At 43.9% G+C, this 57,671-nt stretch carries 55 protein-coding genes, 3 tRNA genes and 1 pseudogene (1 of these 59 running past the window's edge); 38 read left to right on the forward strand and 21 right to left on the reverse strand.

Annotation, left to right across the window (positions count from 1 at the left end; translation table 11 throughout):
* Positions 1-488: hypothetical protein (locus tag LKO26_RS05450; RefSeq protein WP_227586838.1), on the forward strand; the 488-nt coding region annotated here is incomplete at its 5' end.
* Positions 485-982 (forward strand): hypothetical protein, encoded by a 498-nt coding sequence (locus tag LKO26_RS05455; protein ID WP_227586839.1) that lies wholly within the window; start codon positions 485-487, stop codon positions 980-982. The genes LKO26_RS05450 and LKO26_RS05455, both read left to right, overlap by 4 nt.
* Before the next feature lie 270 nt (positions 983-1,252).
* Here LKO26_RS05455 and LKO26_RS05460 read toward each other — a convergent pair whose 3' ends face one another.
* The 8 genes from LKO26_RS05460 to LKO26_RS05495 form a co-directional block, all read right to left on the reverse strand.
* Complete coding sequence (locus LKO26_RS05460) at positions 1,253-1,954, reverse strand: DUF421 domain-containing protein (protein ID WP_227586840.1); 702 nt, start codon at positions 1,952-1,954, stop codon at positions 1,253-1,255.
* Positions 1,955-2,234: 280 nt separating this feature from the next.
* Positions 2,235-2,807, reverse strand: a complete 573-nt coding sequence (locus LKO26_RS05465) for a nucleosidase (RefSeq protein WP_227586841.1) — start codon at positions 2,805-2,807, stop codon at positions 2,235-2,237.
* Between the two features lie 69 nt (positions 2,808-2,876).
* Complete coding sequence (fabG, locus tag LKO26_RS05470; RefSeq protein ID WP_227586842.1) at positions 2,877-3,620, reverse strand: 3-oxoacyl-[acyl-carrier-protein] reductase; 744 nt, start codon at positions 3,618-3,620, stop codon at positions 2,877-2,879.
* Between the two features lie 10 nt (positions 3,621-3,630).
* On the reverse strand, positions 3,631-4,617 hold the full coding sequence (locus LKO26_RS05475; RefSeq protein ID WP_227586843.1) for a glycosyltransferase: 987 nt from the start codon (positions 4,615-4,617) through the stop codon (positions 3,631-3,633).
* Positions 4,614-5,288 (reverse strand): 16S rRNA (cytidine(1402)-2'-O)-methyltransferase, encoded by a 675-nt coding sequence (rsmI, locus tag LKO26_RS05480; protein WP_227586844.1) that lies wholly within the window; start codon positions 5,286-5,288, stop codon positions 4,614-4,616. The genes LKO26_RS05475 and rsmI overlap by 4 nt, the downstream gene beginning before the upstream one ends.
* Positions 5,285-5,491, reverse strand: coding sequence for a hypothetical protein (locus LKO26_RS05485; protein ID WP_227586845.1), 207 nt, complete (start codon positions 5,489-5,491; stop codon positions 5,285-5,287). The genes rsmI and LKO26_RS05485 overlap by 4 nt, the downstream gene beginning before the upstream one ends.
* Positions 5,492-5,502: 11 nt before the next feature.
* Positions 5,503-6,879: a UDP-N-acetylmuramate--L-alanine ligase gene (locus LKO26_RS05490; protein WP_227586846.1), complete on the reverse strand. Its 1,377-nt coding sequence runs from the start codon at positions 6,877-6,879 to the stop codon at positions 5,503-5,505.
* Positions 6,880-6,931: 52 nt separating this feature from the next.
* Positions 6,932-8,146: a hypothetical protein gene (locus LKO26_RS05495; RefSeq protein WP_227586847.1), complete on the reverse strand. Its 1,215-nt coding sequence runs from the start codon at positions 8,144-8,146 to the stop codon at positions 6,932-6,934.
* A gap of 59 nt (positions 8,147-8,205) precedes the next feature.
* Here LKO26_RS05495 and LKO26_RS05500 point away from each other — a divergent pair, with 59 nt between their 5' ends.
* From LKO26_RS05500 to LKO26_RS05525, 6 genes are all read left to right on the forward strand, one after another.
* Positions 8,206-8,799, forward strand: a complete 594-nt coding sequence (locus LKO26_RS05500) for a thymidine kinase (RefSeq protein WP_227586848.1) — start codon at positions 8,206-8,208, stop codon at positions 8,797-8,799.
* A complete protein-coding gene (locus LKO26_RS05505; protein ID WP_227586849.1) occupies positions 8,796-11,246 on the forward strand; it encodes a bifunctional UDP-N-acetylmuramoyl-tripeptide:D-alanyl-D-alanine ligase/alanine racemase in 2,451 nt (816 codons plus the stop codon). Before LKO26_RS05500 ends, LKO26_RS05505 begins: the two co-directional genes overlap by 4 nt.
* Positions 11,246-13,417, forward strand: coding sequence for a patatin-like phospholipase family protein (locus tag LKO26_RS05510; protein WP_227586850.1), 2,172 nt, complete (start codon positions 11,246-11,248; stop codon positions 13,415-13,417). The genes LKO26_RS05505 and LKO26_RS05510 overlap by 1 nt, the downstream gene beginning before the upstream one ends.
* 4 nt (positions 13,418-13,421) lie before the next feature.
* Positions 13,422-13,841, forward strand: a complete 420-nt coding sequence (ybeY, locus tag LKO26_RS05515; RefSeq protein WP_227586851.1) for an rRNA maturation RNase YbeY — start codon at positions 13,422-13,424, stop codon at positions 13,839-13,841.
* A 141-nt stretch (positions 13,842-13,982) separates the two neighbouring features.
* Complete coding sequence (gene mnmG / locus LKO26_RS05520) at positions 13,983-15,845, forward strand: tRNA uridine-5-carboxymethylaminomethyl(34) synthesis enzyme MnmG (RefSeq protein ID WP_227586852.1); 1,863 nt, start codon at positions 13,983-13,985, stop codon at positions 15,843-15,845.
* A gap of 97 nt (positions 15,846-15,942) precedes the next feature.
* Positions 15,943-16,761: a class I SAM-dependent methyltransferase gene (locus LKO26_RS05525; protein WP_227586853.1), complete on the forward strand. Its 819-nt coding sequence runs from the start codon at positions 15,943-15,945 to the stop codon at positions 16,759-16,761.
* A gap of 200 nt (positions 16,762-16,961) precedes the next feature.
* Here the strand turns inward: LKO26_RS05525 and LKO26_RS05530 are convergent, their stop codons facing one another.
* On the reverse strand, positions 16,962-18,152 hold the full coding sequence (locus tag LKO26_RS05530) for a phosphoglycerate kinase (RefSeq protein WP_227586854.1): 1,191 nt from the start codon (positions 18,150-18,152) through the stop codon (positions 16,962-16,964).
* A 664-nt stretch (positions 18,153-18,816) separates the two neighbouring features.
* Here LKO26_RS05530 and rpiB point away from each other — a divergent pair.
* From rpiB to tsaB, 7 genes are all read left to right on the forward strand, one after another.
* The gene (gene rpiB, locus LKO26_RS05535; protein WP_227586855.1) at positions 18,817-19,248 is read left to right on the forward strand and encodes a ribose 5-phosphate isomerase B; all 432 of its coding nucleotides are present in this window, start codon (positions 18,817-18,819) and stop codon (positions 19,246-19,248) included.
* Between the two features lie 29 nt (positions 19,249-19,277).
* Positions 19,278-21,431, forward strand: coding sequence for a ribonuclease R (gene rnr / locus LKO26_RS05540; RefSeq protein ID WP_227586856.1), 2,154 nt, complete (start codon positions 19,278-19,280; stop codon positions 21,429-21,431).
* A 28-nt stretch (positions 21,432-21,459) separates the two neighbouring features.
* Positions 21,460-22,140: a LysE family translocator gene (locus LKO26_RS05545; RefSeq protein WP_227586857.1), complete on the forward strand. Its 681-nt coding sequence runs from the start codon at positions 21,460-21,462 to the stop codon at positions 22,138-22,140.
* Entirely contained in the window at positions 22,140-23,069 is a 930-nt protein-coding gene (locus LKO26_RS05550; protein WP_227586858.1) for an LD-carboxypeptidase, read from the forward strand. The genes LKO26_RS05545 and LKO26_RS05550 overlap by 1 nt, the downstream gene beginning before the upstream one ends.
* Before the next feature lie 15 nt (positions 23,070-23,084).
* The gene (locus tag LKO26_RS05555) at positions 23,085-23,456 is read left to right on the forward strand and encodes a YraN family protein (RefSeq protein WP_227586859.1); all 372 of its coding nucleotides are present in this window, start codon (positions 23,085-23,087) and stop codon (positions 23,454-23,456) included.
* A gap of 63 nt (positions 23,457-23,519) precedes the next feature.
* Complete coding sequence (locus LKO26_RS05560; RefSeq protein ID WP_227586860.1) at positions 23,520-24,272, forward strand: SDR family NAD(P)-dependent oxidoreductase; 753 nt, start codon at positions 23,520-23,522, stop codon at positions 24,270-24,272.
* 53 nt (positions 24,273-24,325) lie between these two features.
* Positions 24,326-25,006 carry a tRNA (adenosine(37)-N6)-threonylcarbamoyltransferase complex dimerization subunit type 1 TsaB gene (gene tsaB / locus LKO26_RS05565; protein ID WP_227586861.1) on the forward strand — a complete coding sequence of 227 codons (681 nt, stop codon included), beginning with the start codon at positions 24,326-24,328 and terminating at the stop codon, positions 25,004-25,006.
* Positions 25,007-25,017: 11 nt separating this feature from the next.
* On the opposite strand, the gene LKO26_RS05570 is transcribed toward tsaB, so the two are convergent.
* The 4 genes from LKO26_RS05570 to LKO26_RS05585 form a co-directional block, all read right to left on the reverse strand.
* Positions 25,018-27,546: a tetratricopeptide repeat protein gene (locus LKO26_RS05570; protein WP_227586862.1), complete on the reverse strand. Its 2,529-nt coding sequence runs from the start codon at positions 27,544-27,546 to the stop codon at positions 25,018-25,020.
* Positions 27,547-27,642: 96 nt separating this feature from the next.
* Complete coding sequence (locus LKO26_RS05575) at positions 27,643-28,200, reverse strand: Maf family protein (RefSeq protein ID WP_227586863.1); 558 nt, start codon at positions 28,198-28,200, stop codon at positions 27,643-27,645.
* A gap of 13 nt (positions 28,201-28,213) precedes the next feature.
* Positions 28,214-28,732: a KdsC family phosphatase gene (locus LKO26_RS05580; RefSeq protein WP_227586864.1), complete on the reverse strand. Its 519-nt coding sequence runs from the start codon at positions 28,730-28,732 to the stop codon at positions 28,214-28,216.
* The gene (locus LKO26_RS05585) at positions 28,722-29,471 is read right to left on the reverse strand and encodes a Rossmann-like and DUF2520 domain-containing protein (protein ID WP_227586865.1); all 750 of its coding nucleotides are present in this window, start codon (positions 29,469-29,471) and stop codon (positions 28,722-28,724) included. The genes LKO26_RS05580 and LKO26_RS05585 overlap by 11 nt, the downstream gene beginning before the upstream one ends.
* Before the next feature lie 94 nt (positions 29,472-29,565).
* Between LKO26_RS05585 and LKO26_RS05590 the strand changes: the two genes are divergently transcribed.
* The 6 genes from LKO26_RS05590 to LKO26_RS05615 all read left to right on the forward strand — a co-directional run bounded on the left by LKO26_RS05590 (position 29,566) and on the right by LKO26_RS05615 (position 35,419).
* Positions 29,566-30,117: an RNA polymerase sigma factor gene (locus tag LKO26_RS05590; protein WP_227586866.1), complete on the forward strand. Its 552-nt coding sequence runs from the start codon at positions 29,566-29,568 to the stop codon at positions 30,115-30,117.
* Positions 30,118-30,126: 9 nt separating this feature from the next.
* Entirely contained in the window at positions 30,127-30,684 is a 558-nt protein-coding gene (locus tag LKO26_RS05595; RefSeq protein WP_227586867.1) for a hypothetical protein, read from the forward strand.
* A 22-nt stretch (positions 30,685-30,706) separates the two neighbouring features.
* Complete coding sequence (locus LKO26_RS05600; protein ID WP_227586868.1) at positions 30,707-31,312, forward strand: hypothetical protein; 606 nt, start codon at positions 30,707-30,709, stop codon at positions 31,310-31,312.
* A gap of 197 nt (positions 31,313-31,509) precedes the next feature.
* Positions 31,510-33,306: a translation elongation factor 4 gene (lepA, locus tag LKO26_RS05605; RefSeq protein WP_227586869.1), complete on the forward strand. Its 1,797-nt coding sequence runs from the start codon at positions 31,510-31,512 to the stop codon at positions 33,304-33,306.
* Between the two features lie 62 nt (positions 33,307-33,368).
* Positions 33,369-33,659 (forward strand): hypothetical protein, encoded by a 291-nt coding sequence (locus LKO26_RS05610; RefSeq protein WP_227586870.1) that lies wholly within the window; start codon positions 33,369-33,371, stop codon positions 33,657-33,659.
* Positions 33,660-33,721: 62 nt separating this feature from the next.
* Positions 33,722-35,419, forward strand: coding sequence for a M14 family zinc carboxypeptidase (locus LKO26_RS05615; protein WP_227586871.1), 1,698 nt, complete (start codon positions 33,722-33,724; stop codon positions 35,417-35,419).
* Positions 35,420-35,453: 34 nt separating this feature from the next.
* Here the strand turns inward: LKO26_RS05615 and LKO26_RS05620 are convergent, their stop codons facing one another.
* Positions 35,454-36,335, reverse strand: a complete 882-nt coding sequence (locus LKO26_RS05620; protein ID WP_227586872.1) for a cupin-like domain-containing protein — start codon at positions 36,333-36,335, stop codon at positions 35,454-35,456.
* 175 nt (positions 36,336-36,510) lie between these two features.
* On the opposite strand from LKO26_RS05620, the gene LKO26_RS05625 reads away from it, so the two are divergent.
* The gene (locus LKO26_RS05625) at positions 36,511-39,144 is read left to right on the forward strand and encodes a Plug and carboxypeptidase regulatory-like domain-containing protein (RefSeq protein WP_227586873.1); all 2,634 of its coding nucleotides are present in this window, start codon (positions 36,511-36,513) and stop codon (positions 39,142-39,144) included.
* A gap of 1 nt (position 39,145) precedes the next feature.
* Positions 39,146-40,018, forward strand: a complete 873-nt coding sequence (locus LKO26_RS05630) for a GLPGLI family protein (RefSeq protein ID WP_227586874.1) — start codon at positions 39,146-39,148, stop codon at positions 40,016-40,018.
* A 51-nt stretch (positions 40,019-40,069) separates the two neighbouring features.
* Here the strand turns inward: LKO26_RS05630 and LKO26_RS05635 are convergent, their stop codons facing one another.
* Entirely contained in the window at positions 40,070-40,567 is a 498-nt protein-coding gene (locus LKO26_RS05635) for a DinB family protein (protein WP_227586875.1), read from the reverse strand.
* 121 nt (positions 40,568-40,688) lie between these two features.
* On the opposite strand from LKO26_RS05635, the gene LKO26_RS05640 reads away from it, so the two are divergent.
* The 7 genes and pseudogenes from LKO26_RS05640 (at position 40,689) to LKO26_RS05665 (ending at position 47,752) form a co-directional block, all read left to right on the forward strand.
* Positions 40,689-41,573 carry a GLPGLI family protein gene (locus LKO26_RS05640; protein ID WP_227586876.1) on the forward strand — a complete coding sequence of 295 codons (885 nt, stop codon included), beginning with the start codon at positions 40,689-40,691 and terminating at the stop codon, positions 41,571-41,573.
* 134 nt (positions 41,574-41,707) lie between these two features.
* Positions 41,708-41,959: a ferrous iron transport protein A gene (locus LKO26_RS05645; RefSeq protein WP_227586877.1), complete on the forward strand. Its 252-nt coding sequence runs from the start codon at positions 41,708-41,710 to the stop codon at positions 41,957-41,959.
* Positions 41,959-43,995 carry a ferrous iron transport protein B gene (gene feoB / locus LKO26_RS05650; RefSeq protein ID WP_227586878.1) on the forward strand — a complete coding sequence of 679 codons (2,037 nt, stop codon included), beginning with the start codon at positions 41,959-41,961 and terminating at the stop codon, positions 43,993-43,995. Before LKO26_RS05645 ends, feoB begins: the two co-directional genes overlap by 1 nt.
* 376 nt (positions 43,996-44,371) lie before the next feature.
* Positions 44,372-45,754, forward strand: a complete 1,383-nt coding sequence (glmM, locus tag LKO26_RS05655) for a phosphoglucosamine mutase (RefSeq protein ID WP_227586879.1) — start codon at positions 44,372-44,374, stop codon at positions 45,752-45,754.
* Between the two features lie 43 nt (positions 45,755-45,797).
* The gene (locus LKO26_RS05660; RefSeq protein WP_227586880.1) at positions 45,798-46,031 is read left to right on the forward strand and encodes a hypothetical protein; all 234 of its coding nucleotides are present in this window, start codon (positions 45,798-45,800) and stop codon (positions 46,029-46,031) included.
* Positions 46,032-46,057: 26 nt separating this feature from the next.
* A pseudogene (locus LKO26_RS12810) lies at positions 46,058-46,312 on the forward strand (hypothetical protein); the annotation flags it as partial.
* A gap of 69 nt (positions 46,313-46,381) precedes the next feature.
* Positions 46,382-47,752 (forward strand): tetratricopeptide repeat protein, encoded by a 1,371-nt coding sequence (locus tag LKO26_RS05665; protein ID WP_227586881.1) that lies wholly within the window; start codon positions 46,382-46,384, stop codon positions 47,750-47,752.
* A 17-nt stretch (positions 47,753-47,769) separates the two neighbouring features.
* Here LKO26_RS05665 and LKO26_RS05670 read toward each other — a convergent pair whose 3' ends face one another.
* From LKO26_RS05670 to LKO26_RS05680, 3 genes are read right to left on the reverse strand one after another with little or no spacing between them, the layout of a single operon-like run.
* Complete coding sequence (locus LKO26_RS05670; protein WP_227586882.1) at positions 47,770-48,657, reverse strand: DMT family transporter; 888 nt, start codon at positions 48,655-48,657, stop codon at positions 47,770-47,772.
* Complete coding sequence (aat, locus tag LKO26_RS05675; RefSeq protein WP_227586883.1) at positions 48,644-49,297, reverse strand: leucyl/phenylalanyl-tRNA--protein transferase; 654 nt, start codon at positions 49,295-49,297, stop codon at positions 48,644-48,646. The genes LKO26_RS05670 and aat overlap by 14 nt, the downstream gene beginning before the upstream one ends.
* Positions 49,298-49,351: 54 nt before the next feature.
* Complete coding sequence (locus LKO26_RS05680) at positions 49,352-49,741, reverse strand: DUF3127 domain-containing protein (protein WP_227586884.1); 390 nt, start codon at positions 49,739-49,741, stop codon at positions 49,352-49,354.
* A gap of 160 nt (positions 49,742-49,901) precedes the next feature.
* Between LKO26_RS05680 and LKO26_RS05685 the strand changes: the two genes are divergently transcribed.
* The 8 genes from LKO26_RS05685 to LKO26_RS05720 all read left to right on the forward strand — a co-directional run bounded on the left by LKO26_RS05685 (position 49,902) and on the right by LKO26_RS05720 (position 54,513).
* Positions 49,902-49,983, forward strand: a tRNA-Leu gene (locus LKO26_RS05685).
* Between the two features lie 35 nt (positions 49,984-50,018).
* A tRNA-Gly gene (locus tag LKO26_RS05690) sits at positions 50,019-50,091 on the forward strand.
* Positions 50,092-50,104: 13 nt separating this feature from the next.
* A tRNA-Leu gene (locus LKO26_RS05695) sits at positions 50,105-50,188 on the forward strand.
* A gap of 126 nt (positions 50,189-50,314) precedes the next feature.
* The gene (mutL, locus tag LKO26_RS05700) at positions 50,315-52,084 is read left to right on the forward strand and encodes a DNA mismatch repair endonuclease MutL (protein ID WP_227586885.1); all 1,770 of its coding nucleotides are present in this window, start codon (positions 50,315-50,317) and stop codon (positions 52,082-52,084) included.
* A gap of 4 nt (positions 52,085-52,088) precedes the next feature.
* Positions 52,089-52,823: a rhomboid family intramembrane serine protease gene (locus LKO26_RS05705; protein WP_227586886.1), complete on the forward strand. Its 735-nt coding sequence runs from the start codon at positions 52,089-52,091 to the stop codon at positions 52,821-52,823.
* A gap of 3 nt (positions 52,824-52,826) precedes the next feature.
* Complete coding sequence (locus LKO26_RS05710) at positions 52,827-53,807, forward strand: endonuclease/exonuclease/phosphatase family protein (RefSeq protein ID WP_227586887.1); 981 nt, start codon at positions 52,827-52,829, stop codon at positions 53,805-53,807.
* Entirely contained in the window at positions 53,807-54,154 is a 348-nt protein-coding gene (locus LKO26_RS05715; RefSeq protein ID WP_227586888.1) for a hypothetical protein, read from the forward strand. The genes LKO26_RS05710 and LKO26_RS05715 overlap by 1 nt, the downstream gene beginning before the upstream one ends.
* 17 nt (positions 54,155-54,171) lie before the next feature.
* Positions 54,172-54,513: a hypothetical protein gene (locus LKO26_RS05720; protein ID WP_227586889.1), complete on the forward strand. Its 342-nt coding sequence runs from the start codon at positions 54,172-54,174 to the stop codon at positions 54,511-54,513.
* A 4-nt stretch (positions 54,514-54,517) separates the two neighbouring features.
* Here the strand turns inward: LKO26_RS05720 and LKO26_RS05725 are convergent, their stop codons facing one another.
* From LKO26_RS05725 to pepT, 3 genes are all read right to left on the reverse strand, one after another.
* Positions 54,518-56,032 (reverse strand): GH3 auxin-responsive promoter family protein, encoded by a 1,515-nt coding sequence (locus tag LKO26_RS05725; RefSeq protein ID WP_227586890.1) that lies wholly within the window; start codon positions 56,030-56,032, stop codon positions 54,518-54,520.
* A 93-nt stretch (positions 56,033-56,125) separates the two neighbouring features.
* Positions 56,126-56,536 (reverse strand): BrxA/BrxB family bacilliredoxin, encoded by a 411-nt coding sequence (locus LKO26_RS05730; RefSeq protein ID WP_227586891.1) that lies wholly within the window; start codon positions 56,534-56,536, stop codon positions 56,126-56,128.
* Positions 56,537-56,637: 101 nt separating this feature from the next.
* Positions 56,638-57,671, reverse strand: partial view of a peptidase T gene (gene pepT, locus LKO26_RS05735; RefSeq protein WP_227586892.1) — the 3' portion only. It continues 229 nt past the right edge of the window; only the last 1,034 of its 1,263 coding nucleotides appear in the window; its start codon lies off the right edge, out of view; the stop codon is at positions 56,638-56,640.

Raw genomic sequence — 57,671 nt, forward strand, 5'->3', positions numbered from 1 at the left:
AGAAGTGGATATCTCGCTTAGGCAACGCAGGTGGAAACTATTACACAGGAATGGGTGGAGCTGGATTAGGAGGAAGCAGTCCGTTTTTTAGACCAGATATAGATCAGGTTATTAATACGTATGGTTATTTCGGTGCAATGCTAAATAGTCTAAGTATTAGTTCTTTTAAGTCTGGAATGGATAGGCTGGAAGCATTTTTGGGTTTGAGTCAGCAAGCGGTAGGTCTTGCTGATGCTGCTGCGGGCATTGGTGGGGAACAGAAAAGCCATAGCTTTTACGGAACAGTATACACAGGTACAGAACTAATCAGGAATCCTGAAGGCCAAGTTAATGGTGTAAAAATGACCAGCCAAACACGATACATTAACAATCTGACAGGGTTTCAAAGGGATTCAATCAAGAGTAAGAACACCTCTGATAGCTTAAGGGGAATTCGTGATATGCAACGAAGAAGTGATTCATTAAGAAGAGAAATGCTGAGAAGATGATAATAAAACAGTTCTTTTTAATTTTGATGATTTTTTTCTTGTTTTCTTGCAAAAAAGAGGAGAAGCAAGAGAAAATCTTCTATGATAATGGCAAAATAAAATACGTCAGAGTTTTTGATAACGACATTCTTAAATTTAATAGATATGACAGAGAGGGTAACCTCATGTTTGTTGGAAAGTTCAAAGATAATCAGCTAATTGACACCCTTTTTATCTATGATAATGGTTTTGAGTATTTTGAAAAAATTGATAGTTCGGACAATAAATACTTTTATACTACATTTATATCAAGATATTCAACTGGGAAACTTTCAGAAATTTCACGATTACGTTATCGAAAAGGAGTTGAAATTGACAGTATATTGGGGTCTTCTTTATTGTTTGGCAAAGAAACTAATTACAAACCAAATGGTGAAATCGTGAGAGAAAGAACCTATAAGATTACAGGGGATGTTTCAAAAGTAATAGATGAAAAAAATTATGATTCGTGGTAATGGGTACTGTTTATCAAACGTGTGGGTGTAAAATTAAACAGTTGAGAATCAATACAATAAAATTTGAAATCAGTAGAAAATTTGAAAATTAAAATGATATTTGGGTAGCAGGAGCAGAAGAAAGTAGGCGGCACCTCACCATCCTCACCCTTGCAGACCATAGATTACAGCTACAACATCCGTGGCTGCTGACGGGAATAAACGACCTGAATCATTGGCATTAGCAGCGGTGAACTTAAGTTAAGCTGTAAAATTGCTTGGTATTTTCACTCAGGTAATCCGTTTTTTGCCACTGGCCGCTACCCAGTGCCGGTGTGTGCAGTTGGGGCAAACGCCTGCTGCACCGGCGTTTTTCTGTTCGGTATAACCGCAGAAGATGCAGGAATAATAACCCGGTGCGGTAATGCTGGTTACAGGATGCTGCAAGGAATCCGGCATCACAGACAGGCCATAGCGAACCGCATCATCCGGCACATAAAAGACACTCAGCTCGCCGGATGTTTCTTCAATCGCTGTTTCTACCTGTCCCAATTGCGAGATACCCCGCAGGCGCAGTTCGGCAAAGAACTCATCACTGCCCAGATGCTCTTTTTTAAAATTTTCAACCTCAAATACGCCATCCCGGATCAGACACACCGGCTTGCCCTCCAGCAGGTCTTCTACTTTCGGGGACTTTCCCAGAATCCGCACCAGCAGTGCGTAGAGTACAATAATCACCAGAAAAACCACAAAAGAAAATACAAGCCCCACCTCTTTATAAAACATGGGATCGCCCGCCGCAGAACCCAGACCCACAATCACCACCAGCTCAAAAACAGACAGTTGCCGGATTCCTCTTTTGCCCATCAGCCGAAGACCGACGATGATGATGAGAAACATAATAAAGGTGCGCAATACAACCTCGGGCAGAAACGACCAGTCTTCGCTCCCCAAAAGGAGCGCAGGCCAGTCTATGGCTACAATACTTTTCATACGGATGGGTTTCCGAAATTCACAGCGAAAATAGTGCCCGGCACGAGTTTTATAGGGTCGGACTTTTTAAAATATAAAATTTGAATCCAAACACATCAACGAAAAGTTGCCCGATTCGTGACCTGTATCAAAATACCTGAACGGAAACCCCACCCATAGCCCCGATGGAAGCGGCATCCTTTTCCGGTGAATGAGCGGAGCCGAATTCACCGGAAAAGATACAGCGGACAGCGGGAAACAGCTCCCAAAAGTCCACCTGAATATCCCCATAAAAAGAAACTTACCAGGCTGCCAGCACCGCCCGCAGACTCCGCGCGGCCCGCTTCAGTTCCTGAGACCAGTCTGCAGCGGCATTGCCATCGGCACCGTCTGAAATATACTTCAGGCAGAGAAAATCAATGCCTTCATGCCGGGCTACTCTGGCCAGAGCGTACCCTTCCATATCAATCACATTGTACTCCGGATTGCGGTGTTCCATTTCGAATTGGTCTCCGGAACCACAGATTCCCAGGGGCATGCCGCCCGGCGCAAGACCATATTCCAGCATCGCCGGTTCTCCGGATAGCGGCGTTTCAAATTTCTGAAAGCCCAAAGCCTGTGCATCCATATCCCGCTGAATAAACCGGGGGCAACACACCACTGTACCACGGTCAAAAGCCGTGCTGCCGGCTGTTCCCAGATTAATGATGAGATCCGGGCGGTCTTCCATAATGGCTTTGGTAAGGTGGTATGCCGCGTTCACCTTGCCCACGCCGGTAAAAAGTGTACGGAATCCTTCAAACTCGTTCCCGGCCTCAGATTCCAGCGCGAAAACCAATAAAATACGGTGGTAGGTTTGATCTTCAAATTTCATTTCAGTAAGCAATAAAAAAACCTTCTGCCAACAAGACAAAAGGCTTTGTATAAGGTTGATAATCAATAATTAAGTCAGTAAACCGCCACACACATTCAGCGTCTGGCCGGTGATGTAGGCAGACATATCCGAACCCAGGAATACGCAGACATTGGCCACATCTTCCGGCTGGCCGCCCCGCTTCAGCGGCACGTCATTTCTCCATTGTTCAATCACTTTCTCATCCAGTGCAGCGGTCATTTCGGTTTCAATGAATCCCGGCGCAATGGCATTGCAGCGGATATTTCTGGAACCCAGCTCCAGAGCCACAGATTTGGTAAATCCGATAACTCCGGCTTTGGAAGCAGCATAATTGGCCTGCCCGGCATTCCCCTGAATCCCGACCACGGAAGACATATTGATGATGGAACCGCTTTTGGCCTTCATCATGGGCTTGATGACCGCTTTGGTGAGGTTAAAAACAGAATCCAGATTGGTTTTCATGATGATATCCCAGTCCTCTTTTCCCATGCGCAGGAGCAGATTGTCTCTGGTAATCCCGGCATTGTTGATGAGGATATCCACTTTCCCGAAATCGGCCATCACATCGTCTACCAGTTTTTGTGCGGCATCAAAATCTGAGGCGTCACTCTGGTATCCTTTTATTTTGGTCACATCACTCAGTGCGTTTTCCAGTGCAGTGGCTTTGTCCACAGATCCGGCATAGGTGAAAGCCACCTGTGCGCCCTGTTTTGCAAAAGTTTCTACGATTCCCTTGCCAATCCCTCTGGATCCACCCGTGATGAGTGCTACTTTTCCTTCTAATAGTTTCATAATCTTAATTTTATTGTATCCAATTTAAAAATTTGGGCGTTTCCTGCCGCAGTTGCGGCGCCTCTGCATTCAGCACTTCGCCGCGCATCACCTTTTCGTATTTCAGCAGATAGCGGTCAGCCATCAGTTTTGCATTAAAGAGGTCTCCCACATATTCATGGCAGTGTTTTTTGCTGAAGTCTCCGGCATTTCCCAGTGCCAAAGTTAATTCTTTACGGCTATCCGACAAAAATCCGGTACCGGAAGTCACCAGTTCGGGCAATGAGCCGTACGGGGTACCAAACACAGGACAGCCAAAATAGAGGCTTTCGGTAATGGCCAGACCAAAAGGTTCATGCCACAATACCGGAAAAACCAGTCCCTTGGAACCGTTCATCATCCGGGATTTCTCCTCATTATCTACCATTCCGAAGAACTTTGCCCGGGGCGTAAAGGTGAAGCGCAGTCCCATATTTACATTGAACCGGACGCCACCCATCACATATAATTTTTCTTTCGGAGTTTTCTTCACCACCTGGATGGCGCCGCGCAGATTCTTGACGCGCCAGGCTCCCTTCCCCAAAAAATGAAAGTAGTTTCTCTTTTGGTTTAAATCCGGCTGCGGATAGGCGTCCCAGTTCAGGCCGTTATGCACAAACGAATCAGAGCCAAAGCGTTCTGCATGATTCTGCGAAACAAAGACGGTATTCGGCGGCAATACCACTCCGGGTCCGGCATTGCCGTGCATGGTGAAAATATAGGGGGTTTCCTGCGCTCCCATCCCCGCAATTCCGCTGTGGAAATGGATGACATCCAGATCTGCCGGAAGTTCACTGGCATGCTGAACAGATTCAAAAGGGATTTTTCTGCCAAAAGGAATCCGTGAATGTTCACTGACCACGAAAGTGATTTCATGACCGCGCCGGTGCAATTCTGCAGCCAGATCCCAGATCACGCGTTCGGTGCCGCCGTATTTTACAGCCGGAATCATACCGCTGTACACGAGTGCAATTTTCATATCACGTTGTTTATGACCAACACTATTTCTCCTTTTAATGTTTTGGATTTTGAAAACTCAATGAGCTCGTCTATGCTTCCTCTTTTTGTTTCTTCAAACTTTTTGGAAATCTCCCGGCTGAGGCTGATGCGCGTTTCAGGACCAAAAAATTCCCTGATTTGCTCCAGTGTGGTGTTGATTTTATGCGGACTTTCGTAAAGTACAATGGTTCTTTTTTCTGCGGCCAGTTGTTTCAGTTTGGTTTGGCGGCCTTTTTTCTGGGGGAGAAATCCGGCAAACAGGAATTCGTTATTGGGAAGTCCGGAAACCACCAGTGCCGGGACGAAAGCGGTAGCTCCGGGCAGACAGATCATTTCCAGATTCTCATCTGCAGCTGCTTTGGCCAGCAGATAACCGGGATCTGAAATGCCGGGCGTTCCTGCATCGGTAATCAGGGCAATGTTTTGTCCGCTTTTCAGCTCCTCTATTACTTTTTCGGTAGCCTGATGCTCGTTATGCAAATGGTAGGCTTTCAGTGGTTTGGAAATCTCGTAATGTTTCAGCAGGATTCCCGAGGTTCGGGTATCTTCGCAGAGAATATAATCCACTTCTTTCAGAATGCGCACCGCTCTGAAGGTCATATCTTCAAGGTTACCCACCGGTGTAGGCACAAAATATAAAATTCCACTCATCTTTTTTGGGTCAAAGGTGCCAGTAAGGCGTAAAATATCCAGGCAAACCAGGAGATGAAAATCACGGCCAGAATCCAGGCGATTTTCTCTTTACCGGTTGTCTTCTTTGAAAACATGATGACGAGAATGGGTGCAAGATACATCAGTAAAAATCCGAGGACGAGAATCATCGGGAAAATTAAATCTTTGAATGCTGATTCCATATTTTGTGCATTTATAAATTTTCAAACAGATTTTTGCAAAAATCCTCCAGACCGGGATCCCGGGCGCCCATCAGCAGCAACACGGTATCTGCATTGAGGCGAGGCCGTACGGTTTCCATAAAATCATTGCGGTCCTCCACAAAATAAGCATTCTTTCCGGTTTTCTGTATATCTTCCACCAGATCACCGGCAGAAATATCTTTCACCGCAGTACCGCCGGCATAAAAAATTTCGCTCATCCAGATTTCATCCTGTGGCCGCAACGCTTCTGAAATTTCTTCCACGAAATCCTTTCTCAGAAATCGGGTAGGTCCGTAGCCATGCGGCTGAAACCAGGCAACGACTTTCGCTGCCAGAGGCTGGCATGCCCGTATGGAAGCAGCACACTTTGCGGGATTATGCGCATAATCATCAATGACCCAAATGCCGTTTTTCTGTCCTAAAATCTGATGCCTGCGGTAGATTCCTTCATACTTTTCCAAACTTTGCGCACAAGTTTCCAGGCTTACACCCATCTGGTGGGCCACTGCAACAGCGGCTGTAGCATTTTCCACCGAATGCCTGCCGATGGAATTCATAGCGAAACGCTGGTTTTTTACTTCAAAATGTAAAGTAAATCCATCCTGTCTGAAATTCGTTGCCGAATAGCCTGCATTTTCATCTTCAAAACCGAAATCATTATCGCCATCCGCAGACAAGGATTTTGCCAGTGTATTAGACTGATTCACAATGAATAAACCCTTAGTATTATTTTTAAATATCGTAAATAATTCAATCAGTTCATCAATTTCCTGATGGTCTTTGTCAATATTCAGCAAGAGCCCGGTTTCGGGGTGGTACTGCACCACAGAGCCGTCACTTTCATCGGCTTCAATGATGAGCCATTCACCTTTCCCCACCGCTGCATTTCCGATTTTACCCTGCTTAATGATGCTGGTCAGGCCGGCACCTGAAATAATGCTGGGTTCCAGGCCGGCATCCAGCAGAATCTGGTACAGCATTGCCGATGTGGTAGATTTACCGGAGGTGCCGGCTACTGCTATTGTTTTCTTACTTTCTGCAATCAGTGCCAGAAGTTCACTCCTTTTCATGATGGGAATTCCCAGTTGCCTGGCTTTCTGAACCTCGGGCACGGTGTCTTCTATTGCGGTGGACACCACCACCAGCTGCGTACGGTCAGAGATTCCGCTGCCGTCTTGATCATAACAGGTAATACCTTCATTTTCAAGTTGTTCACGGGTTTTATTATATAGTCCGGGCTGGAAATAGCGGTCACTGCCGGAAACATCCTTGCCAATACCTTTCAGATACTGGGCAATAGCGCTCATGCCCACACCGGCTACCCCAATGAAAAATACGTTTTGAAAAGCTGTGATATTTTTAATCATAAATTATAAAAATGCAGATTTTGCAGCGCTGAAACAGCACGTGCGGGGAAGCTTAAATAAATTTGTGTTCCACCAGTGACCACAGCCTCTGGGCATATTCATCTGCCTGCTCCCATTTGTTTTTGTAATATACCTCACTCAGGTATTCTTTGGCTTCTGCCAGGGTTTTAAAACTGTTCAGGGTGTTAATGGTTTCATTCATTTCTACCTGACTGCCCCCAAAAAGCATCTTCGCAAAAGAGATACGGTCATTCAGATCCAGTCTGAATTCGGCTTTCGGCTTTTCTGCTTCCATGAAATCTGTGGGCATATTGGCCTTCAGCAGACTTGCTTCCGGTTTTTCTGCAGGAGGAGCCACATGTTCTTCTTCTTCCAGCGGATCATCTTCAAACAGGGACTGAATCTTTTTCAATCCTTTGATATTGGCCAGTTTAAATTTCTTTTCTTCCTGGTGTTGTTCCTGTATTTCGGCGGCGGCAGCATTGAGCTGAATCATTTTCTCTTCACGTTCAATGTCCACAATCTTACCACGCTCATCGGTTGCAGTTTCTTGATCTGCAGCAGGTTCTGCAACTGCAGAGACATCTTGGGAATCAGCAGTTTCCGCAGCAGTTTCTTCATCCTTGATGCCGGCCACATCAAAGGTAAAGGTCACGGCTTCCTTAGGCTCCTCTTCCTCCTCATCCGCGGCTGCTTCTTCAGGTTCCGTTACCTCAATATTTTCATCAATTTCCTCATAATCGGCGGTGTCTTCCGGTTTGAAAATTTCCGGTTCGGAGTCAATTTCCGGAGATTCTTCGGTATTGTCTATGGAAGAAGAAACCCCACTCAGTTCATAATCAACCACTTCCTCCGGATCGGTTTCCGATTCTTCTGCAGCTTGAATTTCATTCAGTTCATTGTTAAAAATAGCCTCTTCCTCAAAAACCTGTGTCCCAATTTCGGGATGGTGAATTTCGGATTCATCGATTTGGTTCAGGGTATTGTTGAAAATCACTTCCTCTTCGGCAATATAGCGGTCTTCAATTTCTTCCAATACTTCATTTTCATAGTCAGTTTCCTGATTGTCAATAATTTGAACCGGTACATCCTGCATATCCTCCCGATATTTTTCAGCGAGTGACAAAAAGGTGATAATTTCCTGCAGCTGCTGAAGCTGGGATGAAGATTCCTTTAAATCTTCTGCAGAATCGATGCGTTGCAGCTTTTCTATAATGGACTTTGCATCATGAAGCGCTTTTTGCTGAATTTCCTGAAAGTTTTGCATTGCAATATCTTGTTAAATTTTGCGTAATTTTGAAATTATATTTACGGCTAAAGTAACAAATGTTTTTAGAAAATACAATAAATCATTCCAAACAAAGTGGTTGGATGGAGGTGATCTGTGGTTCGATGTTTTCGGGAAAAACCGAAGAACTGATCCGCAGGTTGCGCAGAGCAGAAATGGCAGGCCAGAAGGTAGAAATTTTCAAACCGAAAATAGATACCCGATATGGAGATGAGGAAGTGGTTTCCCACAACCAGAATAAAATTCTGAGCACGCCTGTAGAGAGTTCCAACGAGATTCTGCTTTTGGGCTCTACCTGCGATGTAGTGGGCATAGACGAGGCTCAGTTTTTTGATGAAGGCATTGTAGAAGTAGCCAATCAACTGGCCAATACCGGAGTGCGGGTGGTTATTGCAGGTCTGGACATGGATTTTCTGGGAAGACCCTTTGGCTCCATGCCTTATTTGATGGCTACCGCCGAATATGTGACAAAAGTGCATGCTATTTGCAAGAGAACCGGCAACCTGGCCAATTATTCCATGAGAACCACCGAAAGCAAAAATCTGGTACAACTGGGGGAAACCGACAGTTATGAAGCCGTGAGCCGACGTATTTTCACAGAATTTGTCCTCAATAAAAATCCGCAGGAATGAACTATACGGCCAGAGAAATTGCCGATCTAACAGACAGCACCGTCATTGGAAACCCCGATGCACGCATCAGAAGCATTGCTTTTGACAGCCGAACTATTTTCTCTGTAAAAGAGAAAGCATTTCTGGCGATCAATACCAGTAAAAACCGTGGCGAAAAGTATATTCCAGCCACAGTGGAAAAAGGCATTAAAATTATTATTGCCGAAAACAAAACTGCAGATTACGAAGGAGTTACCTGGATCATTGTAAAAAATGCTGTGGCCTTTCTGCAAAAACTGGCGGCACAACATCTGGGCGGTTTTCCTGAGCTGAAAACAATAGGGATAACGGGCAGCAACGGAAAAACTATCGTAAAGGAATGGCTGTACCAGAGCCTCTGGAACGAGTTCAGTACGGTAAAAAGTCCGAAGAGTTTCAATTCGCAGACCGGTTTACCCTTTTCACTGTTGCAGATCAACGAAAATCATGAACTTGGAATTTTTGAAGCCGGTATTTCCAGACCGGGCGAAATGGACATTCTGAGCAGTATATTTTCGCCGGAATTGGGTATCCTCACCCACATCGGAACAGCGCATTCGGCTAATTTCTCGTCAGAAGAAGAACTGATCGATGAAAAACTGAAACTTTTTAACAATTCAAAAACCATCATTTTCAATGGAGATCACCCTCTGGTACGGCAAAAGATCCATGAAAAATTTAATGAACAAAAGCTTATTTCTTACGGATTTCATCCAGATAACGATCTGAAACCGGCATCAGACTGGAAGAATCATCAGCTGGATATCACCGTGAGTCATTTCGGCATTCCCTTCAGTTTTCCCATGTTACAACGTGATGAGGCAACGCTGATGAATGCCCTTGCGGTCATTGCCGTTCTGCGGGAACTTCAGTTTGACGATGAACAGATTACTGCAAAACTCAACGCCCTGAAAGCCGTAGAAATGCGGTTAGAAAGCGTCAACGGCATTAGAAACAATCTTGTGATTAATGATTCCTTTAATCTGGATATTGACTCACTTAAGATTGCCTTTCAGTTTATCAACGAATACGGGAAAGCTAAAAAAGCCCTGATTCTAACCGACATTATAGACGTTCGGGATCAACCGGATGATTTGTACAGAAATGTATCTCAGCTGGTGAATGAGCAAAACTTTCATTCAGTATTTCTGGTTGGAGAGGAAATTCCGAAATATGAGTATTTGTTTAACGGTGAAGTATTTATTTTTACCGATACTCAACAATTAATTGAAAGCCAAGAACTTAATCAGATAGAAAACTCGCTGATTTTGCTGAAAGGTGCACGAAAATTTACCATTGAAAAAGTAAAAAACCATCTGGAGCTGCAGAAACATGATACGGTACTGGAGGTGAATCTGAATGCCATTATCCACAATATCAACATTCATCGTGCTTTGCTGAAACCGGAAACTCGAATAATGGCGATGGTTAAAGCCTATTCCTATGGACTGGGGGGTTACGAGATTGCAGAGTTTTTACAGCACCATCACATTGATTATTTGGGTGTTGCGTATGCAGATGAAGGAGCGGACCTCCGGAAAAATGGAATCACAACGCCTATTATTGTGATGAATCCGGAGCAGCACAGCTATCACAGCATCATTGATTTCAATCTGGAACCGGAGATTTACAGTTTCCGCGTTCTGGAAAAATTTTATGAAGCGCTTCAGCAGAAGGGCATCAGCAAGCAGTATCCGGTGCACATCAAACTGGAAACCGGAATGCACCGACTGGGCTTCAAAACTCCAGAACTGGACGAACTCGCCGGTAAGCTTAAGACCATGAATCTGAAAGCGGCCAGTATTTTCAGTCATTTATCTTCAGCTGATGATGCCGAGGAACGGGACTATACCCTAGAGCAGATTAGGATCTTTGAAAGGAATGCATCTGCACTCTCTTGCAGCTTGGGCTATCAACCTATTTATCATATTCTGAATACCTCCGGTATTGTTTCCTTTCCCGAATATCAGTTTGATATGGTGCGCATCGGCATCGGAATGGCAGGCATTTCATCTGATGAGCAAATCGCACGTCAGCTGCAAAGCGCGGTGGTATTCAAAACGGTCATATCTCAGATTTCTGAGGTGGAAAAAGGTGAATCTGTGGGTTATAACCGCCGGTTCCGTGCAGAAGAAAACACAAGAATTGCAACCATCCCAGTGGGGTACGCCGACGGGATACCCCGGCTTCTAAGCAATAAAAACGGATATGTGGCCATCCACAAAAAATTGTATCCCATTGTGGGAAACGTATGTATGGACATGATGATGATAGACATAGGTACAGCAAAAATAAAAGAAGGAGACGAGGTGATTATTTTCAATTCCAGCCCTAGTCTGCAGCAGTTTGCTGATTATTGCCGAACCATTCCTTATGAGGTACTGACCTCCATTTCGAGAAGAGTAAAGAGAATATATATAAAGAACTAATGCAAAAAGTAGCGATCATCATAGCCGTTTTCTTCAGTATTATACTACTGAAAGGGCAAGTAAAGGAAGGTTTTGTAATTCCGCCCAATCCAAAAATTGGTTTATCATTATCTGGTGGTGGAGCCAAAGGATTTGCACACATAGGCGTTCTGAAAGTTCTGGATTCGCTGGGTGTGCGGATTGACTATGTTTCCGGAACCAGCATGGGAGCGATAGTAGGAGGTTTGTATGCCAGCGGATATACCGGTAAAGACATCGAGAAAATTGTAATGGATACCGATTTCTACAATATCATTGCCAATGAGAAAACCCGGCAGGAGGCTACTTTCTTCAACAAATCTGTAGACAAATACATTCTGAATATTCCGGTGAAGAACGGTAAAATCAACGTACTGCCCAAAGCCATTTCTACCGGACAAAAAAACATCTATCTCCTGAAGGAACTCTTTAAAAATGTCTCTACCACAGAAGATTTCTCCAAACTACCAATTCCGTTTATGTGTATCGGCACCAATCTGGAAAGCGGAGCTATGGAAATTTTTGAAAAGGGTGATCTGGTGAGTTCGATTATGGCAAGTTCAGCATTTCCATCATTGATGGATCCGGTAAAGATTGGCGATTCACTTTATATAGACGGCGCCATGACCATTAATTATCCCTCAAAACCGCTGAAAGATAAAGGAATTGACATTGTCATCGGTGTAGATTTGAGCCAGGGACTGGCCAGCAGGGAAAATCTGCAGAGTGCGATTGCCATTCTGAACCAGGTGATTGATTTCGGAATCCAGAAGGAAACGGTACGCCAGTACAAGTACACAGACATTAACATCCATCCGGATCTCACCGGCAAAACCGCCACCAGCTATGATGCCAAGGCAGAGATCCTTAACGCCGGTTACGAAGAAGCCATCCAATACGTCCCTACCCTTTCATTATTGCCGAAAAGAGAAGATCACCTGCTCCGTACACCCATGAATATGGTTTTCTCCAATATGTACAAAATAGACAGTCTGGTGCTGGTAAATAATGAAATTTTCAGCAAGAACTATGTGGAAGGTAAAATGAATATGAAGCTGCCTGCATTACACTCTTACAGCTCTATAAACCGGATGATTGATAAGTTGTACGCCACCAATAATTACAGACTCATCAATTATGAAATCATAAAAACCGGCAATCATGATCTGAATTATCTGAAACTGGACGTTATAGAAGACGATACCCGTTTCTACCTGAAATTTGGGTTGCATTATGATGAGATCTTCAAAACCGGCTTACTGCTGAATGCGACCGTAAAAAGATTGCTGTTCCGAAATTCCACACTGTCTCTGGATGTGGTAGTAGGTGACACGCCCAGATACTACCTCAATTATTTTATAGACAACGGCTATATCCCCGGTTTTGGGGCTTATGCCTCCGGAATGTCGCTGGATTTACGGGACATCAACTCCAATGTAACTGAATCCTGGAACTGGTTTCGAAATGAAGTATTTCTTCAGTCGGTATGGCGGGACAAATATGCCATCGGCGGTGGAATCAGTCATGATTATTTTGAGGCGAAATCGATAGGACGTGCTGCTTACTCAGATGTGCACCACTTTATAAACCCTTATGTATTTATGAAAACCGACACCCAAAATGACAAAGGTTTTCCCACCAAAGGCTGGTACCTGAACGCTGAAGGAAAGTTGTTGGATTTACTGAGTGAAAAACTGGAAGGTAGAACCTTTCAGACAAAAATAACAGCACGGTTTAATTTTCCGCTGACAACATGGCTTACCTACCGCTTGGGCATGGCAGCAGGCTTTACGCTCGGCGATGAATTATCCCATTACAATGAATATAAAATCGGAGGAATTTTCGAGCAGAATCTCGGTAACTTTAATCAGTTTCAGGGATATGAATTCGGACAGCTGAGTTCAAGAAATCTACTCACAATGGCCAATACACTACAGTTTAATGTCCACAAAAACTACTTTGTGGATGCGTCTTTCAGTGTGGCCAATCTCTTTGCAGATGCGGAAGTAGACGATATTTTTCACATCACAGAATCGTCTGCGGGACTCACTGCCGGTTACAAATCACCTTTAGGGCAGGTTAAACTTAATTACAGCCACTCTATTAACAGAAACAACGGAACCTTCAGTGTCATACTGGGACATTGGTTTTAATATTATGACAACATTTTTTTTCGAAGATACAGAACCCATAGTAATTGAAGAACGCACCAGGACCTGGCTGCACCATATCATCAGTTCTGAAGGTAAAAAACCCGGTGATCTGCAGTATATTTTTTGCAGTGATGACTACCTCCTGCAAGTGAACCGCGACTATTTACAGCACGATTATTATACAGATATCATCACCTTTGACTATGTGAAGGGTCAAACGATTTCAGGAGATATTTTTGTATCTTTGCAGCGCATTTCAGACAATGCTGCTGTGCTGGGTCAGGATTTTGACCGTGAACTTCACAGGGTACTTGCTCACGGAGTTTTGCATCTGTGCGGTTACAAAGATAAAACAGAGGCGGAAATTTCAGAAATGCGCTTTAAAGAAGATTATTATCTCGCCCGGCGTGATCTTATAATCTAATCGCTCTTTGACGTTAAACCCCGGTATATTCCTCTTTCACGGGCTTACCCACGGACTTTTTCCGTCAGACAGCAACTGTGATTCATCTGTTTTTAATTAATGATGTTTCACGTGAAACAATTTTAATAAAAGTCTATTCTAATGATAACCGAAACATATGACGTCATCGTAGTAGGAGCCGGACATGCCGGTTGTGAAGCTGCTGCTGCTGCTGCCAACCTGGGTTCCAAAACACTGCTGATTACCATGAATATGCAGACCATCGGACAAATGTCCTGTAATCCCGCTATGGGTGGGATTGCCAAAGGTCAAATAGTTCGTGAAATTGATGCACTGGGGGGATATTCCGGAATAATTGCAGATAAATCCGCCATTCAATTTAAAATGCTGAACCTCTCTAAAGGTCCTGCGATGTGGTCTCCGCGTACACAAAACGACCGGATGATGTTTGCGGAAGAATGGAGATTGGCACTGGAAAATACGCCCAACCTGGACTTCTTCCAGGATATGGTCAAATCTCTATTGATAGAAAATGGTCAGGTCACCGGAGTAAACACCTCTCTGGGTATTCAGATTAAAGGAAAATCTGTAGTATTGACCAACGGCACGTTTCTGAACGGACTGATACACGTGGGCGACAAACAACTGGGTGGAGGCCGTATGGGCGAACCCAAAGCTTTTGGGATTACCGAACAACTGGTATCATTAGGTTTTGAAGCCGGAAGGATGAAAACCGGAACTCCTCCCCGTGTGGACGGCAGAAGCCTGGATTACTCCAAAATGGAAGAGCAGAAAGGTGATGAAAATCCACAAAAATTCAGCTATCTGGATACACCAAGGTTAACAAAACAACTCAGTTGCCACATTGTATATACCAATGAAACCGTTCACGATATTTTACGTGAAGGATTTGACAGAAGTCCGATGTTTAATGGAACGATACAAAGTACAGGACCCCGCTACTGCCCGAGTATTGAAGATAAAATAAATCGCTTTGCAGAACGGAACCGACACCAGCTCTTCGTAGAACCGGAAGGCTGGCGCACAGTGGAGATATACGTCAACGGATTCAGCTCCTCACTCCCGGAAGATGTTCAGATTAAGGCCATGAAGCATATTCCAGGTTTTGAAAATGTAAAAGTTTTCCGTCCCGGATATGCCATAGAATATGATTACTTCCCTCCTACCCAATTGCATCATACATTGGAAACAAAACTGGTTCAGAACCTTTATTTTGCAGGTCAGATCAATGGAACTACAGGCTATGAAGAGGCAGCCGGACAAGGCTTAATGGCCGGAATTAACGCCCATAATAAAGTGCACGGCAAGGATGAATTCATCTTGAACAGAGACGAAGCGTATATTGGTGTTCTCATTGACGATCTGATTACCAAAGGTACGGAAGAACCTTACCGCATGTTCACCTCCAGAGCAGAATACAGACTGCTTTTACGCCAGGATAATGCGGATATACGCCTTACAGAGAAATCGTATAAAATAGGATTGGCTACCGAAGAAAGACTGAAAAAAGTAGAAAATAAAATAACTCAAAGTGCACAGCTGGAAACTTTTTTACGGGAAACTTCTCTGAAACCGGACATTATTAATCCCGTCCTTGCTGATAATGAATCTGCTCCAGTAGACCAGGCATACCGGGCTGCGCAGATTTTAACACGTCCCAATATCACGCTCGATAAACTTTCAAAAATTGATTTTATCAGTGAGACCACAAGCTTGTATAGTAATGAAATCCGAGAACAAGCAGAAATCAACATTAAATATAAAGGTTATATAGAGAAAGAAAAGGAAAATGTAGCAAAGCTACACCGATTGGAAACTATAAAAATTCCTCAAGATTTCGACTATAGTAAAATTAGCTCCTTATCTGCAGAAGCAAAACAGAAACTGAATACAGTGCAGCCCAAAACCATTGCTCAGGCAGGAAGAATCAGCGGCGTTTCACCCGCAGATATAAATGTTTTATTAATCTATCTCGGCAGATAGTCTGTGGATAACCCTGTGGATTGTTTCACGTGAAACATTATTCCACGGCTGATACTGACGCGTTAATGTCTTAATGTTAATATGTGCAAAACTGTTTATGAAAATAAAAGATCATTTCCTGACAGGAGAAGTATTTGAACTCAAAGAAACTCAATATCCGGGTATTTACAAAACTGACCCTGTACCAGAAAACATCGCTTCTTATTACGAGAGTACAGCGTACATCTCCCATCACCAGGATTCCGGATCACTGAAGGAAAAAATATACAAATTTATACAGGGATTTAATCTGAACTACAAACGGAACGTTCTGGTAGCTTTCCTGCCGAAGGGAGCACAAGTTCTGGATTACGGATGCGGTGCGGGTGAATTTCTGAAGTATATTGAATCCGATTTTACCACGTACGGACTCGAACCCAATCCGGAAGCACAGACTGCTGCTCAGAAAAAGACAAAACAGACCACTTTTATCCACCAGTTACAGGAACTTCAGGACGAAAGTCTGGATGCCATAACCTTATGGCATGTTCTGGAACATATCGGTAATCAACAGGAAATACTGAACCTCTTTCACAGTAAACTCAGGAAAAACGGAAAGCTGATTATTGCAGTACCCAATCCCACTTCATACGATGCAATATTTTACAAAGAATTTTGGGCCGCTTATGATGTCCCCCGACATCTTTATCATTTTTCAAAAAAAGGCATGGAAGCATTTTTTGACACTGACTTGTGGAAACTAAAAACCATCAAACCACTTTTACTGGATTCGTTCTATATTTCTATGCTGAGTGAAAAATATAAAAAATCTACTCTTTTTTGGTTAAAAGGAGCCGTCCGAGGAGCGATTTCTAATTTTAAAGCATCAAAAAGCGGTGAATTTTCCAGCTTGATATATGTTATCGAAAAAAAGTAGATAATTGATTTTAGACAGGTTTCTGAAGGTCAAATTTCAGTGAAAATCCAAATTTCTAATACAAATCATTCCTCTGGAATATATTCCTAGATTTCATTGTCAATCTATCAAAAAAAATAATTGAATAAAAATTGCATTCAGGTCATAAAAAAAGTTTCCGCAAAAACACGGAAACTTTTTTTTGAAAATATAGTCTTAATTTAATCATTGATGGCTTTCACACCGGGAAGCTCTTTTCCCTCTAAACTTTCCAGCATTGCTCCACCTCCCGTAGAAACATAACTCACTCTGTCATCATACCCGAACTGTTTTACAAAAGCTACACTGTCGCCCCCTCCTACCAGAGAAAAAGCACCAAGATCAGTAGCCTCGGCAATACTGTTTCCTAAAGAAACCGTACCCCCCGCAAAATTCGGCATTTCAAAAACCCCCAGCGGGCCGTTCCATAAAATTGTTCTGGAATTCAGGATGACATCATGAAAAATCTGACGGCTTCTCATCCCCACGTCCAGACCCATCCATCCTTCTGGTATATGGTTGATATCAACTTCTTCATGATTTGCTTCATTATTAAATTCTTCGGCTGCAATTGCATCTACAGGAAGATACACCCGTACCTTCTCTCCATTTGCTTTGCCTAGAATTTCCAGTGCGAGGTTCATTTTATCTTCCTCTACCAGCGAATTTCCTACGGATCCGCCTAGAGCTTTTATAAAGGTAAAAGCCATTCCGCCACCTATAATCAGATTATCCACTGCCGGCAGCATATTCTCTATAATAGTAATTTTAGACGAAACCTTGGATCCACCTATCACTGCAGTAACCGGTCTCTCCCCGTCCTTAAGAACTTTATTTACGGCATCTAACTCTTTGGCCATTAACAAACCGAAAAATTTAGTTGAAGGAAAAAAATCTGCAATCACAGAAGTAGAAGCATGAGCTCTGTGCGCTGTACCAAAGGCATCATTTACATAAGCATCACCCAGTTTTGCAAGTTTTGCTGCAAAAGCAGGATCTCCGGATTCTTCTTCATTATAAAAACGCAGATTTTCTAACAGTAGAATTTCTCCAGGCTTCAGATTCTGTGCAGCAGCAGCAGCTTCATCACCTATACAATCCCCGCAAAACTTAACCGTTCTTCCAAGCACAGATTCAATCTCAGAAACAATATTCTTCAACGAAAAATCATCTGAAACTTTCCCTTTCGGACGGCCCAGATGGGTCATAAAAATAACCGAACCACCATCATTCAAAATTTTATCTACGGTAGGTTTCACTGCCTGTATTCTTGTATTGTCCGTTACCTTAAAGTCTGCACTTTGGGGAACATTGAAATCTACCCGAACCAAAGCACGCTGATCTTTGAAATTAAAATCGTTAATTGTTTTCATAAAAAATTCTGCTGTTTTTTGTTGTCCAAATTTAAGATTAATTCCGCGCAATAAAAATTAAAATGAAGATAAAATTCCCCAATCCCCAATCATTCACTTATCATCATTTTTTCTTTTAAATAAAAAAAAAGAATGAATACTGTTGTTGTAGTTTCGGAGTATGTGGAGAAAAAAAAATGAAATATTTACACCCACAGAGTTGAACGGAAGTTCATATATAGTTCACATTATAAGAAGTTGAATTTCAGGATAAATATGAGGTTATCAACAATTGTGAGTAACTGTTTTCATGCGGGTTTCCTGATAAAATGATTATGGATAAAGTGATGGGATTTCCTCTACAACTTTCAGCAAAATTTTCTTGGAGGTTCAGAAATAATGTTCCATTATGAATTTAATATGAATAAAGAAAGTGAAATCTATACTGAGTTATCCACATGCTTTTACCGCTGTTTTCACAGATAATCTTCACGCGGGCGATGCGGTGTTTCGGCCGGATTATAAAATACGGCTCAAAATCAGCGGATGTGGTGAGATCTTTGCTGTGTTCAGTTCATCTGCAATAACCCGTGCTTTACCGAATATTTATGTTGAATTCGGATATATTCTCCTGAATAGTAGTAAATTTGTCTGGAAAGTAACATCTGAAAAATAATAACTGAAAATGAAAAAGATTGCAATAGCCTGTGATCATGCAGGTTTTGAATATAAAGAGTATCTGAAAGCACAATTGGCCAGTACCTTTGAAATAGAGGATTTTGGAACCCACAGTCCGGATTCTGTGGATTATCCTGATTTTGTGCACCCCGCCGCCCGTTCTGTAGAAAGCGGAGCCAATATTATGGGTATTTTAATCTGCGGAAGCGGACAGGGTGTTCAGCTCTCGGCCAATAAACACCAGGGAATACGTTGTGCACTGTGCTGGATGCCGGATCTGGCTGCACTGGCCAGACAACACAATAATGCAAATATGGTGGCCATACCGGCTAGATTTATTGCCAAAGAACTGGCTCTGGAAGTGGTTCAAAAATTTCTGACCACTGATTTTGAAGGTGGTCGGCACCAGAACAGGGTAGATAAAATCTCAATGTGCTGATTTTTCATCCCCTAAATAACAATTAATATATGGCAAAAAAAGGAAAATACATCTCCCATAAAAACAATCAGAAACTACAGGAAATAGGCAAACTGATTACGCAGTTTATGCGAAAAAATTCCAATAAAATCTACAATTATAAACAGATTGCAGATGGCATTGACTATAAAAATCCCCGGCAGCGGGAACTGGTTATTCAGTCCCTGCACCGTCTGCAGGCAGACGAGCGGATTTTGGAAGTAGAACGCGGAAAATACATTTTAAATCTGAAAATTGCCGGAACCTTGACCGGCGTCATTGATTTTAACCAGAGTGGTAACGCCTATGTAAAGGTAGACGAAATGGATGAGGATGTTTTCGTACACTCCAAGAATGTGAAAGATGCCATGCAGGGAGACACGGTACTCATCGTCACTTATCATTACAAAGGAAAAAAAATGGAAGGCTCTGTACTGGAGGTCATCAAGCGTAACCGGCTGGATTTTGTAGGTACTTTTGATTATATACCCCATAAAGAATTCGGGTTTGTCGTTTCTGATAAAAAGAATATTCATACCGATATTTTCGTTAAAAAAATCAATTTTAATGGGGCGGTACACGGTTCAAAAGTCGTAGTACGCATGCTGGGATGGAAGCCTGGCGATAAAAATCCGGAAGGTGAAATTATCCAGGTTCTGGGAGCTCCCGGTGAGCATGAAACCGAAATTCATTCCATATTGGCCGAGTATGGCCTGCCGTATGCTTTCCCCGAGGAAGTAGAACGCGAAGCCAATGAAATAGACCGGGAAATCCGTGACCATGAGGTGGCAAAAAGATGGGATATGCGCCCTACCCTTACCTTTACCATTGACCCAAAAGATGCCAAAGATTTTGATGATGCACTCTCACTTAGAAAACTGGAAAACGGTCACTGGGAAATCGGGATTCATATTGCAGATGTGTCGCATTATGTGGTGCCCGGCACAGCATTGGATGATGAAGCCTATCAGCGTGCCACCTCTGTATATCTGGTAGACCGCGTAGTACCAATGCTTCCGGAAGTGTTATCCAATGGCGTCTGTTCACTGCGACCCAATGAGGATAAGTACACCTTTTCTGCAGTATTCGAGATGGATGATGAAGCCCATATTCATAAACAATGGTTCGGACGTACCGTGACCCACTCAGACCGGCGCTTTACCTATGAAGAAGCGCAGGAAAGAATAGAAACCGGCGAAGGTGATCTTGCACAGGAAATCCTTACCCTGGACCGTCTGGCAAAGTTGATGCGTGCAGAAAGAATCCGCAACGGAGCCATTACGTTTGACCGCAGTGAAGTGCGCTTCAATCTGGATGAAAACAATGAGCCCATAGGCGTGTATTTCAAAGTGAGCAAAGATTCTAATCATCTCATTGAGGAATTTATGCTGCTGGCCAACCGTAAAGTTTCAGAATTTATATCCTTGAGCCGTAAAAGTGAACCTACCGGTAATACCTTTATTTACAGAATTCATGATGATCCCGATCCTGCGAAACTGGAAGCTTTGAGGGAATTTGTGTCTACATTCGGGTACAAAATGAATCTGGCCAATACTAAAAAAGTCACCGAAAGCATGAATACCCTGCTGAAGGGTGTGAAGGGAAAGCCGGAAGAGAATATGATCGAAACGCTGGCCATGAGGTCCATGAGTAAAGCCGTATATTCCACAGAGCCCATCGGGCATTACGGTTTGGGATTCGAGTATTATTCGCATTTTACTTCCCCTATCAGACGTTATCCGGACATCATTGCGCACCGTTTACTCCAGCATTATCTGGATGGTGGAAAATCTCCGCACAGAAATGATGTGGAAGAACAGGCCAAACACAGTTCTGCCATGGAGCGGCTGGCTGCAGATGCCGAACGGGACAGCATTAAATACATGCAGGTCAGGTTTATGGAAAAACACGTGGGCGAAGTATTTGAAGGGGTTATCTCTGGCGTAGCCGAGTTCGGATTTTGGGTTCAGATTCCGGAAAATGGCGCCGAGGGCCTTATCAAACTCAGAGATCTGGTAGATGACAATTATATGTATGACGCCAAAAATCATGCAGTATATGGCATGCGCCACGGAAAAAAATACCAACTGGGAGATCCGGTCAAAATAAAAGTGATGAAGGCCAATCTGATTGCCAAACAACTGGATTTTAAAATTGTAGATTAAAACCCGTAATTTTATCCTTTTTATTTCAATGTTAGAACTCATATTTTCAGCGGCAGGACTCGGTATTATGCTGAGTCTGGTCTTCATAGGACCTATTTTTTTCCTGCTGATAGAAACAAGTTTCACCCGCGGACCAAAACACGCCCTCTCCTTGGATGTAGGCGTTTTGCTGGCAGATCTGGTTTGTATCGTCGCCGCCTATTTTGCCAGTGCAGATCTGGTGCATCTTATTGATCAGCATCCCGGTTTTTACCGCATTACTTCCTTCATCATACTCATTTATGCGGTGTTTATGATTGTGTCTAAAACCAAAATGCACATCACCGGTGAAAAGGAATTCATCAGCCAGAATTATTTCCGGACCTTTCTGAATGGATTTTTCCTTAATATTCTGAATATCGGAGTGGTCTTGTTCTGGCTGGTAACCGTGATTTCGGTGCGCAACAGCTATCCCACAAACAATCATTTTTTCCTGTATATGATGGTGGTTATCGGAACGTATTTTATCATTGATTTATTTAAAATTTATCTGGCCAAGCAGTTTCATGACAAACTGAATCAGCGCGTGGCCAATCAGATCCGTAAAGGTGTGGGTTTTGTGCTCATTGGTTTCAGTATTTTTATATTTTTACAAAGCTTTAAGATGTTTAATCAGTTTGATAAGAAACTTGAAAAAGCAGAGCAGGCAGAACAAATTCAAATGCAGTAATGAACAGTATAATTTTACCGCCGTCATTAAAAAAGGGAGACCGTATTGCCGTGATCTCACCGGCAGGTGCAGTGCATGAAGAGCAACTGCATGCAGGTATCGAAATGATTAAAGATCAGGGTTACGAACCCGTACCGGGCAGGCATCTGTACACCAGATATTCCAATGGCTATACCTATGCCGGAAACGAAAAACAAAGAATTCAGGATCTGAACCGTGCTTTTGCAGATGAAGATATTGCAGCCATCTGGGCTTCGCGGGGTGGCTACGGCTGCCAGCATCTCCTGAGACACCTGAAACTGTCGGAATTCAGAAAAGATCCGAAATGGTACATCGGATATTCAGACAATACGGTGATTCAAAGCTATCTGCTGAAGAATAATTTCGCTTCCATACATGGTCAAACCATTAAAACATCCAGTTTTGGCGTGACCGGCCAGAGCTATGAACTTATTTTTGATATGCTGAAAGGCAAATTTCCCGCCTATACTGTAAACAGCCATTTGCTGAATAAAAAAGGAACGGCAAAGGGACAACTGGCAGGTGGAAATCTGGCACTCATTTATGCACTGATGGGCACCCCCTACTCTTTTAATTTTAAGGATAAAATACTCTTTATTGAAGAAATCGGCGAGAATTTCTATGCACTGGATAGGATGCTGATGTCACTGGATCTGGCCGGCGTTTTCAGAAAAATTAAGGGACTCATCATAGGTGGAATGACCAATATGGGCGATGAAAAAGATAATGAAAACTACGAATCTCCCTTCGATGATTTTGCTTATGAAATCATTGCCCAGCGCATTTCAAAGTACAGTTTTCCCGTTATTTTTGGCTTTCCAAATGGCCATATCTATGAGAATAAACCATTGATTATCGGCGGAAATATACAACTGAAGGTACAGGATAAGGTAGAGGTGATTTTTTAGCAAAAATATTGGAACATGGCAGATCACAATGAATTTGGAAAACTGGCAGAAGATCTTGCAGCCGAATACCTGAAGAAGAACGGCCACACCATTCTGACCCGGAACTTCTATTACCAGAAGCATGAAATAGACATTGTTTCAGAGTTGGATGACCTTGTAGTAGTCACAGAAGTGAAGGCCAGAAGTTACGATACGGTGATTGAACCTCATGAAGCGGTGACCAGGAAAAAAATCAGATCCATTGTAGTATGTGCAGATTTTTACCTTCAGGAAATGAACATTGAAAAGGAAGTACGGTTTGACATCATCACCATCCTTCCGGATGAACATGGCGTACTGCAAATCACCCACCTGGAAGATGCATTTCAGACCTATGATGCCAACTAAAATATTGGCTGATTTCCGTTCCTACAATAAATCATGTTCCTTACTTTACATAATTATTAAAGAATGAAAACAATATTGATTACCGGCGCCACTTCCGGTATCGGCAAAGCCACTGCAGTGGCCATGGCAAAACATGGTCACAGACTCATCATATGTGGCAGAAGAACAGCTGTCCTGGATACACTGAAAGAGCAACTCAGCAGCATTACCGAAGTTTTTAGTTTAACCTTTGATGTGAGCTGTCTTCAGGAGGTGGAAGCCGCAATAAATTCCCTTCCTGAGCATTGGAGGACTATAGATGTTTTGATTAACAATGCGGGAAATGCCCATGGACTGGAGCCTCTTTCAGAAGGCAATACCGCAGACTGGGACGCCATGATGGACGGCAATGTGAAGGGTCTGCTTTACGTTTCGAAAATGATTATTCCCGGCATGAAAGAAAGAACATCGGGGCATATTGTGAATATTTCTTCGGTAGCGGCAAGACAGACCTATGCTTTCGGGGTGGTGTACTGTGCCAGTAAAAAAGCCGTAGATGCGATATCTGAGGGCATGCGGCTGGAACTTACAGAATTTGGTATCAAGGTAACCAATATTCAGCCAGGGGCGGTAGAAACAGACTTTTCCATGGTACGCTTCAAAGGAGATGAAGAAAGAGCACGAAGTGTATATGCCGGATATGAAGCCTTAAAAGCAGAAGATGTGGCCCACGCCATCAGCTACTGTGTGCACGCACCTGCTCATGTGATGATTTCTGATCTTACCATTTATCCCAGTGCGCAGAGTGAACCGCGTACGATATACAGAAAGCAGTAATCTTCAGTTTTGATTTTGGATACACTACCTTTGCATAAATTTCCGGTTACATCATGAAAATCCTCCACCTAGAAACTTCTTCCAGAAATTGTTCTGTGGCCATTTCAGACGGTACAGATATGCTTTGTCTGTGCGAAGAAATCTCAGAAAACTACAAACAATCCGAAAGTCTGCATACGTTCGTGCAGTGGGCTCTGGAAGGTGCCGGTGTTACGCTGGCAGATCTGGATGCTGTTTGCCTGGGCATGGGTCCCGGTTCCTATACCGGATTACGAATCGGAGCTTCCTCTGCAAAAGGATTCTGCTATGGATTAAAGATTCCGCTGATTGCAGTCAATTCGCTGCAGACCATCACAGACCGTTTTTTAGGACAGAACTATGATTATGTGGTCCCGATGGTTGATGCGAGGCGAATGGAGGTTTATACGGCGGTTTATGACGGAAATTCGGGGGAAATAATTTCTGATACCGAAGCCAAAATTCTGGACGAACAGTCTTTTCTGGATTTCAAGGATAGAAAAGTGCTCTTTGCCGGAGATGGTGCTGCCAAAGCTAAAGAGATTCTGCAACTTCCTGAGGCCGTATTTTTGGAGGATGTATATCCTTCGGCAGAGTTCCTGATTTCCAGGGCTGCAGATCAATTCAGGCGGTCTCAGTTTGAAGATGTGGCCTATTTTGAGCCATATTATCTGAAAGACTTTCATGGAGTGAAGAAAAAGAAAAGTGAGGAATAATCCTCACTCTTTTATTTTTTTACGGGCTTCGCTTCTGCTTCTTTTAATCTTAACTCTTCCTGCCTTGCTTTGTCGGCATTTCGGAGTTTGGTTTCATTTTTTTTAATGATTTCTTTAGTTTCCATCACAGGGTTGGTTCCAAATGCTGCCGGCGCATTCTGGTTTTGTTTCTGGCTTTGCGGAGCCGGCTGCTGCGGTTGCTTCAATACATTTCCTTTCTCATCGGTCATCTGTACCTTCAGGTCACTTTTCAGCCAGTTCAGCATTTCTTTTGCCTTCTCACCTTCCGGTGTTTTTTCATAATTGAGGGCTATTTGTTCCAGCTGAAGAATCATGACCTCCTTCCCTGCCGTTTTGCCTGCATTAAAAGCGTTCAGCAGTTCAAATTTCGGAATTAAGGCATCATTTTTAAACTGCACCACAGACCGGTCTATCAGTTCGCGGCTTTCATCGAACCGTTCGCTCTGGTAAAGTGCAAAAGCGTTCTGGTAGGCGGTTTCCGCTTCGGCATTCGACTTTACAAAACTGCTGTTTCTGGGATTCCGGGCAAATTCTGCATAGGCCGTATAGGGGTAATCATTCAGCAATATTTGTTTCGCACGTGCCGCCGCCGCAGGATTGGATTCATAATTCATGGAGAAGATCTCATAAAGAGCCTGTAGCATTACTTTTTCTTCCGGTCTGTTATCTACCAGGTCATACAGTGTTTTGGTAGACAAAGGTTTGTTGGAGAAAAAGTCATTGTACATAATTCCCATGCCCAGGGACGCCGTATCCCGGTCTTTTTTCAGTTGTTCCAGCGCTGCCGGACTTTTCGGAATTTTTTCAATGTAAAATGAAGGTTCAAATCTTCTTGGATCTGCTGCGGAGGCGATGCCCAGTGCTGCATTTTTGGATTCTTCCAGCGTAGACATTTTCACCGAGTACCGCCAGTTATCGGACAGTGAGCGGGTGCCCCAAATCTGTTTAAATTCTGAGGAGCCCCGGGATACGGTGTTGGTGTTAGAGAAATAAAATCCTTTGGCAGCGGCCCCGAAATCCTCAAAACTGTTGGTAGTTCCTGCAAAAATAGAATTGGCAGAATAATCGCCGGTATCAAATCCCCGGCTTCGTTCGTCGCGGATTCTTTGTCTTTCTGCGGCGTCTTCTTTGGCTTTCAGCTCATCAATATATTTTGTGAAATAGGCAATCCGGTCCGGTTCACTCATTCTGGCCAGTGCCAGCATGCTGTCGTTCTTTTTAATCAGATAATAGTTTGCTGCAATTTTCTTGATGTAAGCGGATTGTTCTTCCAGAACTGCTTTGGTAGGCACATAGGTCATCACGGTAATCGCCGAATCATAATAGGCGCCGGCTGCAATGTATTCATCATCATCCAGATACCGTTTACCAATTTCATAGTAACTGAGCCCGCGGATCTGCGGGTCTGAAACTTCTTCGGCCAGTGATTTTCTGAAATATTCCTGTGCTTCATCTTTCTTTCCGGCATTGTTTGCCATCAGTCCCAGGGCATAGTAAAATTCGTTTTTACGGGATGCGTAGGTTCCTTTTTTGCTGATGCCTTCCAGATATTTTCTGGCTCCGGAATAGTCGTCCTTGCTGTTGTATGTCTTGGCAATTTCAATCTGTGATTTTACCTCAAATTCAAAATCATTGGCATATTTATACGCCGCCGCAAAACTCTCTCTTGCTTGCTGGTTTTTGCCCAGTTCTGAGAGAATCTGACCCCGAAGGAAGGCAATCCGGCTTTTCATTTTCCGGTTGTTATTCACTTCAAATGCATCAGATAATTCTGCCACTGCAGCATCTTTTTTACCTGAATCAAGGAGAGATTCGGCATAGTAAATGCTCAATAATTTGCGGTAATCTTTTTTGAGGTCTTTTGCTTTTAAATCTGCAAATATCTGATTGGCTTTAAAGTAATCTTCAATTTTGGCATATGCCAGTCCCTGATAAATTTTTGCCAGCGGCATTCTTTTATCATTCTTCATTTTGACAGCCAGCGTATTATAAGCATCCAGTGCCTGCAGACTTTTTCCCATATAAATCCGCGCCTGCATAAGGGTAATGTAGGCATCAAAAATTTTATTGTTGCGCTCTACCCCATCGCGTTCCACAGAGTATTTATCTATGGTTTTCAGTGCTTTGGCTTCAGAAATCTCCAGTATGGTAGCGCCTTTCCCGCTATTACTGTCGTCCATTCCCATGGCGGCACCGGCTGTTCCAAAACCGGCTTGTCTTGCCCCGGGAGCTGCAGGACCGGGTGCGGGCGCCGTATCATTCAGCATCGGGCTCTGGCCTACCTCACTGCCCAGCGGTTGTTCCTCATAGGTAAGTAAGTTGATATAAGGGGCGTAGAAATTGTCTTTATGGGATTTAGTCCTTTCCTCAAACTCTGTGTTCAAAGCGTCCTTGGCATTAAAAAGCGTATTGTACTGCGTAGAAAAACCCTTCATGAAACGGGACCGCTTATTGGGTTTTTTTGCAGCACAAGCCAGGAAAGTAAAAGCCAGAAAAATATAAAATATGTTTTTTTTCATTGCTGTATTATAACATCATAATGCCTCTTTTATTGTAAAAAACGCAGTTATTTTGTGTAAAAGTAAGGAATATTTAAAATTTGAAGAAGATTCTGATTAAAATTCCTGTAAAAATCTGTAAACGAGATGAGTGGGCAGTCCCATGATGGTATAATAACTTCCTTCTATTCTGGATATTTTTGCCATCCCGACCCACTCCTGTATGCCGTATGCACCTGCTTTGTCCAGAGGCCGGAACTTGTCCACATAATTTTTTATTTCTTCCTGAGTAAGCGGGTCCATGGTGACAAGAGCCACATCTGTAACAGTGATACTGCGCACGGAATTGCGCAGGGTAATCCCGGTGTATACTTCATGTTGCTTTCCCGACAGCAGCATCAGCATTTCCTCTGCTTCCTGTGCATTCTGAGGTTTGCCCAGTACCCGTCCCTGCAGGGCAACGATGGTGTCTGCGGTGAGGAGAATGTGATCCGGCTCCGGAGTACCGAAGGCATCTGCTTTCAGTTCAGAAAGAAAAGAAGCAATCTTTTTCGTTTCAAGATCGGGAGGATATATTTCATCACATTCCACGGTTACGGTCTCAAAATCGTAGCCCAGTTGGCTAAGCAATTCCTTGCGGCGGGGCGATTGGGATGCCAGTAGTATTTTTTTCATCAACATTGAGCAATTATACAGATTGGGTCTGATCCTGCAGCCATCTTCCCTGAACTTTCATCACCTGTTCTATGATTTCACGTACGGCTCCTTTTCCGCCTTCTGCTGTTGAAATATAATCGGAGATGGCTTTGATTTCCGGTACTGCATTTCTGGGGCAGGCTGCAATATGGGCCGCTTTCATAATTTCCATATCCGGAATATCGTCTCCCATGACCAGAATTTCGTCATTGGTGAGGTTGTATTTGGATTTAAAATGGGCAAAATCTTCTTCCTTGTTGGGCGATTTTGCGTAATAATCCTGAATTCCCAAGTAATTGATTCGGTGTCTTACCCCCGGATCATCTCCGCCGGTAATCACCCCGATGATGTAATTGTACTTTAATGCTTTTACTACCGAATATCCGTCCAGCACATTCATGACACGGCACATGTTCCCTTCCGGCAGCAGGTAAACGCTGCCGTCTGTGAAAACGCCGTCCACATCAAATACAAAGGCCTTAATATTTTTTAAACGCTGTTTATAAGTCATACATTTTTTTTATAGATTGATTCATGGTTTTGTAAATGGCAAGATGTTCGCCGCCGAGCAAAGCTTCGTGCAGTTCCAGTACACGGTGATCTGCTCTTACAGCAGGACCGGTTTGCGCATCTTTGGGAGGCAGTTCCCGGATTTTGTTCACGGTTTCAGCAATCAGCGGTTCAAAATAGGAAAAAGGAATGTCCTGAGCATCAGAAATTTCCTGAGCACGCGCAAAAAGATGATTCACAAAATTGCACGCAAAAACGGCGGTAATGTGAATGTACTTTCTTTTTTCAAAATTACTGTCGAAAACGTGAGGCGAAATTTTTCCGGCCAGGGTTTTTAGTATTTCCGCATCGTTTTCATATTCAGCTTCTATAAAAAAGGGGATTTTGCTGTAATCCTGCTCCCGGTTTCTGGAAAATGTCTGTAAAGGATAAAAACTTGCCTTCCTGTATGCTCCTTTCAGTTCCTCCACCGGAAGTGAGCCGGAGGTATGTGCCACCAGGCAGTCTTCTTTTGTGATTCGGGAGGAAACTTCTGCTACAGCATGATCACTTACTGCCAGCAGGTAGCAGTCCGCATCTGCCAGAGTTTCTGTGCTGTAGGGAATTCCAAGTTCTTTCGAAATTTTGCTTAACTCTGCATCATTTCTGCCAAAAATCTGGGCAATTTTTACATGAGACCGGCTGCAGGATTTGGCCAGATGATAAGCCACATTTCCGGAACCGATAATTACAATATCCATTCAACAAAGATATGATTTTCGTTCTTTGGACTAAAAATTGAAGTCTTCATTTAACTTTTAATTATATTTACCATCCAAACCACGAAGTACATCCATGAAGACACAGGACGCAGAAATAATTGCGATGATGAAGGATCCCCGAAGCCAGGAAAAAGGCCTTCGTGCTTTGATGGATGCGTACCAGAGCCGTTTGTACTGGCACATAAGGCGCATGATTGTAGATCATGATCTGGCACAGGATGTCTTGCAGGATACGTTTATAAAAGTATATCAGAATTTTCATCAGTTCAAGCAGGACAGTCAGTTGTACACTTGGATTTATAGAATAGCGACCAATGAAGCGCTGCAGCAACTGAACAAAATGAAGAGAATGCAGAAGACAGATGAAGATCAGGAATATCACCTGATGAATCTGGTGGCAGATAATGTTTCTGCAGACGGAGATGAGATTCAGATACTGCTTCAGAAAGCCATACAGACACTGCCAGAGAAACAAAAACTGGTTTTTACGATGAGGTATTATGATGATTTGCCTTATGAAGAGATTTCAAAGATTGTGGACATGAGTGTAGGGACGCTGAAAACCAACTATCACTACGCGAAACAGAAAATAGAAGAATATATAAAAACCAATTACGAATCGTAATTTTTCATTATGAAAAACTTTGATATAGAAAACTTAGAACGCCAGAACATTTACACCGTGCCGGAGGATTCGTTTGCCAGAATGCAGGAAAATGTATTGCGCAATATCACAACGCACCAGGCACCTGTAATAGATTTGCAAGGGAAAAAGAAAACTTTTCAGTGGTGGTATGCAGCAGCAGCTGCTATTGCCCTCTTCTTCGGAGGGGCTTATTTACTGACTGATTCAGCAGAAACCATTGAACATCAGGCAGCAAATAATCAACCTAAAGCCTTAATCAATGTCAATGAGGGCGGTACACAACTGGCCGATGCAAAAACGGTGACCCCGGCCACACAGAATTATGAAAGTTTGAACCGGGATTTAACTATTGCTGAGAAAGAACATCAAACAAAGAGAAAAGGAGGAGCGATATCTGCTCCTGCCGGAAAGAGCACCAGTTCATTTGTAAATTCGCAGAAAATGGATGAACAGGTAGAGTTGATACTACAAGAGTTCAGCGCAGAGGATATAGCTGTTCTCTCACAAAATGTAGAACAGGATATTTATCTGGATTTGTACTATTAACCAGGAAGCTAAAATGAAAAACATGAATAAAATTATTGCCTTTGCTGCTCTTTTTTCAATGGGATTTCTTTCAGCACAACAGGAAGACCTCAAAAACTGGCGTAACATGAAGCCGGAACAGAGAAAAGAACTCATTAACAAAATGAATCCGGATGAAAGGCTTCAGCTTCTGAAAGATTTCCGCGAGGAAATGATGGTGGAAGAACTGGATGTACCGGAAGACAAGAAGAAAGATTTTAAAAACCTGTATAACGAATATCAGGAAAGCCAGAAGGCAATAAAAGAAAAATTTAAATCCGATCAGAAATTTGAAAATCTGACGGAAGCAGAAGCAAAGCGGGAACTGGAAAAAAGTTTTGACCTCGGACAGCAACTTCTGGATAACCGCCGGAAATATTCGGATAAATTTCAGAAAGTAGTGAAACCGCAGCAGGTTTTGGAAATGTTTCAGAATGAAGGCATGATGAGAAACAAACTTATGGACCGCAAAAGTGAAGACCGGGTAAGAAGCCCGCAGATGCAGTCCAGAGGCGGCCAGCTGAATCAGAGCTCACAGGGAAGACAGATGCAGCAACCCAGAACCGCACCCGTAAGAAACAACCAAGGGTCCAGGACCCAGAGCAGATGACCATAATAGTTTATTTTTTTAATGTTTGGACGACCTTCGCAAATTTTTGTGAAGGTCGTTTGATTTGTATTCTGCAGCAGTGCCTTAAAAACATTAGGGAGCCCATTGGTGACCATCCGGCGGCCACATCATAAACATTTCAAATTCAGCATACAAATCGCTGCATTTTTTTATCTTTGCAAACTATCTGGAAATACATGAAAAACATACGCAATTTTTGCATAATCGCTCATATAGACCATGGTAAATCTACCCTGGCAGACCGCCTTCTGGAATATACCGGAACCGTAACCCAACGCGAACTGCAGTCGCAGACGCTGGATGATATGGATCTGGAGAAAGAGCGCGGCATTACCATTAAGTCTCATGCCATACAAATGGACTATGAGCTGAATGGCGAAAAGTATATTCTAAACCTTATTGATACCCCCGGGCACGTGGATTTTTCTTACGAAGTTTCCCGTTCCATTGCAGCCTGCGAGGGCGCATTGCTTATTGTAGATGCCGCCCAGAGCATCCAGGCACAAACCATCAGTAACCTGTATCTGGCACTGGAGCATGACCTTACCATCATCCCGATTCTGAATAAAATTGACCTTCCTTCTGCTAATCCCGAAGAAGTGACTGATGAGATTATGGACCTGATAGGCTGTGACTATGACGATGTGTTGCGGGTATCCGGAAAAACAGGACAGGGCGTTGCCGAACTGCTGGAACAAATTGTAAACCGCATCCCGGCGCCCGTAGGCGATGAAAATGCACCGCTCCAGGCCTTGATTTTCGACTCTGTATATAACCCATTCCGGGGCATCGAGGCTTATTTCAAAGTTGTAAACGGAAAAATTTCAAAAGGAGAGAAGGTGAAATTTATGGCCACCGGAAAGACCTATGATGCAGATGAGGTGGGTACACTAAAGCTGAAACAGGCTCCCAAATCCGTCATCGGTTGTGGAGATGTAGGGTATATTATTTCCGGGATCAAAGACGCCCGCGATGTAAAAGTGGGAGATACCATAACTTCGGTAGAAAAACCGGCAGAAAAAGGTATTGAAGGTTTTGAAGAGGTGAAACCCATGGTTTTTGCCGGAATTTATCCTATTGAGTCAGAAGATTTTGAAGAACTGAGATTCTCACTGGAAAAATTGAGACTAAATGACGCTTCTCTGGTCTTTGAGCCGGAAAGTTCTGCTGCACTGGGCTTTGGTTTCCGATGCGGATTCCTGGGAATGCTGCACATGGAGATTGTACAGGAAAGGCTGGACCGCGAGTTCAATATGAACGTGATTACCACAGTTCCCAACGTTTCGTATCACGGATATTCCAAGAAAGACCCCGAGACTGCAATCCTCATCAACAATCCGTCAGAAATGATGGATCCCACCATTATGGACCGGGTAGAGGAACCGTATATCAAAGCTTCCATCATTACCAAGTCTGATTTTGTAGGGGCAGTGATGACCCTTTGTATTGAAAAAAGAGGCGAGATTGTAAACCAGAGTTACCTGACCTCTGACCGGGTGGAACTGATCTTTAATATGCCGCTGGCAGAGGTGGTTTTTGACTTCTATGACCGCCTGAAATCTATTTCTAAAGGATACGCCTCTTTTGATTACCATCCGATTGGCTTCCGTGCTTCCAAACTGGTGAAAATGGATATTCTCATCAACGGAGATATGGTAGATGCCCTCTCGTCACTGATTCACGACAGCAACGCCTATCACATCGGAAAAAAAATGTGCGAGAAACTTCGGGAACTGATTCCAAGACAGCAGTTTGATATTGCCGTACAGGCCGCACTGGGAACCAAGGTGATTGCCAGAGAAACCATTAAAGCACTGAGAAAAGACGTAACGGCAAAATGTTACGGCGGAGATATCTCGCGTAAGCGTAAACTCCTGGAAAAGCAGAAAGAAGGAAAGAAAAAAATGAAGCAGATAGGAAGGGTAGAGGTGCCACAATCCGCATTTATGGCAGTTCTGAAACTGAATGATTAAGCAAATCCATTAAAATACTTTGAAAACTTCCCGAAACGGAAGTTTTTTTGTTATTTAGCAGGATGAATTTTCACCGGTACCTCAGCACATTTACGTTTTTATACATTCTGTTTATCGCTACGCTGAATTATTTTGAGATCATCATTCCGGGCAGGGTGGGAGTGATTTTTCAGGTGTTTCATGAGATTCTGATGCTTCCTCTGCTGCTGTCGGTTCCTGTGCAAACCATTATTTATGGCATCCGGTGGAAGAAAGCGCATTTCTCCGGGGATTCGCCGTACCGGTATTCTTTTTTCATGATTACCGCTGCTTTGGCTCTTGCCGTCGGGCTGACTGTAAAGGATTTTATGTAATACCGGTTTCCCGGAATATATTTCCCTGATTTTTTTTAATTTTCGGCTAAAATTTGACGTTTATGAAACTTAAAATACTGCTGGGCATACTCCTTTGCCAACTGACATTTGCTCAAACAGCACCGCTGACTCCATACGAAAAGGGCAATGGCAATCAGACCGCCACTTACGAAGAAATGCTGAAGTTTTATGACGGACTTGCAACACAATACAACACAATATCCATAGAAAGCTTTGGGACAGATGACAATGGCGAACCCATCAGAGTAGTCATTTATAACCCTTCCGGAAAGAAGGATGTCCCTGCCGTGCTTATTAACAATGGTATTCACCCCGGCGAGCCGGACGGAATTGATGCCACCATGATGCTGATGCGTGATCTTGCAACCGGAAAAAAGGATGTGAAAAATCTGAGGGTAGCCGCTGTTCAGTCCTACAACATCTCAGGCATGCTGAGACGCGGGAAGCACAGCAGGGTAAATCAGAACGGCCCCGAAGCGTATGGTTTTCGCGGAAATGCCCGGAATTATGACCTGAACCGGGACTTTATAAAAGCGGATACCAGGAATACCAAAGCCTTTCAGCAGATATTTCACCACTTTAAGCCCATATTCTTTATTGATAATCATGTAAGCAACGGCGCCGATTACCCTTATACCTTCACCTATATTTCGACCAGTAAAGAAAGGCTGGGAAATGTGCTGGGGACTTACTTTCATGAAAAAATGCAAGCGGCAATTCTGCAAAAACTGGAGGAGCAGCATATCCTGACCACGCCCTATGTCAATGTGTTCCGCGAGTCGCCGGATCAGGGTTTTCCCGCCTTTATGGACTCGCCCAGATATGCAACGGGATATACTACTTTATTCGGGATTCCCGGTACAGTAGCCGAAACCCACATGCTGAAACCGTATGCAGAACGCGTGCGGGCCACTTATGAATACATGTGGCATGCATTACAGTTTACAAACCGCAATCACAGGGAATTGCAGAAAAAAATTCAGGAAAACGCAGCTTTATATAAGGCCGGTGCCCGGTATCCTATACAGTGGAAACTGAATGAGGACAAATTCCGTAACCTGAATTTTAAAGGCTACACGGCCAGCAATAAAACCAGTGAAGTGACGGGCAAACCGAGGTTATTTTATGACCGGAGTAAACCTTTCACCAAAAATATCCGGTTTTATGATGAATACACCGCTGTTAAGCATGTCAACATTCCCAGGTTTTATATCATTCCGAAATCGGAACATGAGGTCATTGAACATTTGAAAAGAAACCAGATTGCCATGACCACCATTCCCCGGGATACCACCATCCTGGCCGAAGAGTACCGGATTACGGATTATAAAACGGTTGCAAAACCCTATGAAGGCCATTATCTGCATTATGATGTGCAGGTACAGCGTAAGCTGAAGGACAAAAAGTTTCAGAAAGGGGATTTCCTGATTTCCACGGCTCAGCCGGGCATTAAATATCTGCTGGAAACCCTGGAACCGGAGGCTGCCGACTCTTTTTTTAACTGGAATTTCTTTGATGCGGTGCTCGGGCAGAAGGAGTACTTTTCAGATTATGTATTTGAAGATACCGCTGCTGCTTTGCTGAAAGAAGACCCGGCCATGAAAACCGCTCTGGAGGTTGCCAAACTGGCAGATCCCGGACTGGCAGCAGATCCCGAGGCACAGCTGAACTGGATTTACGAAAGATCGGTGTTCTATGAGGGCTCAGTAAATCTGTATCCGGTATACAGAATTCTTTAATCAAAAAACTCTTCACGGCAAGAAGGACTATAGGCTATTTTGGTCGGCCTTTTTTCAATGCATAATGGGCATTGGCAATGGCTTTTTTCTCTTTCCAGTCCATGTATTTTGTGCGGAACCGGCGTTTCATCAAATTATCAAAATTCCTTTGTATGGCCAGGTTCCAGAGAGAATGCGCTTTTACAGCCCAGGATTTGTCCCATGCCCGGAGTGAGATGGAAAAACTACCGTCCACATATTTCATCCAATGCCACCATCCAGTAGGCATAAACAGCGTGTCTCCATGTTCCAGAAAGCATTCGATGCCTTCTATACCGTCCAGGGCAGGAAAACGGTCAAAATCGGGTTCGGCAATATGATAATCTTCCAGCGCATACGTGGCGAAGGGAATTTTGTACAGGCGGTCTTTCCATTTATAATCAAACAACAAAATATGCTTGCGCCCGTTGAAATGCGTGTGGAAAATATGCGCCATGTCTATGTCATAATGCAGAAAGGTTTCTGACCCTTTGCCACCGAAAAACATGTTGGGATAGCTGTCCAGAAAACCTCCTATCAGGTCTTTGGGAGCTATATAATCTTTAAGCAGTTTCGGAGCAAACCGGATCGGGTCAAATAGAAAAATCCTGAGGTCTGTTGGCTCGCGGCTGATGAGGTCTATATAGTCCCCGAATTTCATTTTGGCCGAAGCGGCATTGAGGGGAGCAGACGGGTCTGCTTTGGAGGAATCATACAGCGGAACCTCCACATCGCCCACTACCTCCTTCATATATTCCATGGTCCATTTCTGGTATGCCGGCCATTTTTTGGCCATATTGCGAATGACCACCGGCTTTCGTGGTTTCAGATATTTGGTGATGAACTCTTCTCTGCCAATGTCTTCTACCACCTCTATAGGTCTTAGATGAATGCCCATTTTTTGAAACAGTTAGAGCGCAAAATTAATAATTATTTCAGTATGTTAATGAGATTAATCACCTTCACATGCCGAAGTTGTAACAAATTCTCCTAAAGCTTTACTAATGCATTAAAACAATTATATGAGAGACAGGTTTCTTTTTTCCTTTTTTGTGCTGATTTCGGTATGTACAATGGCCCAGAAAACAATTTCCGGTAAAGTGAAAAACAATGAGGGCGAACTGGTGGCAAGTGCCAGTGTGACGGTAGAAGAGAAAGGGAAGGATGCAATTATAGCCTATGGAATTACCAATGCAAAAGGGGAGTATAAAGTTACGTTCACCTCAGAGGATAGCTCTGTGGATGTAAAAGTGAAAGCTTTTAACCATAAAGCCATCACCCAGAGCGTGCAAAATACCACTCAGAATATTGATTTTACCCTGCCTGTAGAAGCCACCCTGATCAAGGAAGTAGAACTGAAAACCAGACTCATTACCAAGAAAGGTGATACCATATCCTATGATCTGAAATCTTTTGAAACCAAAAACGACCGTACTCTGGCAGATGTTCTGAAGCGTATGCCCGGAATAGAAGTGAACGCAGATGGTTCCATTCTGTACCAGGGTCAGGCACTCTCTAAGTTTTATGTCAATGGTAAAGACCTTATGGAGGGCGGTTACGGTGTGGTTAATAATGCCTTACCGAAAGATGCCGTTTCTAAAGTTGAAGTCCTGGAAAATCACCAGCCGGTGAAAATTCTGCAGGATAAAGTGCCTTCTGATCAGGCGGCCATTAATATCAAGCTTAAAAAGCAAGTGACCATGACCGGCCGCGGCGAAGTGGGAGTGGGCATAGCAGACCCCGCCATCTGGAATGTGAAACTGACGCCCATGTTCTTCGGACAGAAAAATCAGTGGGTGGTCAATTATAAAACCAATAATACCGGTGAAACGGTGGAAAATGAGGGAAATATGTTCGCCATGGGAAACCGCTGGGAAGGCCGCCGGAGTAATGCCTCACAAACCGGCTGGCTGAATGTGGAAAAGGCCTCCGTGCCCAGTCTGCCGGAAAAGCGCTACCTGATGAACAATGTACATTTCCTGAGTGCCAATGTACTGACAACGCCCTTCAAGAATAAAGAATGGGAACTGAAGGTGAACGGTAATTATACCAATAACGCCGTGGAACGCGAGTCCTACGAGGAAACATACCTGAAGAAAGAAAACTTTACGACCTATAACACCTATCAGAATAACCTCTATACCAATAAGGCAAAAGGAGAAATTATCTTTACCAAAAATGCCAAAGAGGGATTCTTCAGAAATGTTACTACCTTCAACCAGTTCTGGAACGAAGACCGTGCCGTGACTGATTTTCAAAACTCGGTGAGTGACCTGCTGAATAAAAACTCCCGGCAGTCTCTGAGTTCTCCTACAAGTTCATTTCAGAACTCGCTTTCTACCATTATTCCATTGAAAAGCCGTATGCTGAATCTGATGTCTTATATAAGTTATCAGGATGATAATCAAACGCTTCGGGTGGCGCCGGGCAGCTATGTCTATTATCCTTACGAGGGTCTGAATATATTTGATGACCTCTCCAGAGTGACTCAGAATTTCGGAATGACGACCTTTGAGGCCAATCATTCTGCTACCATGGGCTTTACCAAAAAGTTCTGGACCTTTACTCCGCAGGTAGGTTTTAACTATACACAAAGTCAGCTGGATACCGATATTCTGGAAATGGACTATGCGCCATATACGGCTCATGATGCCCGTTTCAGTAATGATCTGCGCTTCAGCAAAGCAGTTCCGTATGCAGGACTGGGAATTAACTATAAATCTGAAGCCTGGACCGTAGGCATTCAGACACCGGTAAACTTTACCCGTATCGCTGCCGAAGACCCGCTGCGTTTTCTGAAAAAAGAATTCAATAAAACCACTTTTGAACCTTCCGGATTTGTGCAGTATTCATTTGCATCTTTCTGGAAAGCCATGGTGAGCGGAAACTGGAATTACGATTTCGGGAGTGTGAATGATCTGTACGGGGGCATTCTGATGACCAGACCAACCTCTTTCAGCGCCATGGATCCGTCTAATCCGATAGCGGAAACCGAGAGCCGCAGAGCCGGTTCAAGGGTAGAATACCGTAATCCGCTGAATAATCTGTTTTTTAATGTCAATTACAGCATCAGCACTACAGACCGCAACCTGATTGCAGATATAAACCGTGGGGTAGGATTTGGAATTATCAGCTATAAAGAACAGGAAAACAGCATCCATTCCAGTTCTCAGAGCGCAGAAATCGGGAAGTATTTTCCGAAGTTCAAATCAAACCTCTCTGCCTCATTCCGAAATTCAGATTCCCGGTCAGACAATATGATTGGCGGTGAGTTGTTCGAAAATAAGAATTCTACCCAAAATGTAGGGTTCAAACTGAACAACTCCTATTTCTCGTGGATGACCCTGGATTATAACTTTAACAAAAGCTGGGGACATAATGAAAGTCGAATCGGCAGTTCTGATACCGAAAGTTTTACCCATAATTTAGGCCTGACCCTGTTCCCGGTAGAACACCACTCCATTGCACTGAACTGGGACCAGCTGAATTATTCCAGCGCCAATCAAAGTTTTAAGAATGCATTCTACGATCTGACCTACCAGTTTGCCTGGGCGGCAAAAAAAGTAGATTTTGAATTGAAATGGCTAAATATTGCCAATAAAAAAGTTTTCGAAAGAGTTTTTGATAGCGCAGACAGCTATTCGTTCGAAAGAATCAGCATCCGCCCAAGTCAGGTGATGTTTAGCGTGAAATTTAATTTTAAATAAAATGAAAAAACTCGCATTTCTGTTCTTTTTTGCCGGTCTGCTCATCTCTGCACAGAACAACCGGGTAATTTATGAGTACCGGTATAAAACAGATTCCGTCTCTGCAGACAGTTTGCGTACAGAGTGGATGTATCTGGATATTTCCGGCAGCGGATCCAGGTATTACAGCAAAGTCGCTTTCGAGAGAGATTCCGTAATGACGGAAAGCATCAGAAAACAACTTTCTTCCGGAATGCGGAATGTCTCCGTTAGCCGTTCAAGTACAGGTGGCGAAGTCAGCTATGAAGTGGAAAAAACCTATCCGGGTTTTCAGACGGTGCTGATTACCTCTATTGGCAATGATGCCTACCGCGTCACCGAAGACCGGAAGCCGGAATGGAAAATCCTTCCGGAGAAAGAGAAGGTGGGCGAGTTTACTGCTCAGAAAGCTACCACGGATTTTGCAGGAAGAATATGGACCGCCTGGTTTACCGCAGAAATTCCCATACAAGATGGCCCATACAAATTCTACGGTTTGCCGGGACTTATTGTAAAAATGGCAGACCATACCGGAACACACCTGATAGAACTGAAAGGCCTGAAAGCGGTGGCGGAAAGAACGTCTCTGGAACTGGACACCCAGGGAAAAGACATTCCTTTTGCCAGTAAAAAAACCATAGATGTAACCCGTAAACAATACATAAAACTTCTGAAACAGCATGAAAATGACCCGGTGCAGGGCATGCGGGAAATGCTGAACCGCCCCAATTCCAAAGTGGTCATCAACATCAACGGGCAGGAATATACCGAACCGAAGGATGTGCTGCGTATGATGGAGCAGAATGCCCGTGAAGAAATGAAGCGCAACAATAACAAAATAGAATTGAAACCGTAAATAAAAACCCGCTCAGATCTGCTGAAGCGGGTTTTTTAATGGACACAGTCTTTAGAATTCCATACTGTCGGCACTGGGTCCGTAGCTTCCCGGCAGCGGAATATTATTCAGCCGGTAATACACGCCGAGTTGTGCCCGGTGGTGTGCAATCTGATTCAGGGCATGCCGTATGCCTTCATACTTACTGTAATCTGCCAGTAGGGTTTCTCCGTTACGCATCTGCCAGCGGCCTTCCAGATCTTCTTCAGACATATTTTCCAGTGTTTCTTTGCTTTTTGCATAATCTTCTTCAAGTTTACCCATTAGTTCTTCCCGGGTATTCAGAAAAACAGGTTGATAATCCCCGGCGGCAAAATCCAATTGGGTGGTTTTCATCATAAAATCCGGCCACCCGAAAATTTCAGCCACGTGGGTCGCCAGCGGCATCATTTTCATGCTTTTTTCGTGCGGTGAAAATTCGTTCAGGGTATCGGGATACTGAGCGAGAAATTGTTTCGTGGTTTCGTACTCGTCGGCGAGTTCTTTTTTAATGAGGGGCAGTGTATTCATAATGCGTTGTTTTTTGGTGAATGTAAAGGTACAATCCTGAGTGGGATTCCGCCACATAAAAAATCATAATTTTCTGTAACAAATCATTAAAAAACAATACTTATCCTATAAAATCTAAGGAATGAAAAAGTTATTCAGTCTCATATTGATCAGTGGTTTTGTCATGTTGAATGCGCAGCAGTCTGCCAACCGGTTCTTCTATGAACTTACATTCAAACCCAAACAAAAGCAGGACACCAAAGAGAAAGTGGTTACCATTCTGGACATCACTCCAGAGAAATCCATTTATCAGGATTATACCATCATAGCGCAGGATTCTATTTTGAAAGCAGAAGTAGAAGCCATGGAAAAATCCGGCGTGTGGAAGGATATGATGAAATCCATTAAAATGCCGAAATTCTCTCACAAAGTAGAAAAAAAGTATCCGGAAATGACGGTTACCTACTCAGATCAGATCAGCATGAAGCGGTTTGGATATTCAGATGATACCAAACTGAACTGGAAAATCCTTTCGGACAAAGAAAAAATTGGCGAGTATAACGCGCAGAAAGCAACGACCGAATTTGGCGGCCGCAAATGGACGGCGTGGTTTACCACAGATCTGCCGTTTCCGGATGGTCCTTATAAATTTCACGGACTGCCGGGACTTATTGTAAAGATTGAGGATGATGCCAAAGATTACAGTTGGTTACTCACGGCCAATAAAAAAATGGACAACTGGGAAGAACAGTCCTATGCAGAGAAAATCAATTCGAAATACGGCATGAGCACCGCGGTGGTGATGACTGACCGCACTAAATTTGAGAGATCCTTTGAAAACTTCAAGGCTGATCCACTGGCAGAAGTTCGTCCGTACATGACTCCGGAAATGATGAGCAGAAAACTTCCGGGTTCAGACAAGACTTTTGGGGAAATGATTAAAGATCAGGAAAAGATGGCAAAAGATTATTTTGGTTCCAATGACAATCCCATAGAAAAAGACGCTGCAAAAGGCAAAAAAAAGTAAATCATATCAACTAAATTTTAATTGGAAGGTCCGGTGCGTCGCTGCATCGGGCTTTTTTTATGATATATTTAAGGTGTTCCCCTTATTTAGATTTAATTTAAATAAAGTATCTTTGCGGTTCAAATTTTTTGGTGTTGAAAAAAGATAATTCAAATAAACTCAACGTATTTCCCAGTAAAAAATCCGGGCGCATACTGGCCTATGACAATGACAATCTGCAGATGCCCGGTAAAATTATGGAAATGGGCCTTTTGCCCGAAACTTCTTTTAGAATCCTCTATTCTGCTCCCTTTGGCGGACCGCTTTATATAGAATTCGGAGAAGAGAAAAGCAGAATTGCCCTCCGCAGGGAAGAAGCCAGGTTTATTATTGTAGAAGCCGTATAATGGAGAAATCTCAACAGAAACAGCAAGTCCTGCTGGTGGGTAACCCCAATGTAGGTAAATCCACCATTTTCAATTCACTTTGTAACCGAAAACAGAAAACCGGAAACTACGCGGGCGTTACCGTAGCCAGTCATTCCGGTGATTATGTGTACAAAAATCAGGAGGTAGAGGTCATAGACCTGCCGGGTTCCTACAGCATTTATCCCTCTGCAGAAGATGAGGCCATCTGTACCAAATTCCTGCTGGACGAACGTGAAAACTATAACGGCGTCATTTATATTCTGGATGCCCTGAACCTGAAAAGAGGTTTGCTGATGTTTCAGCAAATCCGCGATCTGGGAATCCCTGTACTGATGGTGGTGAACCAGCTGGATGAGGCAGAGCGCCGCGGAATTAATATTGATTTTGACCAGCTTTCCCGCGAACTGGATGTGAAAATTGTGGCCACCAATGCCAAACAAAAAATCGGAATTGACGATCTTCGGGAAGCCGTTCACAATCAGGAATTTTCGGTAGCCTCAGAAAACACCTTCCAAATTCCTCTGGAGCAGCGCGCTATTGTGCACCGCATTGCAGAAAAAACAGAAGATAAAAATCCGTATAAAGTCTGGACTTTACTTTCATCTGACGGTTATCTGGGAAAAATTCATTCCGTACACGAAAAACTGAATGAGGAGGAAGCCAAATGTGTGGTTCCGAAACGCCTCCAGACACAGGAAACGATCAGAAGGTACCAGCATATCGATAAAATTGTGCAAAAAGTTTCGGCTAAAAAGCCGGGAACCAAGGAATTGCTTACCGAGAAGCTCGACAAAGTTCTGGTGCATAAATTCTGGGGTTATGTCGTATTTCTGGCCGTATTGCTTCTGATTTTCCAGGTGGTTTTCTTCATGGCAGAGTATCCCATGAACTGGATTGACGGTGCATTCGCCACACTGGCAGATTACACCCGGGAAAGCCTTCCGGATGGACCTCTGAGCAGTCTGCTGGCAGACGGAATCATCCCCGGCCTGGGTGGAATCATCATCTTTGCCCCACAAATCGGAATTTTACTCTATTTTCTCTACCTGCTGGAGGATTCGGGGTATATGACACGGGTTATTTTTCTGATGGACAGACTGCTCCATCCCTTCGGACTGAACGGAAAGAGCATTGTGCCGCTGATTTCGGGAATCGCGTGTTCCATCCCCGCCATCATGTCTACCCGGAATATTGAGAACGTAAAAGAACGGCTAATCACCATTATGGTGACCCCGTTCATGACCTGTGCTGCCCGGCTTCCAGTGTACAGCATCATCATTGCGCTGGTCATCCCCGATGGCAATTTTCTGGGAATCGATTACCGGGCCATTGCATTGCTGGTCATGTACTTATTAGGATTTGTAGCGGCTCTGGCAGGCTCCGTGGTGCTGAAATATTTCATCAGACAAAAAGAAAGAAGCTTCCTGGTGATGGATTTGCCGCCTTACAAAATGCCGCTGTTCGGCTATGATTTTAAACTCATGCTGGGCAGGGTGTGGGACTTTATCACCGGTGCCGGAAAAGTGATTTTTGCCGTGAGCATCATCCTCTGGGTGCTCAGTTATCTGGGGCCGAAGCAGTCGCCGGAACAGTTTATCGCTACAGATGTCCATATGGATGACTCCTATCTGGCCAAGCTCGGAAAAGGGATAGAGCCGGTAGTGGCACCGCTGGGTTATGACTGGAAGATGGGCGTGGCCATTATCTCCAGCTTTGCTGCCCGCGAAGTATTTGTAGGAACGCTTTCTACCCTTTACAGTCTGGATGAAGATGTGGAAGAAGAGCGGATTATTGATAAAATGCGGAATGATGTAAAACCGAATGGTGAGAAAGTGTTTACGCTGGCCACCGGCCTCTCTATTCTGGTGTACTACGCATTTGCCATGCAGTGTATCTCTACCATTGCGGTGGTGTACCGGGAAACACGCAGTTGGAAGTGGACGCTGATTCAGTTGGTGGGCATGTCCGGGCTGGCTTATATTGCCGCCTTTGTGGTGTACCAGTTGTTCAAATAAAACCGTAAAAATTACGTTAAACAGATAAAAGTCAGATTATGGAAATCTCTGTGTGGATACAGTATTTGATTATTTCCGTACTGTTGTTTTTTGCAGTATTCTATCTTTACCGGATATTGAAGAAGAACTTCACGCCCAAAAATGCCAAAGACGGCAAACCGGGTTGCGACTCCGGTTGCGGGTGTTCATAAATTTAATTAAAGGCTGTTTCCCAAAAAACGGCTTTTTTGGTGCTTTATGGTAAAAACCTCACGGGTTTACTGCGAGCATTTGATCCCATTAAAAGTAATAAAAACTTCATACAGGTAATCCTTATTTTCTTCGTAAATTTGCAGCGGTTTGAAACAGAAAATTATAAGTCAAACCGTTCAGAATTATGTCTTTAATCAAGTCCATTTCCGGCATACGCGGAACCATAGGCGGCAAGGTAAATGACAACCTTACGCCTTTAGATATTGTAAAATTTGCTTCGGCTTTCGGCACCTGGCTGCAGAATAATAAAAATAAAAAAGACCTTACCCTCGTCATCGGCCGCGATGCCAGAATTTCGGGGAGTATGGTCAGCGCACTGGTCACTGCAACACTGCAAGGGCTGGGAATCCATGTGGTGGATCTGGGACTTTCTACCACGCCTACAGTAGAAGTAATGGTGCCCGAACTGAATGCCGACGGAGGAATCATCCTGACCGCCTCTCACAACCCCAAGCAATGGAATGCATTAAAACTCCTTAACGAAAAAGGGGAGTTCATCAGTGGAGAAAATGGTGCAGAAGTCCTGGCACTGGCCGAAAGTGAAGATTTTAACTATGCAGAAGTAGATGACCTGGGACAGTATGAAACCCGTGATGATGCCTTTGATATTCATATACGGAAGATTCTGGAACTGCCCATGGTAGATGCAGAAGCCATCAAAGCCAAAAAATATAAAGCGGTGCTGGATGCTGTGAACTCTACCGGCGGTATTGCCATACCCATGCTCCTGGAAAAACTGGGGGTGGAAGTGGTAAAACTCTATTGCGAGCCTACGGGTCACTTTCCGCATAATCCCGAGCCTTTAAAAGAACACCTCACCGATATCTGCGAACTGGTAAAGAAAGAAAATGCGGATCTGGGCATCGTAGTAGATCCGGATGTGGACCGCCTGGCACTGATTGATGAAAATGGAGAGATGTTTGGCGAAGAATACACCTTGGTGGCGGTGGCAGATTATCTTCTGAAGCATCAGAAAGGTGCAGCGGTTTCCAATTTATCATCCAGCAGAGCACTGCGGGATGTGGCTCGTGCGCACGGTTCAGAATACTTTGCCAGCGCCGTGGGCGAGGTCAATGTGGTGAACCTGATGAAAGAAAAAAATGCGATAATCGGCGGCGAAGGAAACGGCGGCATCATCTATCCGGACCTGCACTACGGCAGGGATTCTCTGGTAGGCGTAGCCTTGTTCCTCACCCATCTGGCGAAGGCGAACCGTTCGGTTTCAGAACTCAGAGCCACCTATCCGGCTTATTTTATGGGCAAAAAGAAAATAGAACTGACACCGGAGATTGATGTGGATGCCCTTTTAACTAAAATGGAAAAAATGCATCAAAATGAAGAGATCTCTACCGTAGATGGAGTGAAGATTGATTTTGAAAACAACTGGGTGCATCTCAGAAAATCCAATACAGAACCCATCATCCGGATTTATACAGAAGCGGCTAGCCAGGAAGAGGCAGACCGGCTGGGCGATGAGATGATTGCGCAGATAAAAAGTTTGATTTAATTGCTTTTTGCTATATTTATTTAAAATTTCAGATTACTGAGGCATGGCAACCATTAATACAATTTTAGACAAAATTAAAGACGTTCCGCTGAATCGCCTGGAAGAATTGCATCAATACATCAGGAGCCTTATTCCCAAATCAGAATTCAAAACATCAGATGACTGGTGGAATCAGATTTCTGCAGATGAAAGAGAGTCGATTGAGGAGGGTCTGAAAGATGTAGAAAAAAGCAGAATGGTTTCACACGAAGAGTTCATGAAATCATTTGGAAGATGAACAATGTATTCTAGACTCAAAGAGCACACAGAGAATTCAAAGAGGTTTATGACTATTGGATCAACCGTAATAAATCGGATCTATATTCAGAAAGTCTCTTAAACGAAACTTTAAGAATAATCAGAATGATTATTGAAAATCCGGAAATCGGATTAGAAACAAAAAAGAATAAGTTGAGAAGGATGATTGTGCACCGCACATATTCGCTGACGTATAAAGTTGAAAACGAAAACATCAGAATTGTTTCTTTTTTTGATGGAAGAAAGAGACCAAAGGATTAATTATAAATAATATGTTTTTTCAAAGTTGAGATTTATTTTTTCTGCGCTGAAAAGACTGTACATACAATATTGGAAGATTTTTTTGAAAACGAACTTGCCAAAAAGTTCGAAGAAATGGTGGAAAACCATGAAGAATATTACTTCGATACCGAAGAGCTGGAAGATATCATCATCTACTATCTGGAACTCGGAGATATTTCCTACGCCGAGATGGCCGTCAACTACGGACTGAAACTGCACCCCAATTCGCTCGAAATAAAGACGAAACAGCTAGAGGTGCTGCTAGAGCAGGAAGATTATTACGTGGCCAAAAAACTCATCGGAGAACTGGCAGAATCCTGTACAGAAAGTACCGATTATCTAGTTTGCTGTGCCAAGTATTACTCCAATCTCGGGAATCCGAGACGCGCCATAGAATATTGCGAAAAAGCACTGAAGCAGGAAGAAGAACAGAATTTCCTGCACAATTTTATTGCAGACGAGTTCGTGAATCTGGAAGACCCGTTCAAGGCACTGAAACATTACAAGATGGCTCTGAGTATAGACCCGGCAGATGAGTATGCATTTGAAAACTGCGTATTCTGCTTTTCTGAGCTTAAAAAGTACGATGAAGCCATCGAGTTTATGAACCGCTATCTGGATCGTTTTCCGTATTCTGAAACCGCATGGTATGAGTATGGCCAGTTTCACTTTAACCGCAAAAATTATGAAGACGCCATTAAAGCTTTTGATTATCTGCTGGCCATCAACTCCCGGGCGGTAAATGTGTACGGCCTGAAGGCAGGTTGTCTGGAAGCCCTGGGCAGACACAGGGAAGCCATTCTGGTGTATGAGGAAGTTTTGGAAATAGAATTTACAAAAGCCCACACCTATTACCGTATCGGACTGTGCTACCGGACCCTGAAAATGCCGGTTCTGGCACTATCGGCTTTCCAGAAATCACTCATAGAAGATCCGCAGTTCTATCAGGCCATGATGGAGCAGAGTTACCTCTATGAGGAATTAGGTGCCATGAAAGAAGCGCTGCATTTTGCCAGAGAAGCTACCGCACTGAATGACAATAACCTGGATTATCAGAAAAGGATGGCTTATCTGTATATTGATGCCGGTAAATATGAAGAAAGCCTGGAGTGTCTGAAGAAGCTGGTGCAGAACGAGCCGGGACGGTTCTACAACTGGTACGCGTATGTGGAAGTACTGATGCTGGTGGGCGAGCATGAAGAAGCTGTAACCGTGCTGAATGATGCCGTAAAAGTACATCACCGTGCAGAATTATTCTACCAGCGGAGCAATTGCTGGATGCAGCTTAAAAATGCAGCACATGCACAAAATGATTTGAAAACAGCGTTGGAACTGGACGAGTCCATTGTGCAGGATATGATTCTGAAATATCCGGGCATGAAGGATGAACTCCGGAAAGTGAAGTCCGGCAAGAAATAAACAAGCTGCCGGTCCGTTTATGGACCGGTTTTTTTGGGAATGGTACGCAGAAAAATCAGTCCGGCAATAATGATAAAGCCACCGGCAAATTGCATGGCCGAGAGTCTTTCACCATCAATAATTCCCCAGATTACCGCCACAATTGGCATCAGAAGGGTCACGGTAGAGGCAAACAGCGGTGTGGAGATTTTCAGCAGCCGGTAGTTCAGCATCATGGCCAGCCCCGTACCGAAAACAGAAAGTAAACTCACAAATCCAAGACCTTTAAACGCTTCGGCAGATCCGTCAAAATGCTTGAAAAAGCCCGTCAGAATCAGGGTAATCAGTGACGGAAGAAACAGGATATAGAAGAATACAAAAGAGGACAGCATTCTGGCCGGGATGTCATTCAGCTTAGATTTTACCGTGGTGGTACTGATGGCATACAGAAATGTGGCCAGGAGCAGCCAGAGTATGGGGACTATTTTCAGGTCGCTGCCTCCGTGTCCGCTCAGCATCAGGATGCAGGCACCAGTAAAACTGATGAATACCCCCAGCATTTGTTTTCGGGTGGTCTCAAAACTCCAGAACAGCGCACCTACAATGATGACAAAAATGGGCATCATGGAATTAATGATTCCCGCAATGCTGCTGCTGACCTCGGTCTCGGCCAGAGGAAAGAGAAACATTGGAATGAAATTTCCGGTAATGCCCGCCAGTGCCAGCCATTTCCACCGCTGCTTCGGGAATTTGCTGAGGTTCATTAAGGCCACAGGCGCCAGGAGCAGTCCCGCAATGAGCACCCGCAGAGCACCCACCTCGAACGGGCCATAGTACTGCAGTGATTTTTTAATCAGAATAAATGATGAGCCCCAGATAATGGAAAGAACCACCAGCAGCACCCATCTTTCTTTATCGGGATTCATTGGATTTTTTTAAAATTTTCAAATATTCTGCTTTGGAAATCATGCGGGCACCCAGACTTTCCAGATGATCAGAGTGAATCTGGCAGTCAATCAGGTCCAGTTGGTGCCTGTATTTCTGCACAAAGTAGATAAAGCCGGCTTTGGACGCATTGCTTACCAGAGAAAACATGCTTTCGCCGCAGAATACGCCACCCATTTGTACGCCGTACAGTCCGCCCGCCAGTGCGTCATTTTGCCAGACTTCTATACTGGTGGCCACGCCCATTTCATGCAGCCGGGTGAAGGTGTCAATCAGATCTTCATTGATCCAGGTGCCATCCTGATGTTTTCTTTCGCTCCGCATACAGTGTTCCATTACCGTACGGAAGCATTGATTTTCGGTAAAGCGGAACAGTTCCCTGTTCATGATTTTCTGCATGGACCGGGAAACCTTCAGTTCATCCGGAAACATGACGAATCTGGGGTCCGGACACCACCAAAGGATTTCTTCTCCGGGATTGTACCAGGGGAAGAGTCCGGTTTCATACGCAAAATAAACACGCTCCACAGAGAGATCACCTCCTGAGGCAATCAGTCCGCCGGGCGGGTGATACTTTTCGGGATCCGGAAAGGAAATTTCGTGGGGATTCAGTGTGATCATTAAATAAGAAATCCCACTTCAGAAAAGCAGGATTTTGGTTTGTTATATCCGGTATCAGAAAGGCAAATCGTCCTCGTCTTCTTCAAACACATTTTTATTCGGTGCAGCGGCCGCCGGCGCGTTGTTACCCGGTTGTGCTTCTACAGGCTCATTAAAATCTGATGTGCCACCTTCCATTTTTTCCAGCCTCCAGCCAATGATGGAGTTGAAATATTTTACCTCTCCCTGCGGTGAGGTCCACTCACGTCCTCTCAGGTTGATGCTGACTTTTACTTTTTCTCCTTCTTTACAATGATTAAGAAGATCTCCCTTCTCTTGCAGAAACTCTATATTGATGGGTTGCGGGTACTGCTCTTCGGTAAGAAGTACCATTTCTCTTTTCTGAAAACCACTTGCAAAAGTTTGAGTGTCAGTTATTTTCTTAATAGTTCCTTGTAATTCCATATCATGATCTTATAAGCGGTAAAAATAAGAAATACTAATGAAAAAGCGATTGAAAACGGGCGAATGTGGATAAATATTTTTTTAAAAATAAATTTGCGGGGAAATAGAAAAGGTTTTATATTTGCACTCACAAAACAAAAAGACGATCTTTTTAAATTCTGCGGATGTGGTGTAATTGGTAGCCACGCCAGACTTAGGATCTGGTGCCGCGAGGCGTGGGGGTTCGAGTCCCTTCATCCGCACAGATTTCTGAATTTCATTTTAGAAATTTTTTTCTGCGAAAATAGCTCAGTTGGTAGAGCACGACCTTGCCAAGGTCGGGGTCGCGGGTTCGAGTCCCGTTTTTCGCTCAACTTTCTACCGGCCCTGGTGGTGGAATTGGTAGACACGCAGGACTTAAAATCCTGTATCCGCAAGGATGTACGGGTTCAAGTCCCGTCCGGGGTACTTATAATTGCTGCTGATTGGGCGGCAATTTTCTTTTCGGGGTACTCCACATTCTGTAGCGCTTGCGCTGTTTTTTCATTTTATTTCCCGAAACAAAACCGTATTTTTGCGGATTAAGTTCATCAAATGTCAGACATTATTCAGCTTTTACCGGATCATGTGGCCAATCAGATAGCGGCCGGAGAAGTGGTGCAGAGACCTGCGTCCATTGTAAAGGAATTGCTGGAAAATGCGATAGACGCCGGTGCTACCAGCATAGAACTCATGGTGCGCGAAGCAGGCAGAAACCTCATTCAGGTGGTAGATAACGGTGTCGGAATGTCTGAGACCGATGCCCGCATGGCTTTTGAGCGTCATGCAACATCCAAAATTAAAAGTACAGAAGATATCTTCAGAATTTCTACTAAAGGTTTCCGCGGAGAGGCACTGGCTTCTATTGCTGCGGTAGCGCAGGTAGATCTAAAAACAAAAAAAGAAGGCGCAGAGGTTGGAACCAATATTTATATTGAAGGCGGCGGCCTGCAGTTTCAGGAGCCGGTACAGACCATGGCCGGATCTAATTTCTCGGTCAAAAACCTCTTTTATAATGTGCCCGCAAGGCGTAAATTTCTGAAGAACAACAATGTGGAATTCAGACATATTATTGATGAATTTCACCGGGTAGCACTGGCCCACGAGAAACTGGAATTCTCTCTGTTTCATGATGACGACCAGATCTTTAAACTTAGGAAAGGAACACAACTCCAGCGGATTGTGGAAATTTTCGGGCGCAAGCTGCATCCGCTTCTTATTCCTGTGAAGGAAGACCTGGGCTGGGTGAAGATGGAAGGTTATGTGGCGAAACCCGAAGGTGCCAAAAAAGTTCGGGGTGAACAGTTTTTCTTTGTCAACGGAAGGTTTTTCAAAAGCCCTTACCTCAATAAAGCGGTTCAGGAAGCATTTGAAGGTCTTTTGCTGCCGGGACTGATCCCTGCATTTTTTCTTTATCTGGAACTCGATCCGGAGAAAATAGACGTCAATATCCATCCGCAGAAAACTGAGGTCAAATTTGAAGATGAGCATCTTATTTTTGCGCTGATCCGCTCTACCGTGAAGAAAGCCCTGGGTATTTACAATATTGCCCCCAGTCTCGACTTCGACCGGGATCCCAAAATGGATCAGATGTTCGGCGCGCCAAGCAAAGGGAACAGCCCTTCATTTAAAATACCTGAAATACAGGTAGACCGCAGCTATAATCCTTTTCTGGAAGAAATACAGGAAGCCACCACAGAAGTGGAAAACCTGGCAGAACAATACCATCACAGCATTGAAGCTGCGCCCTCCAAAATCAACCTCTTTGAAGATGAGGAGTTTGATGAAGATCTGATGCGGCTGCCCAACGGGTACTGGCTGCTCAACAAAGGCGAAAAGACCCTGATGCTGGATCTGGGCAGAATGCACCGACTGGTGGTGGCGGAAAAGAATAAAAATAAAAAACGTGAAAATGTATCTCATTCACTCCTGTTTTCGCTGGAATATCACATGAATGAGATTGAAAAGAATAAATATAAATCCATCAAAAAACATCTCCCCGCGCTGGGTTTTGATATTAAAGTGGCTCATGAAACGGTATTGCGCATAGATGCGGTACCTTCGGGACTGAAGGAGACTCAGGTGATGAAATTTATAGAAGAACTCTTTGAAATTATGGAATACCGTACAGAGGAGCAATTCATGGATTTTTATAACCAGAAGTGGAATAAACTTCAAAGTAAATCACGCTTTGATTTTATTTATAAAACAGATGCAGAACAAGTCATCCGCGATTTCTCCGATCTGGGCTTTCCTACCTATCTTCCGGATGGTAAAAGATGCTTTATAGAACTGCCGCTGGAGGATTTGAAAAATAAATTTTAAAAATATGTTCAGAAATATAACACCGCTGGTAAAATCTCTCATCATCATTAATGTCCTGGTGTTCGTAGCATCTTTTCTGGTCTTCCCGAATCTGATGTATTATCTGGCCGCCTATTATCCGCAATCAAAGAGTTTTAAGATCTGGCAGGTCATTACCCATATGTTTGCACATGGCGGCTGGATGCATTTGCTCTTTAATATGTTTACGCTGCTGAGTTTCGGGCCGGTGCTGGAGAAAGTACTGGGCGAGAGAAAATTCATTACCTTTTATCTGGTCTGTGGTCTGGGTTCTTTCGTGATTTACAATGTGTGGAATTATTTTCTGATTCAGGAGGCTGCACAAGCTCTGGTTTCCATGAATATAAATCCCGCAGAAATATTTGCCAATGCAGATTTCTTCAGGTTTAATGAGCAATACTATTATGGACTGAGTGCTCCGGAACAGCACCTTTTCAATCTTCTCACCACGCCTATGCTGGGCGCATCCGGAGCCATCTTCGGAGTTGTGACCGCATTTGCACTGCTGTTCCCGAATGCAGAACTGATTTTCATGTTCATCCCGTTTCCGGTCAAAGCAAAATATCTGCTTCCCCTCATCATTGCCGGCTCCCTTTTCCTGGGCTTCAGACAGTTTGAAGGAGACAATATTGCACATTTTGCGCATCTCGGAGGTGCGCTCATTGGTTATCTGTGGATTAAAAACTGGAAGAAAAAACAAAATAATTTCAACCGTTTTTAAAGCATGATTTTCCGGATTATCGCCACCTTTCTGCATATTGCCCTGCTGATCTTCCTGGGGGCCACTTTGCTGAATGCCTGGATTCCTCCCACATTTTTTCCTGCATTAAATTTATTGTCGCTCGCCTTCCCCGGGCTTTTGGTTGCCTATCTGCTGCTGTGCCTGCTGTGGATCATCCGGTGGCGGAAAAGAGCACTGTTTTTTCTGGCGTTTGCTTTGGTATTCTGGAATCCCATGAAGCGCTGGATCAACTTTTCAGGTGGTCATGATGAGGTGCCGGATCTTAAAATCATCAGCTTTAATATAAAAGGCGGCAAATTACAAGGGTATGAACAGGTGTATGATTATCTGCAGAAACAGGATGCAGATATTGTACTGGGTCAGGAGTATGGCGGTGAGTTCAATGTGCCGGGCTATCCGTACAGAAACGAACCTTATATGCAGGTGGCCATGAATTCCAAATATGAAATCAAAGCGCAGAAACTGATTGATGGCGGCAATATCGGCAAAGCTTTTTATGCAGATGTAGATGTAAAGGGCACTACCGTCCGGATTGTGAATGTGTACCTCACGCCTTTTTCACTGGACAAAAGTACGGTAAAACCTACGGATGACCTGGCGCAGAATAAAACCAAAGTGCTGTATGTGCTGAAGCGGCTGATTCCGGTTTTTAGAATCCATCAGCAGGAAGTGTCATTGATTTCGGAAGTTGTGCAAAACTCGCCGTACCCGGTGATTCTGGCGGGTGATTTTAATGCAGTTCCGAACTCGTATGAGTATTATCAGCTGAAAGGTAGTCTGAAAGATGCATTTATGGAATCCGGCCATGGCTTATCTACCAGTTTTCATGATTATAAAATTCCCATCAGGATTGATTATGTTTTTGCATCAGAATCTGTGCAGTCCCTGCGTTATGAAGTAGACCGGTCTGTGAAATTATCCGATCACTTTCCGGTGATTACAGAATTTAAAATCAACAAATAATGAATATAAAGACAGTTTTCATCCTTTTGGTTCTGATGATGGTTTCCTGCAATAAGAAAACGCCGGCAGCTGCCACAGCGGGTGCTGAGCAGTATGTACATGCAGATTACGATACTACAGCCATAGATTCATTTTCTTCCGGAGCCATATCGGTAGATGTAGCACAACGCATCAGGATGTCCTCTCGGCGGTACCAGGATTCTCTTCAGCGTGTCCGGGAGAAGGAAATGGAACAAAAATTGAAGCAGGAACAGGAACAACTGGCCCGGGAAAAGCAGGCGGCAGAGAAGAAAAAGCAGGAAGCGGCTGCTGCCGGAAGCCGTGGGCCGGTCACTGAAAATCAATAACACCAAATCAATTTTATATGAAAAAAGTTTTATGGGCAGGTCTGTTTGCCACAGCGGTTATTGCCTGCAAGAAAAGTGAAATACGCACCGAAACCACTGACCATGGAGATGGCACTTCTACGGTGGTTACCGTAGAAACAGACCAACGTACAGGTATTGATTCTGCAGAGGTACGGGAGTCTGTGCAGGATGCCAAAGCAGAACTGAACAAAGCTGGCGAAAAACTGGAAGTTGCTGCCCAGAAAGCCGGTGCCGAACTTAAGAAAGCCGGTGAAGATGTGAAAGATGCTGCAGCCCGAGGTGCAGAAAAAGTAGAGCAGGGTGCAGAAAAACTGCAAGAAGATCTGAAAAAGAAATAACCTTTTACTGATTCAGAATCAGCAAAGGCTCTATGTATTCCCGGTCATTACTCAGACGCGGAACTTTATTCTGACCTCCCAGTTTACCGCGCTGCGCCATCCAGTTGTAAAACAGATTGGGCTTGGCCACATGTACCACAGGGTCGTTCAGGGTCATATTCAGGTATCTTTTGGCCTCGTAATCAGAATTTATGGTCTTCAGATGATTGTCGAAACTTGCGGAAAAACGCTGCAGGTCATCCGGCATTTTCCGGAATTCAAAAATCCACTCGTGAGCTCCGCCTTCCCCGTCTTTCATAAAGACCGGTGCACCGGTATAATCTGAGATTTCAGCTCCTGTAATTCTGCAGGCTTCTTCCAGAGCCGCTTCCACATTGTCTATCATCAGTTCCTCGCCGAAGGCATTGATGTAATGTTTGGTACGGCCGGAAATCTTGATGCGGAACGGATACTTGGAGGTGAATTTTACGGTATCGCCAATGAGGTATCGCCATAATCCTCCGTTGGTTGTGATGACGATTGCGTAATTTTTTCCGAGTTCTACTTCTTCCAGGGGAATGCCCTGTAAATCATCGGGGTTAAATTTATCCATCGGGATGAATTCATAGAAAATTCCGTAATCCAGCATCAGCAGCATTTCATCACTGCCGGACTGATCCTGAATCCCGAAAAACCCTTCCGAAGCATTGTAGATTTCATAGTAGTTAATGTCTTTGCCGATGATGTTCCGGTATTGTTCCCGGTAAGGTTTAAAGCTGATGCCGCCATGAAAAAATACTTCCAGATTGGGCCATAATTCTGCAATATTGTGATGACCGGTATCGGCCAGAATTCTTTGCAAAAGTACCAGCATCCAGCTCGGCACACCGGTAAGACTGCCCACATCCTGATTTTTTACTTCGGCCACGATGGCTTTCAGTTTACTTTCCCATTCAGACATCAGGGAGACTTTTTTGCCGGGTGTGGTGGTAATTTCTACCCAGAACGGCAGATTTTCAATTAAAATGGCAGAGAGATCCCCGAATTTCGTATTGAAATCTTCATAAAGCTCGGCACTGCCGCCCAGCCTCAGATTTTTATTGGAAAAAAGAGTGTTGTTCGGGTGGTTATTGGCATAAATGGATACCAGATCTTTTCCGGCTTTGAAATGGCAGTCTTCCAGGCTGTCATCGGAAATGGGAATAAATTTACTTTTGGCATTGGTGGTGCCGGAAGATTTGGCAAAATGTTTAATGGCACCCGGCCAGAACACGTCTTTTTCTCCTTTGCGTGCCCGTTCTATATAGGGTTCGAAATCCTCGTAGGTCACTACTGGTACACGTTGCCGGAAATCTTCATACGAGCTGATGGTGCTGAATTGGTGTTTCCTGCCATATTCGGTATGCTCTGCATGAAAAAGCTGAGAAAAAAGCACCCCTTTCTGCGTTTCTACAGGGTGATTCATGAAATTCTGAATCTGATCAATTCTTTGTTTAATGAACCAGTTTACCACTGAGTTAAACAATGCCTTTGTTGCCATCTCCAAATATAATTATTTCTGCAAAAACAGACCTAAAAAAAACAGTGAAAAATTATTTCACTGTTTTTATACATTCTTTGAGCAATGCAAACTTTAGCAATATTCATCATACGCAGCCTGCAGATTGGCCGCAATGGCGCCTGCCGGGTTGCCTTCTATGTGATGACGCTCCAGCATGTGTACCAGTTCGCCGTCCTTGAACAATGCGATGCATGGTGAACTGGGCGGGAATGGAGCCAGGTGTTTTCTGGCTTCTGCAACTGCCTCGCCGTCAAATCCTGCAAATACGGTGACCAGCTGGTCTGGTTTTTTATCACCGGTAAGAGAGAATACCGTGCCGGGTCTTGCGGCGCCCGCTGCACAGCCGCACACGGAATTGATCATTAAAAGTGTGGTTCCGCTTTTGGCAAGGGCGTTATTCACCTGCTCTGCAGAGGTCAGGTCTTCAAATCCTTTATCAGTAAGTTCTGCCTTCATAGGCATTACCATTTCTTCTGGATACATATTACTTTAATTTTAGGTTAATATTAATATTCTGAATTACAATGTCATCAAAATTGTTCCAAATCATCCTGCCGGACAATTTGGCAAGTCTGTGGCAATTTTTAAGGTTTGGTTTTAACTGCTTTTGCAATATTGACAATAACTTTCACAGCTTTTTCCATGGTTTCCAGGGCCACATATTCATACGGTCCGTGGAAGTTCATGCCGCCGGCAAAGATGTTCGGGCAGGGCAGTCCCATATAGGACAACTGAGCGCCGTCTGTACCGCCGCGGATGGCTTTGATCTTCGGTTCTACATTGGCATCCCGCATGGCTTGTGCAGCAATGTCAATGATGTGCATTTTGCCTTCAAACTGCTGTTTCATATTGCGGTATTGCTCCTTAATCTCTACTTCTGCAGTGTTTTCACCATGTTGAGCATTAAATTCGGCCACTTTATCTGTCATCAGTTTTTTGCGGGCTTCAAATTTTTCTTCATCATGATCGCGGATAATGTATTGCAACTTGGCTTCAGAAACGTCGGCATTGATATCGGTAAGATGGAAAAACCCTTCGAAACCTTTGGTGGTAGAAGGTGTTTCGTTTTCCGGAAGCATTTTTGCAAATTCAGCTGCCAGCAATGCTGCATTGACCATTTTACCGTAAGCATAACCCGGATGCACGCTGAGTCCATGTATTTTCACTACTGCACCGGCTGCATTGAAGTTTTCATATTCCAGTTCGCCTGCCTCGCTCCCGTCCATGGTGTAGGCCCATTCGGCACCGAATTTTTCTACATCAAATTTGTGGGCACCGCGGCCTATTTCTTCGTCTGGGGTAAATCCAATGGCAATTCTGCCATGTTTGATTTCCGGGTGGGCCAGAAGGTATTCTGCAGCGGTGACAATTTCTGCTACGCCTGCTTTATCGTCTGCGCCCAGAAGTGTGGTTCCGTCTGTGGTAATCAGGGTTTTGCCCACATACTGTTTCAGGCTTTCAAATTTTGACGGAGACAAGGTGAATCCGGTTTCTTTGTTCAGCAACAAATCTCCCCCGTCATAATCATCCCAGATAATGGGTTTTACGTTTTCACCACTGAAGTCCGGCGAGGTATCATAATGCGCAATGAAGCCAACCACCGGCTCGTTATCCTGAT

This window comes from Chryseobacterium sp. MFBS3-17 (genome assembly GCF_020687745.1).
GTDB lineage: Bacteria > Bacteroidota > Bacteroidia > Flavobacteriales > Weeksellaceae > Marnyiella.

Bases quoted from the DNA above. Each gene is read 5' to 3' on its own strand.
- aat (WP_227586883.1), bottom strand. From the start codon at position 49,297: ATGATCACACTGAATCCCCACGAAATTTCCTTTCCGGATCCCGAAAAG.
- LKO26_RS05705 (WP_227586886.1), top strand. From the start codon at position 52,089: ATGTTCAGAAATATAACACCGCTGGTAAAATCTCTCATCATCATTAAT.
- LKO26_RS05530 (WP_227586854.1), bottom strand. From the start codon at position 18,152: ATGAAAACAATTAACGATTTTAATTTCAAAGATCAGCGTGCTTTGGTT.
- LKO26_RS05545 (WP_227586857.1), top strand. From the start codon at position 21,460: ATGTTAGAACTCATATTTTCAGCGGCAGGACTCGGTATTATGCTGAGT.
- LKO26_RS05570 (WP_227586862.1), bottom strand. From the start codon at position 27,546: ATGAAAAAAAACATATTTTATATTTTTCTGGCTTTTACTTTCCTGGCT.
- LKO26_RS05525 (WP_227586853.1), top strand. From the start codon at position 15,943: ATGAAAATAAAAGATCATTTCCTGACAGGAGAAGTATTTGAACTCAAA.
- LKO26_RS05590 (WP_227586866.1), top strand. From the start codon at position 29,566: ATGAAGACACAGGACGCAGAAATAATTGCGATGATGAAGGATCCCCGA.
- LKO26_RS05720 (WP_227586889.1), top strand. From the start codon at position 54,172: ATGAAAAAAGTTTTATGGGCAGGTCTGTTTGCCACAGCGGTTATTGCC.
- LKO26_RS05500 (WP_227586848.1), top strand. From the start codon at position 8,206: ATGTTTTTAGAAAATACAATAAATCATTCCAAACAAAGTGGTTGGATG.
- LKO26_RS05485 (WP_227586845.1), bottom strand. From the start codon at position 5,491: ATGGAATCAGCATTCAAAGATTTAATTTTCCCGATGATTCTCGTCCTC.
- LKO26_RS05555 (WP_227586859.1), top strand. From the start codon at position 23,085: ATGGCAGATCACAATGAATTTGGAAAACTGGCAGAAGATCTTGCAGCC.
- LKO26_RS05710 (WP_227586887.1), top strand. From the start codon at position 52,827: ATGATTTTCCGGATTATCGCCACCTTTCTGCATATTGCCCTGCTGATC.
- glmM (WP_227586879.1), top strand. From the start codon at position 44,372: ATGTCTTTAATCAAGTCCATTTCCGGCATACGCGGAACCATAGGCGGC.
- feoB (WP_227586878.1), top strand. From the start codon at position 41,959: ATGGAGAAATCTCAACAGAAACAGCAAGTCCTGCTGGTGGGTAACCCC.
- LKO26_RS05460 (WP_227586840.1), bottom strand. From the start codon at position 1,954: ATGAAAAGTATTGTAGCCATAGACTGGCCTGCGCTCCTTTTGGGGAGC.
- LKO26_RS05615 (WP_227586871.1), top strand. From the start codon at position 33,722: ATGAAACTTAAAATACTGCTGGGCATACTCCTTTGCCAACTGACATTT.
- LKO26_RS05620 (WP_227586872.1), bottom strand. From the start codon at position 36,335: ATGGGCATTCATCTAAGACCTATAGAGGTGGTAGAAGACATTGGCAGA.
- fabG (WP_227586842.1), bottom strand. From the start codon at position 3,620: ATGAAACTATTAGAAGGAAAAGTAGCACTCATCACGGGTGGATCCAGA.
- mutL (WP_227586885.1), top strand. From the start codon at position 50,315: ATGTCAGACATTATTCAGCTTTTACCGGATCATGTGGCCAATCAGATA.
- LKO26_RS05490 (WP_227586846.1), bottom strand. From the start codon at position 6,879: ATGATTAAAAATATCACAGCTTTTCAAAACGTATTTTTCATTGGGGTA.
- LKO26_RS05630 (WP_227586874.1), top strand. From the start codon at position 39,146: ATGAAAAAACTCGCATTTCTGTTCTTTTTTGCCGGTCTGCTCATCTCT.
- LKO26_RS05585 (WP_227586865.1), bottom strand. From the start codon at position 29,471: ATGGATATTGTAATTATCGGTTCCGGAAATGTGGCTTATCATCTGGCC.
- LKO26_RS05610 (WP_227586870.1), top strand. From the start codon at position 33,369: ATGAATTTTCACCGGTACCTCAGCACATTTACGTTTTTATACATTCTG.
- LKO26_RS05670 (WP_227586882.1), bottom strand. From the start codon at position 48,657: ATGAATCCCGATAAAGAAAGATGGGTGCTGCTGGTGGTTCTTTCCATT.
- LKO26_RS05595 (WP_227586867.1), top strand. From the start codon at position 30,127: ATGAAAAACTTTGATATAGAAAACTTAGAACGCCAGAACATTTACACC.
- LKO26_RS05715 (WP_227586888.1), top strand. From the start codon at position 53,807: ATGAATATAAAGACAGTTTTCATCCTTTTGGTTCTGATGATGGTTTCC.
- LKO26_RS05725 (WP_227586890.1), bottom strand. From the start codon at position 56,032: ATGGCAACAAAGGCATTGTTTAACTCAGTGGTAAACTGGTTCATTAAA.
- LKO26_RS05660 (WP_227586880.1), top strand. From the start codon at position 45,798: ATGGCAACCATTAATACAATTTTAGACAAAATTAAAGACGTTCCGCTG.
- LKO26_RS05465 (WP_227586841.1), bottom strand. From the start codon at position 2,807: ATGAAATTTGAAGATCAAACCTACCACCGTATTTTATTGGTTTTCGCG.
- LKO26_RS05635 (WP_227586875.1), bottom strand. From the start codon at position 40,567: ATGAATACACTGCCCCTCATTAAAAAAGAACTCGCCGACGAGTACGAA.
- LKO26_RS05680 (WP_227586884.1), bottom strand. From the start codon at position 49,741: ATGGAATTACAAGGAACTATTAAGAAAATAACTGACACTCAAACTTTT.
- LKO26_RS05560 (WP_227586860.1), top strand. From the start codon at position 23,520: ATGAAAACAATATTGATTACCGGCGCCACTTCCGGTATCGGCAAAGCC.
- LKO26_RS05580 (WP_227586864.1), bottom strand. From the start codon at position 28,732: ATGACTTATAAACAGCGTTTAAAAAATATTAAGGCCTTTGTATTTGAT.
- LKO26_RS05550 (WP_227586858.1), top strand. From the start codon at position 22,140: ATGAACAGTATAATTTTACCGCCGTCATTAAAAAAGGGAGACCGTATT.
- LKO26_RS05455 (WP_227586839.1), top strand. From the start codon at position 485: ATGATAATAAAACAGTTCTTTTTAATTTTGATGATTTTTTTCTTGTTT.
- ybeY (WP_227586851.1), top strand. From the start codon at position 13,422: ATGACAACATTTTTTTTCGAAGATACAGAACCCATAGTAATTGAAGAA.
- LKO26_RS05510 (WP_227586850.1), top strand. From the start codon at position 11,246: ATGCAAAAAGTAGCGATCATCATAGCCGTTTTCTTCAGTATTATACTA.
- LKO26_RS05730 (WP_227586891.1), bottom strand. From the start codon at position 56,536: ATGTATCCAGAAGAAATGGTAATGCCTATGAAGGCAGAACTTACTGAT.
- LKO26_RS05600 (WP_227586868.1), top strand. From the start codon at position 30,707: ATGAATAAAATTATTGCCTTTGCTGCTCTTTTTTCAATGGGATTTCTT.
- rsmI (WP_227586844.1), bottom strand. From the start codon at position 5,288: ATGAGTGGAATTTTATATTTTGTGCCTACACCGGTGGGTAACCTTGAA.
- rpiB (WP_227586855.1), top strand. From the start codon at position 18,817: ATGAAAAAGATTGCAATAGCCTGTGATCATGCAGGTTTTGAATATAAA.
- LKO26_RS05625 (WP_227586873.1), top strand. From the start codon at position 36,511: ATGGCCCAGAAAACAATTTCCGGTAAAGTGAAAAACAATGAGGGCGAA.
- LKO26_RS05505 (WP_227586849.1), top strand. From the start codon at position 8,796: ATGAACTATACGGCCAGAGAAATTGCCGATCTAACAGACAGCACCGTC.
- rnr (WP_227586856.1), top strand. From the start codon at position 19,278: ATGGCAAAAAAAGGAAAATACATCTCCCATAAAAACAATCAGAAACTA.
- LKO26_RS05495 (WP_227586847.1), bottom strand. From the start codon at position 8,146: ATGCAAAACTTTCAGGAAATTCAGCAAAAAGCGCTTCATGATGCAAAG.
- mnmG (WP_227586852.1), top strand. From the start codon at position 13,983: ATGATAACCGAAACATATGACGTCATCGTAGTAGGAGCCGGACATGCC.
- LKO26_RS05575 (WP_227586863.1), bottom strand. From the start codon at position 28,200: ATGAAAAAAATACTACTGGCATCCCAATCGCCCCGCCGCAAGGAATTG.
- LKO26_RS05475 (WP_227586843.1), bottom strand. From the start codon at position 4,617: ATGAAAATTGCACTCGTGTACAGCGGTATGATTCCGGCTGTAAAATAC.
- LKO26_RS05640 (WP_227586876.1), top strand. From the start codon at position 40,689: ATGAAAAAGTTATTCAGTCTCATATTGATCAGTGGTTTTGTCATGTTG.
- lepA (WP_227586869.1), top strand. From the start codon at position 31,510: ATGAAAAACATACGCAATTTTTGCATAATCGCTCATATAGACCATGGT.
- tsaB (WP_227586861.1), top strand. From the start codon at position 24,326: ATGAAAATCCTCCACCTAGAAACTTCTTCCAGAAATTGTTCTGTGGCC.